Here is a 55,949-nt window from a genome sequence, read left to right as displayed (position 1 = left end):
GCCGCGTCGCGCACCGCGTCGATGCAGCGCGGCGCGAACGGCACCGGCGGATACGTGAAGATCTGCTCGATCCGCGCACCGAGGCCGGCGTCGGCCGCCACGCGCGCCAGTTCCGCACGCAATGCCGCATCGAGTTCGTCGAGCACCGCATCGTCGGGATGGCGGAACTCGACCGTGAAGAAACAGCCGCCCGGCACCGTGTTGCGCGAATTCGGCCGCGCCTCGATCATCCCGACCGTCGCGCGCGCGTGCGGCGCATGACGGCGGCCGAGCGCATCGACGAATTCGATCATCCGCGCGGCGCCGACCAGCGTGTCGCGCCGGAATTCCATCGGCGTCGTGCCCGCGTGCGCGTCGACACCCGTCAGCGTCACCTCGTACCAGCGCTGCCCCTGCCCGGCCGTCACGACGCCGATCGTCCTGCCCGCACGTTCGAGAATCGCGCCCTGCTCAATATGCAGTTCGTACGCGGCATGCACCGGATAGCCCCCGACGGGCTCGACGCCCGCGTAGCCGATCCGCGCGAGCTCCTCGCCGATCGTCTTGCCTGCGCCGTCGGTGCGCGACAGCCCGTATTCCAGCGGATAGACGCCGGAGAACACGCCGGCCGAGATCATCGCCGGCGCAAAGCGCGAGCCTTCCTCGTTGGTCCAGATCACGACGTCGATCGGACGCTCGGTCTCGATGCCCGCATCGTTCAGCGCGCGCACGACCTCGAGGCCGCCGAGCACGCCGTAGATGCCGTCGTAGCGGCCGCCGGTCGGCTGCGAATCGGCGTGCGAGCCCGTCATCACCGGCGCGGCGGCGGGATTGCGGCCCGCGCGGCGCGCGAACACGTTGCCCATCCGGTCCACCCGCACCGTGCAGCCGGCATCGCGCGCCCACGCCACGAACAGGTCGCGCGACTCGCGGTCGAGGTCGGTCAGCGCGAGACGGCAGACGCCGCCCTTCGGCGTCGCGCCGATCTGCGCCATCCGTTCGAGCGACGCCCACAGCCGCGCGCCGTCGACGCGCGGTGCGCCCGCGAGGTCGTCACGCATTGCCGGCCTCCGGGGCGTTGTCGCGGGGCGCCGCCTGCAGCGCATAACGGAAATCGCAGCGCTTGCCGCCCTGCATGATCGTGCTCGTGCGCGTCAGCGCGATGCGTGGGTCGTAACCCTCGATGAAGTAGCTGTCGCGCGCGCAGCTCAGCAGGTGGCCGATCTCGCCGAGCCCCATCGCGTGATACATCTCCGCGTAGCTGCAGCGATGCACGTCGTAGTCGTAGTGCGCGTCGTCCGCGCGGTGCACCTCGACGTCGAGCGCATCGTCCTTCTCCCACAGCACCTGCAGCGCGATGAACGACTGCACGCTCGTGCCGTCGGGCTCCTGCGCGGCGAACGTGCGGCCCGCGTCGACGGCCGCGCCGCGCACGGCTTCCGCGATCACGGCCTGCGCGCGCTCGGTTCCGAATTCGCGCTTCATGATCTCGTAGATCGGCTTGATGATTTCCGCTTCGATGCGGCGCCGCGCGAGGATGCCGAGGCGCGTGTCCTCGGGGGCCGCCGCGGATGCATGAGTCGTGTCGGTCATGGGGTTCGTCTCCGTCGTCATTTCGTTGCGGGGTGCGCGCCGCCGAGCACGTCGACGACGGTCCATTTGCCGCCGCGCACCTGGTAGATCGTGAATGCCGGGTCCTTCAGGTTGCCTTCGCTGTCGAACGCGACCCGGCCGGTCACGCCGTGCCGATCGATCGCGCGCACGGCCGCGACCAGCTTCGCCGGCTGCGTCGTGCCGGCCTTCTGCGCGGCCGCGATCAGCGTGGCGGCCGCGTCGTACGCGAACGGCGCATGCAGTTCGATCGGCGCGTTGAAGCGTGCGCGGTACTGCGCGTCGAACGCCTTGCCGCCCGGCATCCGGTCGAGCGGCAGGCCCGGTTCGAGCGCCGTCACGCCGTCGCCGTCCTTGCCCGCGAGCGACAGGAAGGTCTGGCTCACGAAGCCGCCGGCACCGAGCAGCGGCGCGTTCACGCCGAGCTGGCGCATCCGGCGCGCGATCGGCGCGGCCTGCGCGTCGAGCCCGCCGAAGAACACGAGATCCGCGCGCTTGCCCTTGATCGCGGTCAGCACGCCGCTGAAGTCGGTCGTCTTGTCGTTCACGTACTGGCGATCGACGATCGTGCCGCCGTTCGCCTGCACGCCCTTGATGAACTGGTCGGCGAGCCCCGCGCCGAACGACGTGCGATCGTCGATCACCGCGATGCGCTTCGCCTTCAGCGTCTTCACCGCATAGGCGCCGGTGAAATTGCCGCCCGCATCGTCGTGACCCATGATGCGGAACGCCGTCGCGTAGCCCTGCTGCGTGTACGGGTGGCCGGTGGATGCCGGCGCGATCTGCGGGATGCCCGCATCGCGGTAGACGCGCGAGGCCGGCACGCTGCAGCCGGTGTTCCAGTGACCGACGACGCCGATCACGTGCCGGTCGACGAGCTGCTGTGCGACCGCGACGGCCGTGCGCGGGTCGGATTGATCGTCGGCCGCGACGAGCTTGTAGACGACCGGCTTGCCGCCGATGCTCGGATGCTTCGCGTTCGCGTCGTCGATCGCGAGCTGCGCGCCGTTCTGCAAGTCCTTGCCGATCCGCGCGGACGGGCCGGTGAGCGGCGCGGCGAGACCGATCAGGATCGTCTGCGGCGCGGACTGCGCGAAGGCGGGAACGGCGGCGATCAGCGCGGCCGCGGAGAATGCGAGGCTGGCGGGAAGGAAAGCGATTTTCATGTGCAGTGGTCAGCGATTCGGGATTCGAAACATGAAAAATATTAAATATTCTGCCGACACACCCCAAATACTCAATTGTTGGATGCTTATGCCATTCCCGACACAATAACGTAATCCACTGTAAATACAGGATATTTCCATGCTGTCGCTTACCCTGATTTTTCGATAAAATTCGATACATGAAAAATATCGAACAATTTCCACACGATCCGCCGCTACGCGCCGTCCGCGCGTTCGAGGCATTCGCACGTCTCGGGTCGGTCACCGCGGCCGCGCGCGAGCTCGACATCACGCCATCCGCTGTCAGCCATCAGCTGCAACTGCTCGAAGCGTTCATCCAGACGCCGCTGACCGTGCGCGAAGGCCGGCTGCTCGCGCTCACCGACGAGGGGCGCGACTATTACCGCTCGATCAGCGCCGCGTTCTCGGTGCTGCGCAGCGCGACGCGCTTCGTGCGCGACCGGTCGTCGCTGCGGCAGATCACGATCAGCCTGATTCCGCTGCTCGGCATCGGCTGGTTCATTCCGCGCCTGCACGCATTCCTCGCCGACAACACCGACGTCGACGTGACCGTGCTGTATGCGCATCACCGCAACTATCGAAGCGACGCGTCCGACCTGTCGATCCGCTTCGGCACGGGCGACTGGCCCGGCTACCGCTGCGAGCGGCTGCTGCCGGGCGCGATGGTGCCGATGTGCAGTCCGTCGTTCCTGAAGCGCCACGGGCCGTTCCGCACGCCGGCCGATCTCGCGCGGACGCCGCTCGTGCACGACGAGGATCGCAGCACCTGGGTCAACTGGCTGCAGGGCGCCGGCGTGCGGCACGTGTCGCATGCGGTGGGGCCGATGTTCGAGGACGGGCAACTGACGCTGAGCGCGGCGCGTGCGGATCTCGGCGCGGCGCTGTTGCGCGCGCCGCTGGTCGAGCGCGAACTGGCCAGCGGCGAACTCGTGAAGCTGTTCGACCACGCGCTCGACGACGGGCGCGACTACTACCTGTGCACACGCGAGGACACGGACCTGCCGGACGGGGCGCGTCGGCTCGCCGACTGGCTGAGGAAAATCGCCGCCTGAGTGCCCGGTCCGCAACCTGCCGGCGGCCGTCAAGCTTGCCGGGCGAGTCGGCGCCTTGCGGATGGCCTCATGTGTATATATGATATGCATATCATATATCGGAGGTTGCGATGAGCCGTATCCTGATCGATCTGTCGAATGGCCAGCTCGACGAACTGGCCGCCATCGTCGAGACTGAGCAACGCTCTCGCGCCGCGATCATTCGCGATGCGATCGACGCGTATATCGCGCAACACAAGCGAGCGCACGCCGATCACGTATTCGGCCTGTGGAAGGATCGCGCGGTCGACGGGCTCACCTATCAGGAGGCACTGCGTTCAGAATGGTAAAAGCACACATCGACACCCCCAGCGCGGCCAGGCATCCGGGCCGCGCGCTTCCGGCCGGCGCTTGCCTCGTGCCGCACCGGCCGCCGCATGCCGACACCGTGTTCGGTCTCTGGAAAGCGCGTGCGCTCGACGGGCTCGCCTGGCAGGAGGCCCTGCGCGCGGAATGGTAAAGGCACTCTTCGACACCAACATCCTGATCGACTATCTCGGCGGCGTGGAATCCGCGCGCGCGGAGCTGGCCCGCTACGACTACCGGGCAATCAGCATGGTGACCTGGATGGAAGTCATGGTCGGCGCGACGGCCAGCGACGATGCGGCGATCCGCGCGTGGCTCTCATCGTTCGACATCATCCCGCTCGACAGCCTGGTGGCGAACCGCGCCGTAACGATTCGCAAGGAACGTCGCATTCGTCTGCCCGATGCGATCGTCTGGGCATCGGCGCAAGTGAACGGCCTGTTGCTCGTATCGCGCAACACGAAGGATTTTCCCGTCACCGAACCGGGCGTCCGGGCGCCGTATCAGATCTAGCGCAAGCGGTGTCCGTCATGCGTGCGGGACATCCGCGCATCCCGCCGTCGCCGCGCGTCACACTGCCCGCCCCCATCCGCGCTCGGCCGCATAGGCGACCGTCGCGCGCGCCAGCTCCTGCGTGCTGTCGACCAATGCGAACGGCGCATCGCGCAGCGCACGCGCGGCGATCGGGATTTCCGTGCAGCCCATCACCGCGACGCCCACGTCCCGTCGCGCCAGCGTCGCGAGCGCGCGCGACAGGCACCGCACCGACGCATCGAGCTTCCCCGCCTTGACCGCCGCGATGCACGCGGCGATATCGCGCTGCGCGGCCGCGCCCGGCATCACGGGCTCGAAGCCGCGCGCACGCAGCGCCGCCTGGTAGAAGCCCGACACCAGCGTGCCGCCCGTGGCGAGCACGGCAACGCGACGCACGCCGGCCGGCAATGCGGCCACCGATGCATCGACGATATGCAGGATCGGCACCGCACTGCGTTCGCGCAGCGGCACATACCAGTGATGCGCCGAATTGCACGGGATCGCGATCACGTCGACACCGCAGCGGTTCAGCAGCGCGATGCCATCGAGCAGCGCCGGCAGCGGATCGGTCCCGCCGTCGATGATCGCGCGCGAGCGATCGGGCGTTTGCGTCAGGTTCGCGACGATCATCGGCAGGTGCTCCTGGTCGCAGCGCGCGCGTGTCAAGCGAATCACGCGATGCATGAAGTCGACCGTGGCCAGCGGCCCCATTCCGCCCAATACACCGACGAGTGCCATGACGCCTCCTTCACGCGCGCGACGGCCGCGCGCAGATCGCGGATACGACGGCCGAGTTGCCGATCACCAGCAACAGCGTCCGCACTATCTCGCAGAACGGATCGACCGCCGCGAACAGCACGAATGCGGCCTCGAACGGCAGGTGCAGCGCCGCGCACACCATTCCGGAGAGCGACACCGTCACGACGCCCGACGTGCCCGTCGACGCGAACCCGGCCAGCACCGACGCGACCAGCACGACGCACAGCTCGCCGGGGCCGAGCGACCGTTCGTAGAGTTGCGCGACGAACAGCGTCGCGCTCGCGTAATAGACCATCGGCCCGACGCGCAGCAGCGACACGGCGAGTGGCACGACCAGTTCGACGCGCGCGCGTGCGAAGCCGAAGCCGTCGGCCAGGCACTCGATCATGCTCGGCATGCAGGCCACGCTGCTGCGCGTGGCGAGCGCCATCGCGAACGGCGTGCGCAACCCGGCAAGCGTCTCGGCCAGCGTCGCGCCCGAGCGCTTCCAGATCACGACGATCGCCGCCGCGATCAGCACGAGCGCGACGACGACGAACGCGGCGACGAAGCGGACCATCGCCTCGAGCGGCCCGAACCCCGACGTGCCGATCTGCGCGGCGCCGCCGCAGAACAGCACGATCGGCGTCGGATACGCGAGCCAGTGCATGATCTTCTGACACGTGAAATAGACGGTCTCCAGCGTCTGGCTCAACGCCGCCGAGATGCTCGCGGGCACGCGTCCCGACGCGAAGCCGAAGAACAGCGAGAACACCAGCGCCTTCAGCGTGTCGCCGCTCGCGAGCGCCGCGAAGAAATTGCCGGGCACCAGCGCGATCAGCATGTCCGCGAGGCCCGACGACTGCTCCGCGGGATCGGTGCCGTACAGCGTCATCACGGTGTCGCTCGCCGCCCCGTCGCTGCCGACCAGTGCGCCGAACGCCTTCAGCGTCGCGGTCGACAGGTGCTCGCCCGGCCGCATCGCGACCAGCACGACCGCGCCGACCACCACGACGAACACCGACACGCAGCCGAAGATCGCGATCACGCGCATCACGAGATCCGACGCGTTGCCGTCGCGCAGCAGCCGCTGCAGGCTGAAGATCACGGCGGCCGTCATGAACGGCAGCGCGGTCATCTTGAGCAGGCCGACGTACACCTGGCCCACGAAGTCGAACTTCGGCGCGGCCGCCGGCCACAGCACGCCCGCCACGATCCCGAGCGCGAGGCTGCCGAAGACCGTCAACGGATGGATCGCGAGCGCATGCAGCCGCTCGATGCGGGGTGTGATACGGATCTTCTCGTTCATATTCATGTCAGTGGCCCATCGCATCGAGCAGGGATTTCACGTCGAGCCGCTTGTTGCGCTCGGCCAGGAACTGGTCGACGAACGCGAGGAGCGTCGGCGCGGACACCGGCACGCCGACGGCAAGCGCGTCGGTGAGGTCGTCGAAGGTCGCGACGCGCAGCCGGATCGGCGCGGTCGGGTCGTCCTGCATCACGCGCTTGATCGCGAGCTCGTCGCGATACACGGCCGTGACCGCGCCGGCGTTCAGCGCGTCGAGCGTCGCCTGCCAGCTTGGGTAAGTGCGCACCTGCGCGGCCGGGAAGTCGCCGCGCACGTATTCGGCGTAGGCCGAGCCCGCGACGACGCCGATCGTGCCGCGGTAGTCGCGCACGACTTCGGGCAGCGACCGCCCTTTCGCGAGCTCCGCGAAGCCGACGCGGTTGATCAGCAACGCGCGCCGCAGGCTGATGTACGGCGTGCTGAAGCGGATCACCTGCGCCCGCGGCAACGTGCGCGACAGCTTGCTGATCGCGACGTCGGCCTGCCCCGTCGCGAGCAGATGAACGACGTCGTCGAACGTGCGCGCATCGCGGTCGAACTGCACGGACACGCCGAGCTTCTTCGCGAGTTCGTCGGCGAGATCGATGTCGACGCCCGCCAATGCGCCGTTGCGCGACATGAAGAACGGCGGCTGATCGACGCCGAGCACCGCGACGACGAGCGTGCCGCGCGTGACGATCCGCGCGAACTCGGGCGCGAGCAGCCGGCCATCGGGCATCGGCACGAGCCCGGTCGCCGTGATGGCAGGCGCCACCGGCACGGCCGGCGCGGAGGGTTCGACGGCCAGTGCCGGCGCGACGCACGACACGGCGATGAGTGCGCAGAGCGTACCGCGCAAATGCCGACGCAGGCATCGGCGCTCGGGAAGGATGTCGCGGAACCACGCAAGCAGCGCGCGCGCGGCGCGTCCGGAAAAGAGGTTCATGGTGCAGTGGGATGGAGCGTGTCGATCGACCGCGCTGCCGTTCGTGCCGAACGCGCGCCGGGCCCTTGCGCGGGGCGCCGCGCCGTCGCCCGGCACCGCGCCCTCCCGCACGCCCAATGTGTCAGAAGCGCCTTCCTGCCGAAATCCGCCGGAAGGCCCGGCCCGGATAGCACGGGCCGTCCGGACGGCCCGCCGGAACGGGGGCCGGAAGCAGATAGAAATTCCCGATGCCGTGGATTGAAACAAGCAATTTCACAAGCTCAGGGTGAACCCGGATACTGGGAACACTTCATCAACACCCACGCAAAGGAACTCGCAAGATGCCGATCATCAACACCCAAATCAAGCCGTTCAAGGCAACCGCTTACCACAACGGCGATTTCGTGCCCGTGTCCGAAGAGAACTTCAAGGGCAAGTGGTCCGTCGTCGTGTTCTACCCGGCCGACTTCACGTTCGTCTGCCCGACCGAGCTGGGCGACCTCGCCGACCGCTACGCGGAATTCCAGAAGCTGGGGGTCGAGATCTACGGCGTGTCGACCGATACGCACTTCACGCACAAGGCATGGCACGACACGTCGGACACGATCGGCAAGATCAAGTACCCGATGATCGGCGACCCGACGCTCACGCTGTCGCGCAACTTCGACGTGCTGATCGAGGAAGAAGGGATGGCGCTGCGCGGCACGTTCGTGATCAACCCGGAAGGCGAGATCAAGCTGTGCGAAATCCACGACAACGGCATCGGCCGCGACGCAGGCGAACTGCTGCGCAAGGTGCAGGCTGCGCAATACATCGCGGCGCACCCGGGTGAAGTGTGCCCGGCCAAGTGGACGCCGGGTGCGGAAACGCTGACCCCGTCGCTCGACCTGATCGGCAAGATCTGACGATCGCGCCGCGCGCCTCGCACGAGGCGCGCGCGTCACGCGAATGCGGGCCGCCTTGCGCGGCCCGCACCCTCCTCCGGCACGACGTGCCCGACCAGCATCATCAATACGGAATCCGAAACGCCATGCTCGACGCCAATCTCAAGAACCAACTGAAAGCGTACCTCGAAAAGATCACGCGCCCGATCGAACTCGTCGCGTCGCTCGACGACAGCGCGAAATCGCAGGAACTGCTTGCGCTGCTGAACGAGATTGCGTCGCTGACGTCGCGCGTGACCGTGACGGAACGCCGCGACGACGCCGAGCGCAAGCCGTCGTTCGCGATCGGCGAACCCGGCAAGCCGGCCGGCATCCGCTTCGCCGGCATCCCGATGGGCCATGAATTCACGTCGCTCGTGCTCGCGCTGCTGCAGACGGGTGGCCATCCGATCAAGCTCGACGACGACGTGATCGAACAGATCCGCGCGCTCGACGGCGACTACGCGTTCGAGACGTATTTCTCGCTGTCGTGCCAGAACTGCCCGGAGGTCGTGCAGGCGCTGAACGTGATGTCGCTGATCAACCCGCGCATCCGCCACGTCGCGATCGACGGCGCGCTGTTCCAGAACGAAGTCGAGGCGCGCCAGATCATGGCCGTGCCGACGATGTTCCTGAACGGTGAATCGTTCGGCCAGGGCCGCAGCAGCGTGAAGGAAATCCTCGCGAAGCTCGACACGGGCGCGAGCGCCCGGGCCGCGAAGTCGCTCGAGAACAAGCCGGTGTTCGACACGCTGATCGTCGGCGGCGGCCCGGCCGGTGCGGCCGCCGCGATCTACTCGGCGCGCAAGGGCATCGCGACGGGTGTGGTCGCCGAGCGTTTCGGCGGTCAGGTACTCGACACGATGGCGATCGAGAACTTCGTGTCGGTGCAGGAAACCGAAGGGCCGAAGTTCGCCACCGCGCTCGAGCAGCACGTGAAGCAGTACGACGTCGACATCATGGACGTGCAGCGCGCCGACGCGCTGATTCCGGGCGACGTGCATCAGATCCGCCTCGCGAACGGCGCGGTGCTGAAGGCGAAGACGATCGTTCTCGCGACCGGCGCGCGCTGGCGCGAAATCAACGTGCCGGGCGAACGCGAATACCGCAACCGCGGTGTCGCATACTGCCCGCACTGCGACGGCCCGCTGTTCAAGGGCAAGCGCGTCGCGGTGGTCGGCGGCGGCAACTCGGGCGTCGAGGCCGCGATCGACCTCGCCGGCATCGTGAAGGCCGTCACGCTGATCGAATACGGCGCGCAACTGCGCGCGGACGAAGTGTTGCAGCGCAAGCTGCGCAGCCTGCCGAACGTGACGATCGTCACGCAGGCGCAGACGACCGAGCTGACCGGCGACGGCAGCAAGCTGAACGGGCTCGTCTACAAGGATCTGCGTTCGGGTGAAACGAAGCGCGTCGATCTCGAAGGCGTGTTCGTGCAGATCGGCCTCGTGCCGAACACCGAATGGCTGAAGGGCACGATCGAACTGTCGAAGCACGGCGAGATCGTCGTCGATGCGCGCGGCGCGACGTCGGTGCCGGGCGTGTTCGCGGCCGGCGACGTGACGACGGTGCCGTTCAAGCAGATCGTGATCGCGGTCGGCGAAGGCGCGAAGGCATCGCTCGGCGCGTTCGATCACCTGATCCGGCAAGACACGACGCCGGCTACGGCCGACGCGACGCAGGCCGAGGAAGCGATCGCCGCGTAACGCGCGACGCTCCGCACTGGTTCGTCTCTCTTGGCCCCGCATGCCCTGGTCGGCGTGCGGGGCCCTTTTTCATCCGGTGTCGGGCGGCGCCGCGCGAGCGCTGCGGCGCCCCTCTCACTGGCTTACGCCGGGTCCGGCGTTCGCCGGTGCGGGTGCCTTGAAGCTGCTCGACTGCCTGACCAGCTGTTCGGTCATCGCGGCACCCACCGCATTCGCACCCGCCGACGTCGGCTGCCGATCGCCGCTCGGCGTCGCCACATGTTGCGGCGGCGGCAACGACGGATCGAGCTTTGCTGATTCCCGCACGAGCGCGGCGGTTTCAGGCGTTTCGGACTTCATGACGGGCGTTGCTGCCGCGTGCCGCTCGAGTCCGTCGCGCTTGCGCGCCGCGCGATGCGTCGGCTGATCCGCCTGCTGACTCGGCCGGGCCGCCTGCGCGGCCTGGACCGGTGGGGTCGATTGCGCCGGCTGAGCCGGTTGCGCTGCTTGAACCGGCGCCGCTTGTACCGGCGCTTGTACCGGTTGCGCGGGCTTGGCCTTCGGCGGGGTCGCATCCTCCGGCTCGACCGTCACGACGTGGACAGTCGGCGGCGGCGCACTCGGTTTCGCCGGTGGCGCCTGTGCGGCGATGACCGGCGCGACGGCAACGGATGCCGGCGCCGCGCTCGTACGCGCAGCGGCCGCGGCTGGCGGCGGTACGGCCGCTTGTTGCGGCACGGCCTCGTCCACATGCGCGGACGGGACGGCAACGCGCGCTGGCGGCGCGATCGTGCCTTGTGCGGTATGGCCGTCGTTCGCCGCTGTCACGGCGGCGGCAGGTGCTGTGGAATCGCCGATGCCGGCCTCCGCGATCGCGCGGTGGTCCGCACGCAGAAGCATCACGTAGCCGGTGCCTGCCGCGGCAACCAGCAGTCCGCCGGCGATCATCAATGTCTTACGGGTACTAGTCATGCTTGCTCACCGATCTTATCGACGTGAACAAGTCATCATACGCGTGCGTTCGCGCTTGATCCCGCACGAATACATTTGGTTGCATCGACGTCGACCCCAAGATCGCCAAGGCCGCCGCGTGCGTACGACACCGCGCCGCCCTATCGTCAGACGGTTCGACGCCGCTCGCCCCGCCCCCTCGGATGCAGACGATCGCGACAGCGATCCTGCCGAACAGCGCCCACCTGACGACGTAGTACACGGTGACACGGTGGGACGCCACCCAGCGCATCGACATTTCCCCCGCAAGCTGTTTGCCGGAATTCCAGGTACGGGGGAAATTTCCTGCGCTGACGCGCAGGCGATGCGATGTGCTTCAGCAAGACGCGGCGAGGCTATCGATCGATCCACGCCAAAACGCCGAAAAGCCCGTGCGGACGGGCTTTTCGACGCAACCGGAACGCGTGCCCGGCAAGCTGCCGACGCACGCACATGCGGCGACTATTCCGGAAACGGTAGATCAGTTTGTCCGTCCGCGCGCATGCCGAACGTGTTGAGCGTCATCGCCACGAGCGCGTAATAGCCGAGCAGCGCGACGAGGTTCACGACGGTCTCGTGGCCGAAACGCGCCTGCGCGCGCGCGAACGTCGCATCGCTCACGCGCCGCGTGTCGTACAACTCGGTTGCGAACGCATGGATCAGCGCATCGTCGTCCGATTCGAACGCCGGCGTGACACCACGCCGGATCGCGTCGGCCGTCGCGGCCGGCACGCCGGCCTCGAGCGCGATCGGATGGTGGATGTGCCACTCGGCCTGCGAGCGCCAGCGCGCGGCCGTCACGAGAATCGCAAGCTCCGACAGCCGCAGCGACAGCCCGGTGCGATAGCGGCAGAACGCGCCGAGCCGTTGCGCATGCTGCGCGAGTTCGGGGCTCGCGATCCAGCCGAGGAACGGCCCGTTCAGGTTGCCGCGCGGGCCGCTGAGAATCTCGGCGAGCACGGCCTTCTGCTCGTCGGTGGCCGATGCGGGATCGAAGGGAGGCAGTCTGTCTGTCATGGTGAGGATTCCGTGAAATCGTGGCTCACGCGCCGGCCGATGCAAGTGCCGCATCGATCGCGCCGGACAGCCGCTCGACGATCGTGTCGATCTGCTGCGCGGTGCAGATGAACGGCGGTGCGACCAGGATGTGATCGCCGTGCACGCCGTCGATCGTGCCGCCCATCGGATACACCATCAGGCCGCGCTGCATCGCCTCGCGCTTGACCGCCGCATGCAGCTTCAACGCGGGATCGAACGTCGCCTTGCTGTCGCGATCGCACACGAGTTCGACGCCGACGAACAGCCCGCGGCCGCGCACGTCGCCGACGTGCGGATGCGCATCGTACTGCTTGCGCAGCGACGCACGCAGTTGCTCGCCGCGCGCCTTCACGTTGTCGAGCAGCTTCTCCTCGGCGATCACGCGCTGCACTTCGAGCGCGGCCGCGCACGCGGTTGCATGACCGAGATACGTGTGGCCGTGCTGGAAAAAGCCCGAGCCATCGACGATCGTCCGGTAGATGCGATCGCTCACCAGCGTCGCGCCGATCGGCTGGTAACCCGCGCCGAGCCCTTTCGCGATCGTCAGCAGGTCGGGCGCGACTCCGTCTTCGTCGCACGCGAACAGGTAACCGGTGCGCCCCATCCCCGACATGATTTCGTCGAGGATCAGCAGCACGCCGTACTTGTCGCACACCGCGCGGATCTTCTTCAGGTAAGTACGCACCGGCGGCACCGCGCCGGCCGTCGCGCCGACCACCGTCTCCGCGACGAACGCCGCGACGTTTTCCGCGCCGAGTTCGACGATCTTCCGCTCCAGTTCGTCAGCCAGGCGCTGCGCGTACGCTTCGTCGGTTTCTCCCGCCTGCTGGTCGCGATACGCATAGCACGGGCTCACGTGGTGCGCTTCGATCAGCAGCGGCAGGAACGGCTCGCGCCGCCATGCGTTGCCGCCGATCGCGAGCGCGCCGAGCGTGTTGCCGTGATAGCTCTGGCGGCGTGCGATGAAATGGCGGCGCTGCAGTTCGCCCTTCTCGACGAAATACTGGCGCGCGAGCTTCAGCGCGGCTTCGATCGCCTCGGATCCGCCCGACACGAAGTACACGTGTTCGAGCCCGGCCGGCGCGGCCTCGACGAGCCGGTCGGCCAGTTCTTCGGCCACGTCGGTCGTGAAGAACGACGTATGCGCGTACGGCAGCTGTTGCGCCTGCCGCTTGATCGCGTCGATCACGCGCTGGTTGCTGTGTCCGAGGCACGACACGGCCGCGCCGCCGCATGCGTCGATATAGCGTTTGCCGGTCGAATCGATGATCTCGATGCCGTCGCCAGCGACGGCGACGGGCAAGGTGGCGCGCGGAGCGCGATGAAAAACGGTCGTCATGCGTTGCCTCATGGATCAGGACGCGCTCGGCGCGTGCGCGGACGGCACGATATGTGTCGCGAAACGCTGCGTGCCGTGCTGGTGAATGGTGAAGTCGATCGCGGTGTCGCGAATCGCGAACACGGCGGTCGCCAGCGTGTTTTCGTCGTCGGGGTCGGCCGGATCGTCGCGATAGATCGGCAACCCTTCCGGCGCGCGGTCGCCGAGCACGCGCAGCAGCGCGGCTTCGTCGAGCGCGTCGATGCCCGGCGTCAGTGCGTCGACGCGCCGCTGGCGATCGCCGGACGATTGCGTGACGATCTGTGCTTCCGCGTCGCAACCCGGATGCACGAGATGGTTCGCGTGGCCGGTGAGATGCGCAACATCGACGACCGAACAGCGCGCGACGCTCGCCTCGATGCTCAGCAGCCGCGTATCGCCGGTCGCGCCGAGCGTGTGATGAAAGCCGCTCGCGCGCGCATGCGTGCGCAGCACGTCGGCCGCCGCGTCGAGCGACGTCGCGTCGAGCACCGCACGCGCGAGGATCATCCGCGGCACGCCGGCCGCGGGCGTGCGGATCCGCAGGTTGTTGATCGCCTGCGCGATACCCGCGCGGTTCGCGGCAAATGTATGCCCGGGCAGCGAGCCCGGGTAATAGAAGCTGACGAAACTCGGCTTGCCCTGCGGCTGCACGTCGACCAGCAGGCAGCGCTCGCGCAGGTACGGATCGCCGTCCTCGTTGTGCGCGATCCAGCGCGTGCCGTGAGCGTCGCGCCCGGCGAGCGTCGTGCAGCCGTCCGGCGCGTTGTGGATCAGTTCGCCGCGGCAGTTCCACAGGAAGATGTCCTCCGTCGGCCAGCCGACGCCCGCCGCGATCCCGTCCAGCTCCGCGACGAGATCGGGGTACGCGGCGAGCGCGGCCTGCCGCAGCGCGGCGACGAACGGATGACCGCGCCAGCGGCGCACGGCCTGCCATGCGCTGCTCTGCTGCATGTACGGATCGAACACGGGGCGGGCAAGCTCGCCGAGGCGCACGCCGATGTCGAACGGCGTGCCGGCGATGACGGGGGTAAGGGAAAGCGGCATGTCAGGTGATTCGGTTTCGTTCAGGACACGTGTTTCAGGAATTCCTTCAGGCGCGGTGTCGGCGGCCGGTCGATCAGGTCGACCGGATGGCCGTCCTCGGCGATGCCGCCCTGATCCATGAACAGCAGCCGCGTGCCGACCCGCTTCGCGAAGCCGATCTCGTGCGTGACGACGATCATCGTCATCCCTTCGGTCGCGAGATCCTGCATCACTTTCAGCACTTCGTGGCGCAATTCCGGATCGAGCGCCGACGTCGGCTCGTCGAACAGCATCAGCCGCGGCCGGATCGCAAGCGCGCGTGCGATCGCGACGCGCTGCTGCTGGCCGCCCGACAGCTCGGACGGGTAATGATTCGCGCGCGATTCGAGGCCGACCTTGTCGAGCAGCGCCATCGCCTGGTCGCGCGCGTCGGCGCGCGATGCGCCGCGCACCTGGATCGGCCCGAACATCACGTTCTCGAGCGCGGTCATTTGCGGAAACAGGTTGAACTGCTGGAACACCATGCCCGCCTCGAGCCGGATGTTGCGGATCGTCGACGCGTTGCCGCGCACGCTCTGGCCGTCCACCAGCAGCTCGCCGCCGGTGATTTTCTCGAGCGCGTTGATACAGCGCAGCATCGTCGACTTGCCCGAGCCGGACGGGCCGATCACGACGACCACCTCGCCCGCGTCGATCTTCAGGTCGATATGCTTCAACACCGGCACGTGGCCGAAGCTCTTCGACACGTTCTGGAATTCGATCATGCTCATAAGATCCGCATCCTCTTTTCGACGAGCCGAAGCGTCAGCGTCATCGCGCCGGTCAGCATCAGGTAGATGACAGCCACCGCGGTCCAGATCTCGACCGCCTGGAAATTGCCGGCAATGATTTCCTGCCCTTTGCGCGTCAGTTCGCCGACGCCGATCACGATGAACAGCGACGTGTCCTTGAGGCTCACGATGCACTGGTTGCCGAGCGGCGGAATCAGCCGCCGGAACGCGAGCGGCCCGACCACCTTCAGCAGCACGCGCGGCATCGACAGGCCCATCGCGAGCCCCGCTTCCGTCAGCCCCTTCGGGATCGACAGCAGCGCGCCGCGCACCACTTCCGCGAGATACGCGCCCGAATTCACCGTGATCGCGATGATCGCGGCCGTCAGGCCGTCGATCCGGATATGCGCGAGCAGCGGCAGCGCGAAGTACAGGAACATCACCTGCACGACGATCGGCGTGCCGCGGATCAATTCAATATAAACCTGTGCGAGCACGTTCATCGCCTTCGGTCCGTATGCGCGGAACATGCCCGCGATCATCCCGACGACGAACCCGCCCACCAGCCCGAAAAATGCGATGAACACCGTCAACCGGACCCCGTCCATCAGGTCCGGCAACGCCGCCCAGATCGCCGACCAATCGAAATTCACGTATCGCTCCCCGTCCGATTCAAGACCGGCGCGGCCGCCCGGCCGCGCCATGTTGTGCCGTCACGCTCACATCTTCGGCGGCTCGGCGCCGAACCACTTCTTGTAGATCTGCGCGTAGCGGCCGTCGGCCTTGATCTTCACGAGCGACGCATTGACCTTCGGCACCAGCGGGCTGCCCTTCGGGAAACCGATCCCGTACTTGTCGCCGCTGACCGGCTGGCCCGCGACCTGCACCTTGCCCTTGCCTTCGTTGTTCACGAAGAACAGCACGTTAGGCGTGTCGTGCATCGCCGCGTCGACACGGCCGGCCTCGAGCGCGAGGTACGCCTGGTCGATGTTCGGGAACTGGCGGATCTCCTTCGGCTTCAGGTGCGCCTTGATCCAGTCGATCGTCGCGGTGCCCGTCTTCGCGGCGATCACCTTGCCGTTCAGGTCGTCGATCGACTTGATCGACGTGTTGCCGACCTGCACCATCGCCGCGAGCCCGCTGTCGTAGTACGGCGCGGAGAAGTCGATCGCCTTCTTCCGTTCTTCCTTGATGGTCATCCCCGACAGCGCGACGTCGATGTTCTGCGTCTGCAGCGCAGGAATCAGGCCCGCGAAATCCATCGGCTGGATCGTGTACTTCCAGCCCTGGTCCTTGGCGATCTCCGCCCACAGGTCGAGATCGAAGCCGACGTACTTGTCGCCCTGCTTGAACTCGAACGGCATGAACGACGTATCGGTCCCGACGACGAGCGTCTTGGTATCCGCGTGCGCGATGCTGGCGCCGAGCGCGGCGACCACCGCGACGGCTTTCAGGAAGGAACGGCGACTCATGACTTTTCTCCGCATGATTGAGCGATGTAACCGGCCGGGTGGCCGGGGAACGACGACATCAAGCCGCACCGCAACATGCGATGTTGAATTAGACCGTAGTGCAACAAGTGTTGTCAACACGGATACTACGACAACAAAAAAAATACTCAACGAGAAAATGATCGAGACAAACCCGAGCCCGGCGGGCGGGATAGATCGGAGGAAAGGGAAGCGCGGGGAAGGTGCGGAAGAATGGCGGCGGAGGCGCCGGGGCGCGGCGGCGCTTGAAGTCGGGGACGGTAAGGTGCGCGGACCCGCCGTTGCGGCGGGCCGGTGTGTTGCCGCGGCGATTCGCGCGCCCGGATCGGAAGCCGGAGCGCGTGTCGGCAGTCCGTTAGCTCGTCACGGCGTCGCGAAGAACAGCGCGACGACGCAAGCCATGCCCGCGAACCACACGAGCGAGCGCAGCGACGCCCAGTTCAACAGGTACATCAGCGCGTAGACGACGCGAATCGCGACGAACCCCATCGCAAGCTGGTCGACGTGGTGCGCGTTCGCGCCGTTGTGCCATGCGACGACCAATGCGGCCGTAAACAGCGCCAGCGCTTCCCACGCATTCTGGTGCGCGGCCTGCGCCCGCGCGCGCCAGCCTTCGAGCCTTGCCAGGTACTCGCGCGGCGTGCGGTTGTCGTACCCCTTGCGGGCCTTGGCCAGGAACGTCATCGGGAACGGCAACAGCGCCACGATGAACAGGCACAGCTGGGACGTCGTCGTCATCAAAGTCTCCTCCTTTATGATTACATTGACCAATGACAGAGTCGCGCAGAGCTTAGCATTGCGTCGCGTTGTTCGCGCACCGGTTTTCTAGACGGGAGACTCGGCAATGCAGGCTGGCGAAGGCCGCGGCGGCATCGATCAGACACCCAAAATTCCACCAAATCGCCGACAAATACGTTAATTAAAACTGGTCGAACACCAATAAGATAGCGCTCAACACTGGCTCGGTGCGTTACCGCGCCAGCCTTCGACCCGCACCGCGCCGCCGCGCGTGCCGAACGACTTTCGACCCGAGCCCGCCCATGCCCCGTCCCATCGTCGCCCATATCCGTCCCGACGCCGTCCGCCACAACCTCGACTTCATCCGCCGCACCGCCGCGCAATCGCGCGTGTGGGCCGTGATCAAGGCCAACGCATACGGTCACGGGATCGAGCGGATCTATCCGGGCCTCGCGGCCGCCGACGGCATCGCGCTGCTCGATCTCGACGAAGCCGTGCGCGTGCGGGAACTCGGCTGGGACAAGCCGGTGCTGCTGCTCGAAGGGATCTTCGAGCCGGCCGACGTCGAGCTGGCCGATCGCCACCGGCTGACGGTGGCCGTGCACTGCGACGAGCAGCTCGACCTGCTGATCGCCGCGAAGCCGCGGCAGCCGATCGACATCCAGCTGAAGATGAACTCCGGGATGAACCGGCTCGGCTACCGGCCCCACGCATTCCGCGCCGCGTGGGAGCGCGCGGCGGCCGCGCCGTCGATCGGCAAGATCACGCTGATGATGCATTTCGCGAACGCCGACGAAGGCGAAGTCGACTGGCAGCTCGAGCAGTTCGATGCGGCCACGGCCGGGATTCCGGGCGAGCGCTCGGCGTCGAATTCGGCGGCCGTGCTGTGGCATCCGCGCGCGCATCGCGACTGGGTGCGGCCCGGCACGATCCTGTACGGTGCATCGCCGACGGGCGCGTCGCGGCACATCGCCGACACGCCGCTGATGGCCGCGATGACGCTGACCAGCAAGATCATCGGCGTGCAGACGCTCGCGCCGGAAGAAACGGTCGGTTACGGCCGCCGCTTCACGGCCGACCGGCCGATGCGGATCGGCGTGGTCGCGTGCGGCTACGCGGACGGCTATCCGCGCCACGCGCCGACCGGCACGCCGATCGCGGTGGACGGCGTGATGACGCGCGTCGTCGGTCGCGTGTCGATGGACATGCTGACCGTCGACCTGACGTCGTGCCCGAACGCGAGCATCGGCTCGAGCGTCGAGCTGTGGGGCGATCAGGTGAAGGTCGACGACGTCGCGGAAGCCAGCGGCACGATCGGCTACGAGTTGATGTGCGCGCTCGCGCGCCGCGTGCCGGTCGTGGTCGTGCCGCCCGGCGCGTCGACGGTGCAGCCGGCGCTGCGCACGGGCAGCTACGGGCGATAACGCCCGGCGTGGACGCGGCGGCACGCTCGCGTGTCGTCGCGCATCGGGATCCGCCTGCGGGCCGCGTTACGTGCGGCCCGTTTGCTTTGGCGGCGCGCAAGGAGCGTTGTCGTGGACGCAGGCGTCCGCAATGCGCACGCGCTAGCGCCCCCCCGCCGCTACGCTACGCGCTACGAACGCCACGTCGGCTCGCGCTTCTCCAGGAACGCATCGATCCCTTCGCCGGCGTCCTCTTCCATCATGTTGCGCGCCATCACGTCGCCCGCGAACGCGTATGCGTCGTCGAGCGGCAGTTCGCGCTGCCGGTAGAACATCTGCTTGCCGTAGCGCACGGCCGCCGGGCTCTTCGCGACGATTTCCGCGACCTTGCGCGCGACGGCCGCATCGAGCGCATCCTCGGGCACGGCCTCGTTGACGAGCCCCCACGCGGCGGCCGTCGCCGCATCGATGAAACGCCCGCTGACGAGCATGTCGAACGCGCGCTTCGCCGCCACGTTGCGGCTCAATGCGACGGCAGGCGTCGAACAGAACAGCCCGACGTTGATGCCCGACACCGCGAAGCGCGCGGTGTCGGCCGCGATGGCGAGGTCGCACGCGGCGACGAGCTGGCAGCCGGCCGCCGTCGCGATGCCGTGCACGCGTGCGATCACCGGCACCGGCAACGCGCGCATCGCGAGCATCACGCGGCTGCATTGCGCGAACAGCGCGCGGTAGTAATCGAGTTCGGGCTTGCCGCGCATCTGCCGCAGGTCGTGGCCCGCGCAGAACGCCTTGCCCTGCGCGGCGAGCACGACGCAGCGCACGTGCGGATCGGCGGCCAGCGAATCGAACGCATCCTGCAGGCTCGCCAGCATCGCCTCCGACAACGCGTTGAACTGTTGCGGCCGGTTCAGCCGCAGCGTGACGACACCGTCGCGCACGTCGCGCAACAGGATCGGCTCGGGTGTCTCGTGACGGGATTCCATGATGCTCCGCTCGACGGGGTTCGATCGGGCGCGAACCAGCGGCACGGGCGGCACGCGCCCGGATTCGCGATCGACATGATCACGAATCGTCCTCCACATTGCGCGCGACGTCCAGCGGGGCCGGCCGGCTGGCACGCGAAGCACGCTTGCGTGCAGCCGCACGACGAAGCGCGGGCCTCGGCGTCATGCCTGCCGCCGCACCCGCTTCGCGATCCTCGCGCCGGCCATCAGTGCGACCAACGCGGCCGCCGCATACGCGGCGAATCCGAGCGCCGCGACCGAACGCAGCGCCGCCGCCAGATTCGGCAACAGCATCGTCGCGGCACCGGCGAACGCGACGCCGAGCAGGCTCCCTGCCTGCCGCGCCGCATTGAGAAAACCCGACGCGACACCAGCCGAGTCCGCCGGCACCTGTTCGAGTACGGTCGCGATCATCGGCGGCACGGACAGCGCGGTGCCGGTGCCGAACGCAGCCATCGCCGCCCACGCGACGGGCCACGGCGCGCGCAGCGTCAGCGCGGCCGCGAGCGCCGGAACGGCACACGTGGCGAGCAACAGGCCGCCGGCCATCAGTTGCGGCGCGCTGGCTCGTCCATGCAGCTTGCCCGACAGCACGTTGCCGAGCGACAGGCTCAGCGCGAGCGGCAACAGCATCAGCCCCGTCTGCCGCGCATTCAGCCCGAGGCTGCCGTGCAGGTACAGGCTCAGGATGAACAACAGCGCGAAATAGCCGACATAGACCAGGGTGCCCATCACGTTCATCGCCACGAACACGCGATTGCGAAACCACGCGAGCGGCACCATCGGATCGGCGGTGCGCCGCTCGACGACGATCAGCACCGCGGCGGCGAGCGCGGCGACCAGCAGCGCGGTCAGCACCTCCGCCGCGCCCGGGCCGCGCGTCGGCAACTCGATCGCGGCAAAGCACAGCGCACCGAGCGCCGTCGCGCTGGCGAACTGGCCGGCCCAGTCGAAGCGGCGCGCGCCACGTCGGGCCGACGCACGCACCAGCGCCGCCGCCCCGGCGAGCGCCAGCGCGCCGGTCGGCACATTGACGAGGAACGCGCTGCGCCAGCCGAAATCCTCCACCAGCACGCCGCCCAGCACCGGCCCCACGGACGCCGCCACCGATGCGATGCTCGCCCAGACCGCGATCGCCCGCGCCCGCTCGGCCGGCACGTCGAAGGTGTTGCGCACGATCGCGAGCGACGCCGGCAGAAAGAGGGCCGCACCCACGCCCTGCACGAAGCGCGCGGCGACGAGCACGGTCACGGACGGCGCGAAGCCGCATCCCGCCGACGCCAGGACGAAGAGCGCAAGGCCCGCGAGATACGCGTGTTTCGCGCCGAACCGGTCGGACAGCACGCCGCCCGCGAGGATCAGTGCGGCGAAGCTGAGCGTGTACGCATCGACGATCCACGCGAGCCCCGCGACCGTCGCGCCGAGGCTCGCGCGCATCGCCGGCAGCGCGACGTTGACGATCGTCGTATCGAGCACGGCCATGAACATCCCGATCGCGACGAGCGCCAGCGTGAAGCGGCGTTCGCGCGCGGTCGGACGGCCCGTCGGGATCGGCGCGGCGGCGGCCGCAGGGGTGCAAGGGGACGTGCAATCGGTCATGAGAACTCCAGGCTGATGCCGAGAGTCTAGGAACCGCGCACGATGCGGAAAAGTGATAATTTCGCATCTTCGTGATGCAGAAATGCATCCCCCCTTCCCGAGGAAACCGCCGATGCGCCTCAATTGGGACAACGCCCGCTTCTTCCTCGCGCTGGCCCGCGCCGGCACGCTGCGCGGCGCGGCCACGCAGCTGAACGTCGACCAGGCGACCGTCGGCCGCCGGATCGCGGCGCTCGAGGACGAACTGTCCGCGCGGCTGTTCCTGCGCACGCAGACCCTCTACGTGCTGACCCCAGCCGGCGAAGCGCTGCTCGAGCCGGCGGAAACGATGGAGCGCGCATCGCTCACCATCGAGCGGCGCGTGATGGGCTTCGACGAGCAGCTGGCCGGCTCCGTGCGCATCGCGACCACCGACTCGCTCGGCAAGCGCTTCGTGGTGCCGGCCATCGCGCGCCTGCGGCGCAAGCACGCCGGCATCGACGTCGTGTGCGTGACGTCGGCCGAAATCGCCAACCTCACGCGCCGCGAGGCGGATCTCGCGATTCGCACGTTGCGGCCGGAATCGCCGGACCTGATCGTCCGGCGGCTCGGGCATCTCGAAACCGGCATCTACGCATCGCGCGGCTATCTGGCCGAGCGCGGCGAACCGGTGCCGGGCAGCGCGTTCGACGGTCACGATCTGGTGATGTACCAGCAGCCCGTGGTGCCGACGATGTGGGAAGCGCTGTGCGGCGAGCCGACGTCACGCGGCCGCGTGATGTTCCAGACCTCGTCGACGATGATGCTGGTCGAGGCGACCATCGCCGGGCTCGGCGTGGCCGAGCTGCCGTGCTTTCGCGCCGACGCCGAACCGGAACTGGTGCGGCTCATGGCACGGCGCTGCAATCATTTCGACGTGTGGCTCGTCGCGCATGCCGATCTCTACAAGACCGCGCGCGTGCAGGCCGTGATCGACGCGGTCGTCGACGAATTCGCGTCCGCCGCGCCGGCGGCTCGCTGATTGCCGCGCCGGTGCGTGCTCAGCCCGCGAGCTTCTTCAGCGCGTCGAGCACCGCGTCGCCCTTGAACGGCTTCACGATCCAGCCCTTCACGCCGGCGGCCTTGCCACGCTCCTTCATCGCCGGGCTGCTTTCGGTCGTCAGCATCACGACGTTGACCGACGCATTCGCCAGTTCGCCACGGATCTTCTCGACCATCGTCAGGCCGTCCATGTTCGGCATGTTCACGTCGCTGATCACGAGACGCACGCCGGGCGTCGCCTTGAGCTTCGCGAGTCCGTCCTTGCCGTCCACCGCCGTCGCGACGTCGAGCCCGTGATTGCGCAGGAAACCCGCGACTTCGTCGCGCACCGTGCCCGAATCGTCGACCACCAGAATCTTTGCCATGCCGTATTCCCCTTTCGTTGTTGCTGACTTCAACATTCAAAACAGTTCGAGTTCGCCCGATTCGACCATCGGCCCCACGTCCTGCACGGATTCGCGGAAATCCTCCGGCGACCAGCTGAGGCTGAACACGAAACGCTGGTCGAGCCGCACCGACCGCCCCGATGCGGGGTCGGTCATCCGGTACTTGAAACAGAGCTGCGGACAGTCACCGCCGAACGAAATGAACTTCTGCTTGTGATTGACGACGAGCGGCACCTGCACCGGATGGCGCGCGAGCGCCTCCGCGTCGCCGAGATAGCGGTTCTTGAACGCGCCCCACACGAGGTTGGTCAGCTCGCCGAGCACGCTGTTCACGTCGCGGAAATCGGGCGCGCGGCCGTCGTCGCGCGTGCCGCCGATCATGTCGAGCAGCGGCTGCTCGCTCGTCTGCAGCAGCATGTAGCCGCGGCACCACGCGCTTTCCAGCGCGATCAGGCTGAACACCTCGCCGAAGATGATCTGGTCGCGGACGATGCACGGCATGTCGCGTTCGATCGCGAGGCCCGGGAACAGGCTGTCGAGCCGCGCCTCGGTGATCTCCGCGATGCCACGCACCAGCGCGTTCGGGTAATCGCGGCCGAACAGGTATTCGTCGATCGCGCGCTTGAGCGGCGTCAGGTCGTCGGCGACGTAGGCCGCGCACGCGACGCGTGCGAGCGCATCGGGCAGCCCGTCGCGCGACGCGTCCGATGCGTTCGACGTGCGGCGCAGGATGATCGGCAGCTCGGGCCGCAGCGCATCGATCTGCGTCGCGACGATCGCGCTTTCGTCCGGCGAGCCGCCGTAGTCCTCAGCGAGCAGGATCGCGCCGAGATCGATGTTCGAGCGCAGCACCTTCAGCAGCCGGTTGCGCCGCACGGTCAGGCCGACCAGGTTGTGCTCGTCGCAGAAGCGCTTGATCGTCGCCGCATGCGCGCGGCTGTCGTCGAGCACGAGCACCTTGCTGACGGGTTGGTCTACGGTCATCTCGGGAAGTCCTCGGAATCGGTCAAAACAGTTCGAGCTCGCCGCCCATGTCCACGCTCGCCGCTTCCGGCACGTGGAAATCGACCGGCGCGTTCGCGCACACGCACAGCGTCGCGCCGATCCGCACGTCGCCGTCGAGCGTCACGTCGTACGCGGCCACGTGGTCGGGGTTCAGCGCCGGCAGATAGTCAATGCTCGCGCCGCTCAGCAGGTAAGGCGTCGACATCCCGAGATCCGGGAACGGCGCGGTCAGCGCCTGGTTGATCGCGCCGCAGCACAGGTTCGCGACCTCCATGAACGCTTCGGGCAGCGGCCGCTGCGCGCTCGCGCCGGGCACTGCCGCGGCGAAATGACGGCGCGTCGGTTCGTCGTCGCGAAAGCGCAGCGCGAGCAGCAGCCGGAAATGCAGTGCCGAGATCGTCAGCACCGCGACGTGCTCGGCGACCTTCGGCGTCGCGCGCGACTTCATGCGTGACGGGTCGTGCGACGCGTCGTGCACGCCGTCGGCAGCCGGCCGGATCTCGCACGCGCCGCCGGACGCGAGCCGCGTGCGCGCCGCATCGAAGAAGATCCGCTCGAAACCGGCCCGGGCCTGCGCACTGATCACGCCGCCGCTCCCTCGAGCCGCGCATGCAGCTGCCCGGCCAGCGTCTCGACCGTCGCGAGCGCGGCCGTGATCATCTTGCCGCCGGCCTGGATGTCCTGGAACGTCGCAGCTGTCACGAGATCGTTGCGGTTCAGGCTGTCGCGATAGCTGTTCGACAGTTGCTGCGAGCGCGCAGCGAGCCCGCGTACCTCGCTCGCGACGATCGAGAAGCCGCGCCCCGCGGAGCCCGCGCGCGCGGCCTCGATCGACGCGTTCAGCGACACGATCGACACGTGCGCGACGATCGCCGACAGCTCCTGGTTCTTCGTGCGCATGTCCTGGTTCTGCGTGGTCAGCGAGATCATCTGCTCGTGCCAGCGCTCGAACGTGCCGGCCAGCCCGCGCAGCCGCGCCGCTTCGTCGGCGAGCTTCGTCGCGTGCTGCGACAGTGCGGCGCGCTCGGCCGCGAGCGCCTGCAGCGCGTCGCGCTGCTCGCCGGTGCCGGCCGCCTCGTGCGCCAGCATTTCCTCGAGCTCCGTTTCGCGACGCGCCCAAGCCTGTGCGGCTTCCGCATGCGCCGCCGCGGCTTCATCGGCCCGCGCATCGGCCGCGCCGAGCGCAGCGCGCAACGCATCCGCTTCGCGCGTCAGCGCGGCAACGAGCCGCGCGCGCGTGACGCGACACACGATCGCGGCGATCGCCGCGACTACCAGGCCGCCCGCCAACGCGGCGCCGATCGGGATCATCCACGCTTGCACGATCACTCCGCCGCGTCGACGTTCGCGATGCCAGCGCGCGCCTGCTGCCCGGCGGCGTGGGCCGCACTGTCCGCCGCGAAACGCGCCGGCAGCGACACGATCGTCTCGAACGCGCGATACGACGCGCCGACGCGATCGTCGGTGAAGCGCAGCGCGATGTCGCCGCCGTCGCGCTTCAGGAAGTTGCGCACCGCGTCCATCCCGACGCCGCGCCCCGATACTTCCGTCACCGCGCGCGCGGTCGAGAAGCCCGGGCGGAAGATCAGTTCGGCCACCGCTTCGTCGGTCAACGCGGCCTCGTTGCCGGCGTCGATCCAGCCGCGCTCGCGCGCGATCCCGCGAATCCGGTCGAGCGCGAGGCCGCGGCCGTCGTCGCCGAGCACGAAGCGCAGCGCATCGTCCTCGACGTCGACCGCGATGTCGATCTTGCCGGCCGCCGCCTTGCCGGCCGCACGGCGCTCGTCGGACGTTTCGATCCCGTGGTCGATCGCATTGCGCAGCAGGTGCATGAAGACGTTCTTCAGCGTCGCGCCGATCTCGCTGCGCACGCGATGGCCGTTGCTGTCGATATGCACGACCGGCGCCGGCTTGCCGAGTTCGGCCGCGAGCGACGGCAGCGACTCGATCACGCCGCCCAGCGCATCGCCGATGCCCTGCGTGCCGAACTGGCTCAGCAGGCGGCGCACCGAATCGCGCGCCGCGTGCCAGTCGCCCGCGTTCGCCGGATCGGCGCCGTCGAGCATGCGCAGGCTCTCGCTGATGTGCGCGCGCTCGACCATCAGGTAGTCGGCGCCGTCGTGCCGCGCCGCTTCGCCATGGCGGCCGAGCGTGACCGCGTTGATCGTCGCGTAGTGGTCGACCGCCTCGCGCACGCGGGCCAGGTCGTCCATCAGCGCATCGCGGTTCCATTCGGGGCCGCCGTCCGCGCGGCGCAGCGATTCGTACGCCTGCTCCGCTTCGTGCACGATGTTGGTCAGGTGCTGCAGGCTGTACGTGCGCGCATTGCCCTTGATCGTGTGCATGTTGCGGAACAACGCCGCGACGATCGAGTGATCCGCCCGTTCGTGCTGGCGGATCATCCGCTCGTTCTCGCTGAGGAAGCCCTTCGCGCTGTGCACGAAGTCATGGAACTTGTCCTGGCTGATCGACAGGATCTCGCCGATCATCTCGAGGCGGCGCTGCTGCTCGCCGGCCTGCGCGGTCAGCTCGCGGATCTCGGTCACGTCGCGCACGCACAGCATCAGCCGCACGACCGTGTCGGTCTCGTCGGTGATCGCCGACCAGCTCAGGTCGAGCCATTTCTCGCGGCCGTCCGGCATCCGCTTCGCGACTTCGTTGACGAGCAGGTGCTCGTTGAACGCGAAGTTCATGCTGTCCTCGCCGAGGCACGCATGCACGGCCGCGTCGACCTGCGAGCGCGCGTCGGAACCGATGCTCGAATCGTCGAACACGAGCGCCATCAGGTCGCGGCCGGCAATGTCGCCCGTCTCGAAGATGGTCTCGAGGTAAGCCGAATACTCCGCATGCACGACGCCGCCCTCGACGACGGTCAGAATCCCCTGCTGCATGTTCTGCAGCATCGCCTGGATGTCGGCCGTCTTCTGCTTCAGTTGCGCGGCGTTCTCCTGGATCTTCTCGATCATCCCGTTGAACGCGACGATCGAATGGCCGATCTCGTCCATCCGGCCCACCGGCACGCGGCGCGTGAAATCCTGGCTGGTCGCGATCTCGCTCATCGCCGTCTGCATCCCGATCAACGGGCGCGTGATCTGGCGGTACAGCACGAAGCCGAGCGCGGTCAGCAGCACGACGACCGTGCCCGCCACCCCCGCGATCGCGGTGGCCGTCGTCGCGAGCATGCCGTTCAGCGCGCGGATCGCGTCGTCCTTCTGGCGGTTCTTCTCGACGCGCAGCGTGTCGACGATGCTCTCGAGTTCGTCGCGATACTGCGCGACGTTCGCGAACAGGTACGCCTGCGCCATCTCGGGCTTGCCGTCGGCCTTCATCTTCACGGTGTCGTCGATCGCGGCGAAGTAGTTCGCGGCGCTGTCCTTTGCCTGCGCGACGAGGCCTTGCTGCGCCTGCCCGACCGCCGATCCGGCCTGCGCGTCGAGCGCCGCGCGCAGTGCGGCCTGTTTCGCCTTCAGCTCGTCGCGTGCCTGCGCGGCGGTGTTCGCGTCGGGCGCGTACACCAGCGTCATCGTCGCGATCTGGATGTTCTTCACGTCGGCGACGAGATCCGCCGACGCGAGCGCGCTCGGCACGATCCCCTGGGTAACCTGACGCACCTCGGACGCGCTCTTGCGCGTCTGGTACACGGCGTACACGCCGATCGCGGACAGCGCGAAAAACGTCAGGACGACTAGCAGCGTAATGCGATGACGGATGGTCATGAGTACAGCTCCCCGCGGCGATCCGGCTTCGATCGCCCCTTGGCCTATTGAAAGAATATGAGCGGCGAATTATCGGGGATGGTGTATGACTGTCCGATGACTGAAACTCAATCGGTCATTGAGAAAATCGCAATGATTAATTTCGGCGAGAAAACCCTAAAGTTTTTCTCGAATCGGCCGTTAACTTCGGGCCTGCGCGGCCCGCCAGGGACGCCCGGCAGCATGCAATAAGCGAATCCGGATATTCATTCTTCTATTCATGATCCGGCCATTCAATACGGTCGAATACCGGTAAAACGTTTGCGCATTATCCGCGAATCAAATCGCTTGCTCAGTCTTTTTCGCGGTCTTTTACGTGGCTTTCTTATGCAAGCAAGCGGATCCGATACGCGGGTCGAGTCACCCGGCCCGCATCATCGTCGTTCACCGATCGAGCGCGATGTCGCCCCGCGATCAATGCGTCGCATGGACTGGTCGGCGTTCCCGCCGCAGCCAGTTGCCCTCAATATCGAGCAACCCGGAGCCGCCACATTCATTCCTGACAGGAAACAATCAATCACCATCCGGCGATTCACCTCCCCGCCCGCGCGTTCTAGACTATCGGATCATTCCCCCACCGGACCCTTGCAATGACCGACGTCCTGCCGCTGACCACCGACCCCGAATCCGGCCTCCAGTACCGGCTGCGCCCGGCCGCCGGCCGCCCCGCGGGCCGCCTGTTGCTGCTGCACGGCGTCGGCGGCAACGAAACCAACCTGCTGAACCTGGCCGGCACGATCGATCCGCGCATCGAAATCGCGTTCGTGCGCGGCCCGCTGACGTTCGGCCCCAACCAGCACGCGTGGTTTCCGGTGCGCTTCGGCCCGAACGGCCCTGAAATCGATGCGGCCCGCGCGGATGCGAGCCGCGTGCAGCTGATCGCGCTGCTGCGTGCGTTGCGCGCCCGGGATGATGCAAACGAAAGCCCCGCCTTGCCCACCGTGATCGCCGGTTTCAGCCAGGGCGGCATCATGAGCGCGAGCGTCGGCCTCACCTCACCGGCCGACGTCGCCGCATTCGCGGTGCTGTGCGGACGCATCCTGCCGGAGATCGATCCGCTGGTCGCGTCGCGCGATGCATTGAGCCCGCTGCACGCGCTGGTGATGCACGGCCGCTTCGACGACAAGCTGCCGGTCGCATGGGCGAACACGGCCGACGCGAAGCTGACGGCGCTCGGCGTCGCGCACGACACGCGGCTCTACGACGCCGGCCACGAGCTCACGGCGGAGATGGCCGGCGACTTCAGCCGCTGGGTCGGCGCACGCGCCGAGTTGAACTGAGCGCACCGGGCGGTCGATCCGCCCGTGCGTCTCGTCAGACGTTGCTCGCCGGATCGGCGACCATCGGCGCGGCCGCCGCAGCGGCCGCCTCTCGCGCGGTACCGCGCTTCGCGAGCTTCCAGCCGACCACCAGCGCGAGCACGACGACCGGAATCATCGCGACGGTCCACGTGCCACCCGGGTAATCGAACGCCATCAGCACCAGCACGCTGACGAGGAACCCGAGCGTGAGCCACGACGTGAACGGCGCGCCGGGCATCCGGAACGACACGGGGCTCAGCTCGCCGCGATTGACCGCGCGGCGGAACAGGATCTGGCACATCACGATGAAGCCCCAGGTCGTGATGATCCCGAGCGATGCCATGTTCAGCACGATCTCGAACGCCTGCGCCGGCACGATGTAGTTCAGCGGCACGCCGATCGCATTGACCGCGACCGTGACGAGGATCCCGCCGTACGGCACGCCGCGCGCGTTCATCCGCGACACGAAGCGCGGCGCCGAACCGCCCATCGCGAGCGAACGCAGCACGCGCCCGGTCGAATAGAGGCCGGAATTCAGGCTCGACAGCGCGGCGGTCAGCACCACGATGTTCATCACCGTGCCGACGTACGGCACGCCGAGCTTGCTGAAGAACGTGACGAACGGGCTTTCGTGCGCGCTGTACGCGGTCCACGGCAGCAGCATGGTCAGCAGCACGACCGAGCCGACGTAGAACAGCGCGATGCGCCACATCACGCTGTTGATCGCCTTCGGCAGCACCTTGCGCGCATCGGCGGTCTCGCCCGCCGCGACGCCGACGAGCTCGATGCTCGCATACGCGAACACGACGCCCTGCACGATCAGCACCGCCGGCAGGATCCCGTGCGGAAAGATCCCGCCGTGATCCGCGATCAGGTGCAGCCCCGTCATCTGCCCGGCGACCGGATGGCCGCTCGCGAGAAACACGGCACCGACCGCGAGGAACAGCGCGAGCGTCCCCACCTTGACGATCGAGAACCAGAACTCCATCTCGCCGAACACCTTCACGCCGATCATGTTCATCACCGACACGATCCCGAGCGCGCCGAGCGCGAACACCCATTGCGGCACGTCGGTGAACACGGCCCAGTACTTCATGTAGATCGCGACCGCGGTGATGTCGACGATGCCGGTGGTCGCCCAGTTCAGGTAGTACATCCAGCCCGCGACGAACGACGCGCGCTCGCCCATGAACTCCCGTGCGTACGACACGAACGAGCCGCTGGTCGGCCGATGCATCACGAGCTCGCCGAGCGCGCGCATGATGAAGAACGCGAATACGCCGCACACGAGATACACGACCGCCAGCGCGGGCCCCGCGCTCTGCAGGCGGCCGCCCGCGCCGAGAAAGAGGCCGGTGCCGATCGCACCACCCATCGCGATCATCTGCACGTGTCGCGGCTTCAACTTTTGCTCATAGCCGGATTCGTGCGACGCGAACATCGCATCTCGGTCGGCATGACGGGGATCCGCGCCGCCGGCCGTCTCGGCCGGGCGCTCGCTGGCGTGCTTCATGGTATGTCTCCGTTTCTTGATGTGTGGCGCCCGTCGACGGGGCGCTGCGGGAACGGTCGCGCACGGGCCGCCGGCGGCATGCGCCGGCGCCGCGCGGCCGGAATCAGTACGCGCGCGGACTGATCAGCGCTTCGGGCCGCAACGCTTCGTCCAGTTGCGCGTCGGTCATCAGCTGGTGAGCCAGCACGACCTCGCGGATCGACTTGCCGCTCTCGTGTGCCTCGGCGGCCACCGCGGTCGCGCGCTTGTAGCCGATGTACGGGTTCAGCGCGGTTGCCAGCGCGACCGACCGCTCCATCGTTTCGCGCAACCGCTCGGGGTTCGCGGTGATTCCGCTCACGCAGCGCTCCGCGAGCGTCGTGCAGGCGGCCGTCAGGTGGCTGAAGCTGCGGAACAGCGCGCTCGCGATCACCGGCTCGAACGCGTTGAGCTGAAGCTGGCCGGCCTCGGCGGCGAAGGTCACCGTCAGGTCGTTGCCGAACACCTCGAACGCAACCTGGTTCACGACTTCCGGAATCACCGGGTTCACCTTGCCCGGCATGATCGACGAGCCGGCCTGCACCGGCGGCAGGTTGATCTCGCCGAAGCCCGCGCGCGGGCCGCTCGACAGCAGCCGCAGGTCGTTGCAGATCTTCGACAGCTTGACCGCGATCCGCTTCAGCACGCCGGAGATCTGCACGAACGCGCCGCAGTCCTGCGTCGCCTCGATCAGGTTCGGAGCGGTGCTCAGGTCCAGGCCGGTGATGCGGCGCAGCGCGGCCAGCGCCTTCTCCGCGTACTGCGGATGCGCGGTGATGCCGGTGCCGATCGCGGTCGCGCCGAGATTGATCTCGCGCATCAGCAAGCCGGCTTCCTGCAGGCGCGCGATGTCTTCCGTCACCATCACCACGTAGGTCGAGAACTCCTGGCCGAGCGTCATCGGCACGGCGTCCTGCAGCTGCGTGCGGCCGAGCTTCAGGAGGCCCGAGAACGCGTCGGCCTTCTCCGCGAACGCATCGCGCAGGCGCGCCATCGCCTCGAGCAGATGCTCGACCGCGAAGCAGGTCGCGACCCGGATCGCGGTCGGATAGACGTCGTTCGTGCTCTGCGCGAGATTGACGTGCTCGTTGGGATGCAGGTATTCGTACTGCCCGCGTGCATGCCCCATGATTTCGAGCGCGCGGTTGCAGATCACCTCGTTGGCGTTCATGTTGGTCGACGTGCCGGCCCCGCCCTGGATGATGTCGACCACGAACTGGTCGTGCAGGCGGCCTTCCCGGATCTCGACGCACGCGGTAGCGATCGCGTCGCGATACGCAGCCGGCAGCAGCCCGAGCTCGCAGTTCGCATCGGCCGCGGCTTCCTTCACGGCCGCGAGCGCCATGACGAGGTAAGGCAGCGACGCGATCGTGCGCCCCGAAATGTCGAAGTTCTCCTTCGCGCGCAGCGTATGGACGCCGTAGTACGCCGAATCCGGAATGCTTCGTTTCCCTAAGAGATCCGCTTCGACGCGGAAGCCGTTTTCCGTCATGGTGTCCCTCCTGAAATGTCTCGTGCCGCCGCGGGAAACCGGCTGCGTTCACCGCTTCCCGGTACGACGGGATCGCATTCTATGCCTTTGCATAAAGAAGCTCGATTCTGTATTATCGAAAGCGGTTTTGCGTGGGACGCAACAGCGAGAGATGAATGAAAACAACGGCGAGAGACACCGGCATCGATCACCTCGGCGCGATGCGCGCGTTCGTGCGCGTCGTCGAAATGGGGAGCTTTTCCGCTGTCGCGAAGGAGATGCACGTGTCGACGTCCACCGTCGCGCGCAAGGTCACGGCGATCGAGGACGCGCTCGGCGTCGCGCTGCTGCATCGCTCGACGCACAGCGTGACGCTGACCGAGGCCGGCCACATTTACCTGGAACGCGCGGTCACGCTGATCGCCGATCTCGACGACACGCTGCGCGTCGTCGCCGAGCTCAATTCACAGCCGAGCGGCCCGCTGAAGCTCACCGCGCCGGTCGCGTTCGGCCGCCGTCACCTCGCGCCGCTGATCGCACCGTTTCTCGCGCGCTACCCGACGATCCAGCTCGACGTGCGGCTCACCGACAACCACAACGACCTCGTCGCCGGCGGCTTCGACCTCGACATTCACGAGGGCGAGAACTATCTGGACAACCTCGTCGTCCACCGGCTGTCGCGCAACGACAGCATCCTGTGCGCGACACCCGGCTACCTCGACCGCTGCGGGCGCCCCGCGACACCGGACGACCTGCGGCATCACAACTGCCTGCGCTACGTGCATCCCGAAGGCGATCCGCGCTGGGAACTCGTGCGTGGCGACGCACGGCACAGCGTGCTGCCGGCGGGCAACCTCGTCACCGATCATTCCGAGCTGCTGCTCGACGCGACCTGCGCGGGGCTCGGCATCGCCGAATTCGAGATCTGGCTGGTGCGCGACCTGCTCGCGAGCGGCCGCCTCGAAGCCGTGCTGCCGCGCTATCGGCTGCAGAACAAGCTCACGGGCGACTACATCTACATCGCGTATCTCGCGAACCGGCGCAGCTCGGCGAAGCTGCGCGTGCTGAAGGACTTCCTCGCGGAGCATCTCGCGCACATCGGCGAGCTGTCCGAGGTCGAGCTGATGAAGATTCGCGACGCCGGCGCGTAGCGGCCGCGCGGGCGGCCGCAGGCGCGCCGGCCAGCAGGCCAGCGCCGATGCGCGCCGCACCTGCCGCCACGGCACGCGGCATCGACGCGTTGTCGCCCTTCAGGCCGGCTGCAATTCGAACGGGAACGTCGCGTGCCCGATCTCGATACCCTGCGTGTTCAGCATCTTCGGCCGGTGGAACGCGGCGAGCCGCGCGCGCTGCGCGTCCGTGCCGATCTGCAGCCGTTCGAGCAGTTCGCTGACCATCATGTACAGCACGTCGATGTTGCCGTCCTCGATCTTCACCGAGATGCCAAGCGCGCCTTCGGCGCCGAGTGCCCGCGTGCGCGCCGACGCGCGTACACCGATGCCGTAGCACGCATCCGCGCCGAGCTTGCCGACGACCTGCCCTTCGAACGCGTCCATCAGCACCGTGCAGTAGCGTCCTTCTCCGGCGACCAGTTCCGGATGGGCCGTCATCGCATGATGAATGCGCGCCAGCGCGCGCACGCGATCGGTCGTCGCTGCGCCGGCTTCCAGCGTATCCGCGCCGTCGGCCAGCGATGCGTAAAGACGCGCGAGGCGGTCGAGCGGGAACGCCGGCGTCGGCAGGTTGCAGCCGTCGATCGCCCAGTCGACCTCGTCGTCGCGCAGGCCGCACGCATCGGCGACCACATGCTTGACGCGCACCTGCATCGGATGCTCGGGCAGATGGTAGTCGGCGATCGCGGCGCCGATCGACCGCGCGCCGGCCAGCATCCCGACATGCTTGCCCGAACAGTTGCTGCAGACGCCGGTCGGCGTGTAGTCGCGCTTGATCCACGACCGGTACACCGCGTCCGACAGCGGCGCATGGCCGCCGCACCGCAGATCCGACTCCTGCGCATCGACCTTCGCCAGCATCGCCCGCGTGCGCGCGATGTGCCGCTCCTCGCTGCTGTGCGACGCGCACATCAGCGCAATGTCCGCGTCGTCGAAACCGAACCGGTCGGGCGCGCCCGTCTCGATCACGGACAATGCCTGGGCCGGCTTCGCGGCCGAGCGCGCGAGCGTCGTCCGGAACGGATCGCCGAGCCGGAACAGCAGCCTGCCGCCGGCATCCACCACCGCCACGTCGGCAACGTGCGTGTTCTCGATCGCCTTGCCGCGGTACGTGACGACCGCTGCGCGTTGGGTGTCCATCTGTACTGTCTCCTTCGTCGGGGCCTGATTGCCGGGGCCCCTGCAACCGGTACGGCAGTGTATCGACTCGCCGCCGGGTCGCGCCGGTCGACCGGTGGAAAGCGCTATTGCGCAGGATGCAAAGCCGTCGCGCTGGACACGAAAATCTGACCGATTTCGTACAACAACCTCACGATCGTTTACATATTCCGTAACAATTCGTATAATTGCGATCGCTAACGCGAATCATACGCATTTACATTGTCGTTTCCCGATGCCGTGGGCCTGCCCGCCGGCATCGCGACGACGCATCCGTTTCACCGATACTTCCGCTGCCACTCGCCATGCCCGCCCAGTTCAAGACGAGGCCCCGTGCCCTCGTGTCGGCGCTGACCTGCTCCGTTTTCCTGACGCCGCTGCTCGCCTCCGCCGAAACCGCTCCTGCTTCCGCTACCGATGCCGGCCAGCCGGCCGCCGCCGATACGTCGGCGACGCTGCCGACGATCGCGGTCCAGTCGTCCGCGCTGTCGGACATGCAGGTGAAGCGCTCGCCGTCGTACAAGTTCACCGCGCCGCTGCTCGACACGCCGCGCTCGGTCACGGTGATCCCCGAGCAACTGATCAAGGAGAAGAACGTCACGTCGTTCGCGGACGCGCTGCGCTCGGTGCCGGGCATCACGTTCCTCGGCGGCGACGCGGCCGCGAACCCGTCGGCCGACCGCCCGGTGATCCGTGGCTTCGAATCGCGCAACTCGATCTTCGTCGACGGGATGCGCGACTCGGGGCTGCAGAACCGCGAGACGTTCGCGGTCGAGCAGATCAGCGTGATCAAGGGCCCCGACTCCGTGTACGCAGGCCGCGGCTCGGTGGGCGGCAGCATCGACATCGTCACGAAGACGCCGCAGAACGACGACTTCATCAACAGCAGCATCGGCTTCGGCACCGACGGCTACAAGCGCGCGACGGTCGACGCGAACCGCAAGATCAACGACACGACGGCCGTGCGGCTGAACGTGATGGGTCACGACGCGAACCAGGCCGGCCGCAACGACGTGTACAACAAGCGCTGGGGCGTCGCGCCGTCGATCGTGTTCGGGCTGAACACGCCGACCACGGTCACGGTCAGCTACTACCACATGAACTCTTACGACATGCCGGACTTCAGCGTGCCGTTCCGCGCGTCGGGCGGCACGCCGGTGCCGACCGATCGCGGGCAGTTCTTCGGGCTGAACACGCGCGACTATCGCTACGGGCAGACCGACACCGGCGAAGTGCGCGTCGAGCACAAGATCAACGATGCGTGGAAACTGAAGAACACGACGATGTTCGGGCGCTCGACGCTCGACTACGTCGCGACCAATCCGCAGATCCTCGCGTCGAACCCGAACATGCTCGGGCTGCAGGCGAAGAGCGGCAAGTACGCGCTCAACGGCTTCTCGAACCAGACCGAAGTGACCGGCAGCGCGAGCCTGTTCGGGATGAAGCACACGATGACGGCCGGCGTCGAGTTCAGCCACGAGCAATCGCGCTACGAGGGCTATCTCGTGTCCGATTCCGCCGGCAACAACATCCGCTCGGGCGGCCCGTGCTCGGTGGCCGGCAACTGCACTCCGCTCGCCGGTGGCTGGAACCCCAACATGCCGTGGACCGGCAACATCGTGCTGAACGGCGACAAGCGCTTCCCCGGCCCGACGACGAACACGCGCACCGACACGGTGTCCGCGTACCTCTTCGACACGGTCAGGCTGTCCGAGCGCTGGCAGTTCAACACCGGGCTGCGCTTCGACCGCTACGAAACGACCGGCAAGCAGGCCGGCGTCGCCGACCTGTCGAACACGTCGAACCTGTTCAGCTATCAGTTCGGCCTCGTGTTCAAGCCGGTGACGAACGTGAGCCTGTACGCGTCGTACGGCACGTCGTCGAACCCGCCGGGCTCGAACGCGGGCCTGGGCGGCGGCACCGACCAGATCACCGCGACGAACCAGGACCTCGCGCCCGAGCGCTCGCGCAACATCGAAATCGGCGCGAAATGGGACGTGCTGCAGGATCAGCTGTCGCTGACCTCGGCGCTGTTCCAGACCGAAAAGACCAATGCGCGCGTCAGCGACGGGCTCGGTCACACCGTCAACGCGGGCAAGCAGCGCGTGCGCGGCGTCGAGCTCGGCTTCGCGGGCAACCTGACGCGGAAGTGGCACGTGTTCGGCGGCTACGCGTACCTGAACGCGATCACGACCGACGCGGGCCCGGGCAGCCCGGGCGCCTCGGGCCTGCCGATGGTGATGGTGCCGAAGCACAACTTCACGCTGTGGACGAGCTACGACGTAATGCCGAAGCTCACGCTCGGCGCGGGCGCGACGGTGATGAGCCAGACCTATGCATCGGTGTCGGCGACGACGAAGAAATGGACGCCCGGCTACGCACGCTTCGACGCGGCCGCGACGTGGCGCGTGAACAAGACGATGGACGTTCAGCTGAACGTGCAGAACCTGTTCGACAAGCAGTATTACGCGAGCGCTTATCCGATCTACGCGACGTGGGCGCCGGGCCGTTCGGCGATGGTCACGCTCAACTTCTATCAGTAAGGCCGCGGCGGTGTGGCGGGCACGCGTGCGGCACATCGCGTGGCGCTCGGCTCACCCGCCGATCACCGATTGCCGACGAAGCGACTACGCGTCCAGCGCCAGCAGCGCGAACGTCGCGAGCCAGTGCTCGCCCATATAGTCGCCGGCCACGTGCGCGAGCGCGCTCGCGAGATGCCGGTCGGCCGCATCGAGCAGCTTCGCGCGCCGCGCGTCGCCGTCGGGCAGCGCGCCGGCGAGCGAGCGCTGGCACCACGCGCGGCTCAAATTCAATCCGTCCAGATGCGCGATCTTGCCGTCGCTGCGGTCGCTGACCGTCGCCGGCACGAACAGCGTCGCCGGCTCGCCGCGCGCGAGATCCGGCAAGAAGCGCGCGAACCAGCCGTCGAATTCGGCAGCCGGCAGCACGCGCCGCATCAGTTCCGCCTCCATCAGCGCGGGCGACAGGAACTCGTCGCCCGACGGTTCCCACGCCTGGCACGCGACATCGCCCAGGTGCCAGCGTTTCGCCGTATCGACGATCAGTGCCGCGAGCCCGTCGCGCTGCGTCGCGCGCGCGAAGTCGAACGCGAGCGCCAGCGCGAACGCGGTGTTGAAGTGCGTGCCGACGCGCAGCGGATAGGTCGCCTTCGGCAGGAAGGTCTCGAAGCGCGCGACGAACAGGTCGGTGAGCGGCGCCATCGTCTTCGCCCAGCGGGCCGCCTGCGGCATCACGCCCTTCAGCGCGAGCCGCTCCAACTGCGCGGACAGCGCCAGCAGCCACGCCCATCCGTAAGGCCGCTCGAAGCCGCTGTTGTGCGGCAGCGCGAGATACGCGCGTTCGCCGGCGACGTTCGCGTCGGTGAAATGCGCGTCGACGACCCCGATGATCCGCTCGGCCTCCGGCAGCGCCGGATAGCGTTCGAGCACGCGCAGCACGAGCCAGTAGCCGTGCACGCACGAATGCCAGTCGTAGCTGCCGTAGAAGATCGGATGCAGCGCGCGCGGCCCCTGCACGTCGTGCGGGCCTTCGAGCGAATGCGTGAGCTTGTTCGGATATTCGCGGGTCAGGTGCGCGAGCGCGAGCGACGCGAATTTCGACGCGAGTTCGGGAGTCAGTCTGTCGGTCATGGGGATCTCGTCAGAAGCGGAATACGAACGCGTACATCAGCAACGTGTTCACGGCCAGCAGCAGCACGGCGGTCGGCCACTGCGCCTTGATCACGCCGTTCTTGTCCTTCAGTTCGAGCAGCGCGGCCGGCACGATGTTGAAGTTCGCGGCCATCGGCGTCATCAGCGTACCGCAGAAGCCGCTCAGCATCCCGATCGCGCCGAGGATCGCCGGGTTGCCATGGAACTGGTGGACGATCAGCGGCAGGCCGATGCCGGCCGTCATCACCGGGAACGCGGCGAACCCGTTGCCCATGATCATCGTGAACAGCGCCATGCCGACCGTATAGGCGGCGACGACCGCGAACGGTGAATCGATCGGCACCCAGTCCTTCACGAGCCCCGACACCACGCCGCCGACGCCCGCGACCGCGAACAGCGCGCCGAGCGCCGCGAGCATCTGCGGCAGGATCGCGGCCCAGCCGACCGCGTCCATCGTGTGACGCGCCTCCTTCAGCGCGTGCACGGGCGAATCGCGCAGCATCACGAGCGCGACGGCGAACGCGACGAGCGTGCCGAGCACGAGCGAGATCAGCGTCACGCTCTTCGGATCGACGAACGGCACGAGCTTGAGCGCGAACGTGCCGATCAGCGTGACCACGGGAATCAGCAGCGCCGGCAGGAACAGCCTGTTGCCAAAGCGCAGCGCCTTCGCGTCGCGCCGCGCGGCCGCCGCCTCGCCGGCTTCGTCCGACTTGCCGCGCCCGAGCTTGCCCGAGCCCGCGATCAGCGCGAGCGCGATCGCGAGGCAGCCCGTCACGAAGTGCGGCAACAGCGCGCCGAACAGGAACGTGAGCGCGTAGATCGCCCAGAACGCGAAATTGACGACGCGGCGCGGGTTCGTGCGGTCGGTCAGGTTGAAGCACGCGAACGCGGCGAACATCAGCCCGGCGAGCGTGTACAGCGGTTCGAGGCCGATCATCGCGCGCCCTCCCGCCCGAACGCGCCGAAGCCGCGCGACAGCCGATGGTCGAGCAGCGCGAGCCGTGTGCAGTGAATCAGCAGCGCGGCGACCGCGGTCGGGATCGCCCAGACCGACAGGTGCAGCGGCTCGATCGCGATGCCGTTCTGTTCGAGAAAGCCCTTGATCAGCAGGATCGACTGGATCGCGATGAAGATGTCCTCGCCGAAGAACACGGCGACGTTGTCGGCGGCCGACGCGTGCGCGCGAATCTGCTGGCGCACCGCTTCCGGCAGGTCGCCGTGCCGGCCGACGGCCGCGGCCTCGGCCATCGGCGCGATCAGCGGCCGCACCATCTGCGCGTGTCCGCCGAGCGACGTGAGGCCGAGCGCGGCCGTCACCTGGCGCAGCACGAAATACAGCATCAGCACGCGGCCGGTGGTCGCCGCCTGCACGCGCGAGATCATCCGCTTCGCCTGTTCCTTGAGCCCGTTGCGCTCGAGCAGCGCGATCACCGGCAGCGTCAGCCAGATCAGCCCCATGTAGCGGTTGTCGGTGAACGCCTTGCCGAATGCACTGACGATGTCGACAAGATTCATCCCGCCCGCGAGCCCCGTCGCGAGGCCCGCGATCGTGACCACCAGCAGCGCGTTGAAGCGCAGCGCGAAACCGATCACGACGATCGGCACCCCAATCAGCACCAGCATTGCCCCTCCTAGTGTCGGATGCACGGCGCCGTGAACACGTGCCGCCCGCCCGGTTTCGACCGGGTTCAGGCCGCAAAATCTAACACGAGACTTTATCGATAAAAAGTCGACAATTTGATGCTTCGGGTAAACGTTGAAACCGGTACGACGGTGCGCCGGCCGTGTGTCCGCAACGTTTCAGCGGTGTTTCGTCCCAACGATCGGCGGCGGGCGGCAACGGCGACGCGCGCGTGGTACGCACGCTTCCGGCGGGCAAACCGCGGGCGGCCGACGCCCCCGCCGCGCATGGCGGAGCGCCGGTGCGCCGACTAAACTGGAAGGCATCGGCAACGTACGGGAGAGCCGCCATGATTGACGTATTCCAGACCATCGGCAGCCGCGCGTTCTCGGCTCATCTGGCGAAGGACGGGATGGTGACGCTGATGGAACAACGCCATGAAGTCGACCGCGTGACGCTCGCGACCGCCTATGCCGCGCTCGTCGAGGAATCGGAGCAGGAAAGCGACCTGCGCGATGCGACGGTCGAAGGCATGATGCGCGCGCTGATCCAGGGGTACGCGCGCAGCCATTGAACGACTGAACGCGTGCGGGCCGCCGTATGGCCGGCTCGCCAGCGCCGTGCCGTGCCCGCCCCCTCCGGGCGCTCGCCCCTTCCTGCCGAAACGAACGCGCCGGCATCGCGCGCCGGCCGCCCGTTTCCGCAGCGCCGCAAGGCCGCGTGCGCGGCTTTCCGCCGCGCGGACAGGCAAGAAATGCCGCCCGGCCATTGAGGAAAGGGTCGGAACGACGCAATGCGCAAATTTTTCGATTGCCGCCGTTCACGCCGCATGACAGCATGCGGGCGTCGCCAATCGAAAAGAATTCCGTGCCGTCCGCCCGCCGATGCCGTTCGGCGCGCCGAACCGGCACTGCCTTTCATGAACCCGGCCCATATCCAACACTACGAACCGACCGGAGTATCCCGCTTGTGAACATCGGCATCGTCAACGACCTCCCGCTTGCCGTCGAGGCGATGCGCCGTGCGCTCGCGCGCCGGCCCGAGCATCGCGTGCTGTGGGTCGCGACCGACGGCGCGCAGGCCGTCGACCTGTGCGCCGCGCAACCGCCCGACGTCGTGCTGATGGATCTGATCATGCCGAAGTTCGACGGGATCGAGGCGACGCGGCGGATCATGCGTTCCAGCCGCCCGTGCGCGATCCTGATCGTGACGAGCTGCATCGGCGCGAACGCATGGCGCGTGTTCGAGGCGATGGGCGCCGGTGCGCTCGACGCGGTCGATACGCCGCGCCTCGGCGAAGGCGCGGCCGGCGACACCGCGCGGCTGCTGCTCGCCAAGATCGACCAGATCGGCCGCCTGCTCGACGCGCCCGGCGGCGTCCGCGCGGCCGGCATCGCCTCACGCGTGGGCGGCGGCCCGCTGATCGCGATCGGCGCGTCCGCCGGCGGCCCCAGTGCGCTCGCGTCGATCCTCGGCAGCCTGCCGGCCGACTTCAGCGCGCCGATCGTGATCGTCCAGCACGTCGATCGCGCGTTCGCCGAAGGGATGGCGCAATGGCTCGACGGCCAGACACCGCTGACCGTGCGCGTCGCGCACGAGGGCGACCGCCCGCAGCCGGGCGTCGCGCTCCTCGCGGCGACCGACGATCACCTGCGCATCACACGCACCGGCACGCTCGAGTACACGCGCGAACCGGCCGCCACGCCGTACCGGCCGTCGGTCGACGTATTCTTCAACAGCCTGACCGAGCACTGGCCGGGCCGCGTGATCGGCGTGCTGCTGACCGGCATGGGGCGCGACGGCGCGATCGGCCTGAAGGCATTGCGGATGAAGGGCTATCACACGATCGCGCAGGACGAGGCGACCAGCGCCGTCTACGGCATGCCGAAGGCGGCCGCGACGCTCGGCGCCGCGCGCGCGATCCTGCCGCTCGAGCGCATCGCGGGCGAGCTGGCGGCGCTCGCGCGGATCTGAACCGTTGACATCCTCCTCCGCGCCTAAAGGCGGAGGATTCCCACACCTGGCGATGCACGTCCGCATCGGAGAATGTTCACAGCAGCGTTGGTATCTCGATCATGCTCGACACCACAGTCACTGCAGGCCCACTCTCTTACTCGCAGCCCCGCGATACCTTTCGGCCGCGTCGTGCTGTCTTTCGACCCACACGCCGAACAGGACTGGGTGGAACCGCTTTCGTCGACTTCCTCAAGCGTGGCCCCGTGCGCGATCGCCTTGTAACGGAGCTTGTCCCGAAAGGACGACCAGGATGCGTCGTAGACGCTCTTCGCCATGCTGGTTCTGGCGAGCTTCGCGGCCGACACGTTGCCGACCGCGATGTAATCGAAACGCCGCACCAGATCGAGCGCGAGCTTGTGTTGGAAATCGGCACGGGCATTCGCGACCTTGGCGTGCAACTTCGCGATATGCCGCTTGTGCTTTCGCGCCCGTTGCGCTTTTGCGAGATTCTCGGCCGCGCATCGACCGAACCGATCGTTGGGCAGTTTCTCACCGGTCGAAAGTGTGGCGAAGTCTTTCAAGCCCAAATCGATGCCGATACCGGAACGGATCGGGCGGGCCTGAACATCGGGCATCTCGATCGCGATGTTGAGAAACCAGTTGCCGCGCGCATCCTGCGCGAAGTTGGTTCCGTCCTTGATCTTGCCTTCGGGAAGCGGCCTGCTGTTGAACACGCGAAAGGCGTTGCCACCAAAGCGAAATGCGTCGCCCTCGCGCTTCAGGTCGCGGCCCTTCAGCGGCACCCAACCCAGCGATTTCCTGCCGCGATAGCGCAGGTAGGGCCGATGGCGCTGACTGCGCGACTTCGCGTACTGCTCGCACGTAGCGTTGATCGTGCCGGAGTGGATGCCGAGCGCCTTGCTGCTGCCGGTGGTGAGCACGTTCAAGTCGAAACCCGTCGGCCACTTCTTGCTCCACTTGAGCGCGTGCTTCTGCGTATCGTTGCAGAAGTTCCAGACGTAGTTCACCGCGCGGCTCTGCTTGTTAAGCAGTCCGTTGAGCGACTTCACGCGGTAGCGGTAGACAAGGATCATGCCGGTGATCCTAACCCGTGGAAGAAGCTGCCTGTCAACAGCACGCCTTTCCTTCCCGCCATTCGCCCCGAAGGAAGTCCCCTTGGGGGAAATGGCGGGGTTTCTCGGGGCAAATTCGGATGAAACTCCGTTACACCCTTCGCAGCCATGGCGCAACCTGGCATCAATCATGACTAGCGATTTCACCCGCCCGCCCGGCGGCCCGCATGCGGCGTTCGACGCCGCACACGTCCGGCCCACGCCGCACGCCGACGCCCCTGCGATGGTCCTGCTGGTCGACGACCAGACGATCGTCGCGGAAGCCATCCGGCGCGCGCTCGTCGACGAGGACGGCATCGACTTCCACTACTGCCCGCGCTCCGACGATGCGCTGGCGACCGCGATCGAGACACGGCCGACGGTGATCCTGCAGGATCTCGTGATGCCCGGCACCGACGGGCTGAGTCTCGTGAAGGCGTACCGCGCGAATCCGGCGACCCGCGACGTGCCGATCATCGTGCTGTCGACGCAGGAAGAGCCGGTGATCAAGAGCGCCGCGTTCGCGACCGGCGCGAACGACTACCTCGTGAAACTGCCCGACCGCATCGAGCTGATCGCGCGGATCCGCTATCACTCGCGCTCGTACATGAACCTGCTGCAGCGCGACGAGGCCTATCGCGCGCTGCGGCAATCGCAGCAGCAACTGCTCGAGGCCAATCTCGAACTGCGGCGCCTCACGCATTCGGACGGCCTGACCGGGCTGTCGAACCGCCGCTATCTCGACGAATACCTGGCCGCCGAATGGCGGCGCGGCACGCGCGAGCGCAGCGAGCTGTCGCTGCTGATGATCGACGTCGACAACTTCAAGCTGTACAACGACACGTACGGCCACGTATCGGGCGACAGCGTGCTCAAGCAGGTCGCCACGACCATCGAGCGCTGCCTCGGGCAGTCCGGCGATCTTGCCGCGCGTTTCGGCGGCGAGGAGTTCGCGGTCGTGATGCCGGCCACGTCGCCGGGCGCCGCGCGGCTGCTCGGCGAGAAGATCCGCCTCGCGGTCGAGGCGCTGCGGATCGAGCACGCGCACTCGTCGACGGGCCGCTACGTGACGATCAGCATCGGCGGCGCAAGCATCGTGCCGGCCCCCGGCCTGCCGACGACGTCGCTGATCGAGGCGGCCGATCGCGCGCTGTATCGCGCGAAGCACGACGGCAAGAATCGCGTCGAGATCGATGCGCCGCCAGCGCCCGCTGTTCCGCCGGCCGGCGGTGGTTTCGCCTGAACGCCTATACGGTGACGAGGCGGCGCGCGTAGTCGGTCGGATCGAGCGGCCGGCCGAACAGGTAGCCCTGCTGCATGTCGCAGCCGATCTGCTGCAGGAACCACGACTGCGCCTGGGTCTCGACGCCTTCCGCGGTGACCTTCATCCCGAGCGAATGCGCCATCGCGACCACGGCCTGCGTGATCGCGACCGAGTCGCGATGATCGGGCACGCCCGACACGAACGAACGGTCGACCTTCAGGTTGTGCAGCGGAAAACGCTTCAGGTACGCGAGCGACGAGTAGCCGGTGCCGAAATCGTCGACCGAGATCCGCACGTTCATGTCCGTGAGCGCTTCGAGCATCGGCAGCACGGTGTCCGTGTCGTTCATCAGCAGTCCTTCGGTAATCTCCAGCTCGAGCGCACCCGGATCGAGCTGCGTTTGCGCGAGGCAGTGGTAGACCGACTCGACGAGCCCTTCGTGGAACTGCCGCGGCGACAGGTTGACCGCCAGCATCAGGTCGGGCGCGATCGTGCGGCGCCACTCGGCGGCCTGTCGGCAGGCCGTTTCGAGCACCCACCGGCCGATCGCGACGATGAGCCCGGTGTCTTCCGCGACCGGGATGAATTCCGCCGGCGACATCGGCCCGAGCTCGGGGCTCGTCCAGCGCAGCAGCGCTTCGGCGCCGACCGTGCGGCCGCTGCGCGCGTCGACGACAGGCTGGTAGGCGAGCTGCAGCGCATCCGACGAAATCGCGCGACGCAACGACTGCTCGATCGCGAAGCGGCGCTGCAGACGCAGGTTCAGTTGCGCGGTGAAGAACGTGAAGTGATTGCGGCCGCGCTGCTTCGCGTCGTACATCGCGGAATCGGCGTTGCGCATCAGCGTGACCGCATCGTCGCCGTCGCGCGGCGCGACACTGATCCCGATCGACACGCCGAGCCAGTACTCGTTGTTCGCGATCTCGAACGGCTTCGCGATCGTGTCGATCACCTCGCGCGCGAGCACGGCCAGCGCATCGGGATCGTCGCAGTGATCGACGAGGATCACGAACTCGTCGCCGCCGACGCGCGTGAGCGCGTGGCGCCCGCCCGCGCAGGCCGCGAGGCGCGCCGCGACGCTGCGCAGCAGCGCGTCGCCGGCGTCGTGGCCGGCCGTGTCGTTGACCTTCTTGAAGCCGACGAGATCGATGAACAGGATCGCGACACGTGCGGGCCCGGCCGCCGCATCGCGCGCGCCGAACAGCTCGCGCATCCGGTCGGAGAGCCAGCGCCGGTTGTAGAGGCCCGTCAGCGCGTCGCGCGTCGCCAGGTAGCGCAGTTGCTGCTGCGCTTCGCGCACGGGGCCGATGTCGTGAAACGACACGAGCACCGATTCGGCCTGCGTCTCGCCCGGCTTCACGATCGGCACCGCGTTGCCGCGCACCCAGATGATGTCGCCGTCGGCGAGCCCGAAGCCGACCGAGTAGTCGAGTTGCGGCATGGCCGTCTCGATCGCGCGCCGGCTCGGCCAGTCGTCGGGCGCGATCGGCGTGCCGTCCTCGTGCAGTTTGTACAGAACCACCGTCGACAGCCTGAGGCCGACGAGGTCGCCCTTCGCCCGCATCATCCGGTTCGCGCTCGGATTGCTCGCGACCACCACGCCGTCGCGCGACACGACGAGAATCCCTTCGTTCAGGCTGTTGACGACCAGGCGGTGATGTTCCTCGCTGCGCGCGAGCTGCCGTGCGATCCAGTCCTGGTGCACCGCGAGGCCGACGCTGTTGCCGATATCGCGCAGCAGGTCGGTTTCCGCGTCGGTGGGCCGCCGCGGCGCGCGGTGATAGACGGCGAACGCGCCGAGCACGGCGCCCGTATCGTCCAGGAACGGCACTGACCAGCACGCGCGCAGGCCGAGCGGCAACGCGAACGAACGATAGTCGGCCCACAGCGGATCGGTTTCGATGTCTTCGACGGCGACCATCCGGCGCTCGTACATCGCCGTGCCGCACGAGCCCGCGGCGGGCCCGATCGATGCACCGTCGATCGCCGCGCTGTACTGCGCGGGCAGCGACGGCGCGGCGCCGACGTGCACATGCACGCCGTCCGCGTCGAGCAGCAGGATCGTGCACGACGCGCCGTCGCCGAGCAGCGCCTCGGCGCGCCGGCATACCTCGACGAGCAGTTCCGGCAGCGGTGTGTTGCGCGTGATCAGCCTCAGCACGCTTTGCTCGGACGCGAGTACCTCCGCCGCGAGGCCAAGGCTGTAGCGAGAACTTTGCGGTTCGGTATTCAAGACGAATCCTGCCGTCAGTTCGACCGGGTCTGATGCGCCCGATTCGTTAGCGATTCTTCGTGCCATTTTTTATCGCTCCGGGTCTACACGAACCGGGGCGTCCCCATGCGCCCGCCGCAACGCGCACCAAAATACATTTAACACCAATCCGCGACGCCCCGCGCATCCGCATTCATCAGGGCTTACGCGCGGTCGCGGCTATCATGCGTGCCGGCGCTATTCGTCTGATGATTCGGCGCGCCGTCCCGGCCGCCGTCAGTCCTTGATAGGGTCAGCGAAACAGTCGATCAGCAGCAACCCGTGCGCGTCAATCGCGACGACGCGGCCAGCCGCGGCTGCGGATACGTGCTTCAATGAGGTTCGAACCGGCGTCGCGCGCCGCCACACGGCGCATCGCGCCCCCCTCCACCGACCTTCGCGGAATCCCATGACGAACTCTGCCGACATCAAGGCGCTCGTTTTCGACGTGTTCGGAACGATCGTCGACTGGAGAACCGGCGTCGCGCGCGAGGCCGCCACGTTCCTGGCGCGCCATGCGCCGGATCGCGATCCGTTCGAATTCGCCGATACGTGGCGCCGCGAATATTCGCCGTCGATGGAGGAGATCCGCAGCGGGCGCAGGCGCTACGTGCGGCTCGACGTGCTGCATCGCGAGAACCTCGTGCGCACGCTCGACCGCTACGGGATCGACGGCGTGCCCGACGCGGAGATCGACGCGCTCAACCTCGCGTGGCACCGGCTCGATCCGTGGCCCGATTCCGTCGCGGCGCTGCAGCGGCTGAAGCAGCGCTACGTGATCGCGCCGCTGTCGAACGGCAATATCCGGCTGATGGTCGACGTCGCGAAACACGGGGGCCTGCCATGGGACGCGATCCTCGGCGCCGAAGTCGCGCACGCGTACAAGCCGTCGCCGATGGTCTATACCGAAGCGGTCGAGATTCTCGGCGTCGAACCGGCCGAGCTGTGCCTGGTCGCCGCGCACAACGGCGACCTCGCCGCCGCGCGGCAACTCGGGCTCGCCACCGCGTTCGTGCTGCGGCCGACCGAACACGGGCCAAACCAGACGACGGACCTGAAAGCCGACGATGCGTGGGACTTCGACGTCAAGGACCTGAACGAACTCGCGGACCGGCTCGGTTGCGCCGGTTGAGCGCCGGCTGCGCCGCCGTCATCCGCCGATCCGCTATTCCGGATCCCCGACGAACCGAAGCCGCTCCGATTCCCCCATCAGCAATTCCCGATTCGCCTCCGCCGCCGCGCGCAGGTAATCCCATAGCGCCGTCACGCGCCGCAGCTTGCGCAGATCCTCGCGACACGTCAGCCAGAAGCACCGCGTGACCACCACGTCGTCCGGCAACACCGGCACCAGCGCCGGCTGCGTGGCCGCCATGAAGCACGGCAGGATCGCGAGCGCGCCGCCCTGCAGCGCCGCGAACACCTGCGCGATCACGCTCGTCGTGCGCAGCCCGGCCGTCGCGCCGGGCACCGCGCGCTCCAGGTACAGCAGCTCGCTGCTGAACGCGAGATCGTCGACGTAGCTGATGAACGCATGCCGCGCGAGATCGTCGGTGCAGGTGATGGGCGGATGATTCGCCAGATAGTCGCGCGTCGCATAGAGCCGCAACTGGTAGTCGCACAGCTTCGTGACCACGTAAGGCCCGCGTTCGGGCCGCTCGAGCGTGATCGCCAGGTCGGCCTCGCGCTTCGGCAGGTTGACGAAATGCGGGACCGGCAGCAGGTCGACCGTCACGTGCGGATGGGCGACGCGAAACCGCGCCAGCTGCGGCGCGAGGAAAAAGCAGCCGAACCCTTCGGTCGACCCGATCCGCACGTGGCCGGACAGTGCCTCGCCGGTATTCGCGACCTGGTCGCATGCGGACTGCACGGTCGTCTCCATCGCGTCCGCATACGCGACGAGCCGCTGCCCCTCGGCCGTCAGCGTGAAGCCGCCGGAGCGCGACTTGTCGAACAGCAGCGTGCCCATCGCGGATTCGAGTGCGCGAATGCGCCGCGCGACGGTCGTGTAGTCGACCCCGAGCCGCTTCGCCGCCCCGCTCGCGCGCTGCGTGCGGGCGACTTCGAGGAAGAAGCGCAGGTCGTCCCAGTTCAGGTTGCCGGAAACCGGCTCGGTGGCGTGTCGCATCGGCGGAAAAAAGGGCAGGCGTCTCAGGGCCGGCCGTCGATATGCATAAATGCACATCCAACCGGTTTTCTTGTCGGTACATCATGGATCCGCGCATAACTATACTCGACCGTGACCTGCGGACCATGAGCCGCGGGCAATAAAACCGGAGACACCATGCAGACGCGATCCACCCTCGATGAGCATGCAACCATCGCGGCGCCGGCACCCGCCCGCACCGCGAAGCACTACCTGCTGGCCGGCTGGGCCAGCATGGCCGGCACCACGATCGAGTGGTACGACTTCTTCCTCTACGGCACCGCCGCCGCGCTCGTATTCAACCGCATCTTCTTCCCGTCGCTGGACCCGGTCGTCGGCACGCTCGCCGCATTCGGCACGTTCGCGGTCGGGTTCATCGGCCGGCCGATGGGCGGCATCGTGTTCGGTCACTTCGGCGACCGCATCGGCCGCAAGTCGATGCTGATGATCACGCTGCTGCTGATGGGCGTGCCGAGCATGATCATCGGGCTGATCCCGTCGTACGACCGCATCGGCTACTGGGCCGCCGCGCTCTTGATCGCGATGCGGTTCCTGCAGGGGATGGCGGTCGGCGGCGAATGGGGCGGCGCGGTGCTGATGGCAGTCGAGCACGCGCCGAAGGGCCGCAAGGGGCTGTTCGGCAGCCTGCCGCAGACGGGCGTCGGGCTCGGGCTGATCCTGTCGTCGGTCGCGATGGCCGCGGTGGCCGCGCTGCCGGAAGCCGACATGCTGTCGTGGGGCTGGCGCGTGCCGTTCCTCGCGAGCATCGCGCTGGTCGGCCTCGGCTGGTTCATCCGCGCGAAGGTGCCGGAGTCGCCGGACTTCGAGAAGATGCAGCGCCGTGGCAAGGCCGAGAAGTCGCCGGTGACGGCCGCGCTGCGCCGCCATCCGCGCGAGGTGCTGACGATCGTCGGCGCGCGCGCCGCCGAGAACACGTGGTTCTACATCGTCGTCACGTTCGCGCTCGCGTATGCGACGCAGCAGCTGCATCTGCCGAAGGCCGAGATGCTGCACGCGATCACGGCCGGCGCGGCGCTGTCGCTCGTCACGATGCCGCTGTGCGGGCACCTCAGCGACCGCATCGGCCAGCGCCGGATGTTCGCGATCGGCCTCGTGCTGATGTGCGCGTTCGCGGCGCCGTTCTTCATGATGCTCGGCACGCAGCAGACGTCGTATGCATGGTGGGCGATCGTGCTCGGCCTCGGCGTCGTGTTCCCGATTCTCTATGCACCGGAGTCTCTGCTGTTCGCACAGCAGTTCCCGGCGGAAATCCGCTACAGCGGCATCTCGCTGTCGGTGCAGCTCGCCGGCGTGATCGGCGGCGGCTTCGCGCCGATGATCGCGACGTCGCTGCTCAAGGCCGGCGGCGGCCAGCCGCACTACGTGATCGCGTACCTCGTCGGTTTCGGCGTGTTCGCACTCGCGTGTACCGCATTGATGCGTCCGGCACGTCCGTAAGCACATCGACGCGCGCCGGCCCGCATCGACCCGATTCCTGTTTGACCTGCCGTCCGCCGTGGCCGCACGCGCGACGGACGCAGGCCGCCCTTTTTCCTCGCACCATCGTTTCCCGGAGAGTTCACAATGAACGCCGCAGTTCCCCAGACCACCCTCGCCCTGCCCACCGCCAAGCTGCTGATCGACGGCGCGTTCGTCGAATCGCAAAGCGCCGAATGGGGCGACATCGTCAACCCCGCGACGCAGGAAGTGATCGGCCGCGTGCCGTACGCGACGCTCGACGAGGTCGATGCCGCGATCGCGTCCGCGCAGCGCGCGTTCCAGACCTGGAAGACGACGCCGATCGGCGCGCGGCTGCGCATCATGCTGAAGTTCCAGGACCTGGTGCGCCGCAATCTCGAACGGATCGCGCACACGCTGACGGCCGAGCAAGGCAAGACGCTGCCCGACGCGCAGGGCGACATCTTCCGCGGCCTCGAAGTGGTCGAGCACGCGTGCTCGATCGGCACGCTGCAGCAAGGCGAGTTCGCGGAGAACGTCGCGGGCGGCGTCGACACCTACACGCTGCGCCAGCCGATCGGCGTGTGCGCGGGCATCACGCCGTTCAACTTCCCCGGGATGATCCCGTTGTGGATGTTCCCGATGGCGATCGTGTGCGGCAACACGTTCGTGCTGAAGCCGTCCGAACAGGATCCGCTGTCGACGATGCAGCTCGTCGAACTCGCGATCGAGGCTGGCGTGCCGCAGGGCGTGCTGAACGTCGTGCACGGCGGCAAGACCGTCGTCGATCGTCTCTGCACGCACCCGGACATCAAGGCGATCTCGTTCGTCGGCTCGACGCGCGTCGGCACGCACGTGTACAACCTCGGCAGCCAGCACGGCAAGCGCGTGCAGTCGATGATGGGCGCGAAGAACCACGCGGTCGTGCTGCCCGATGCGCACCGCGAGCAGTCGATCAACGCGCTGGTCGGCGCGGGCTTCGGCGCGGCCGGCCAACGTTGCATGGCGACGTCGGTCGTCGTGCTGGTCGGCAAGGCCCGCGACTGGCTGCCCGATCTGGTCGAGAAGGCGAAGGCGCTGAAGGTCAACGCGGGTGCCGAAGCCGGCACGGACGTCGGGCCGGTCGTATCGAAGGCCGCGAAGGCGCGCATCCTGTCGCTGATCGACGCGGGCGTGAAGGAAGGCGCGACGCTGCTGCTCGACGGCCGCGACGTGAAGGTGCCCGGCTACGAGCAGGGCAACTTCGTCGGCCCGACGATCTTCTCGGGCGTGACGACCGACATGTCGATCTATACGGAAGAAATCTTCGGGCCGGTGGTGGTCGTGCTCGAAGCCGACACGCTCGACGACGCGATCGCGCTCGTCAACCGCAATCCGATGGGCAACGGCGTCGGCCTGTTCACGCAGAGCGGCGCGGCCGCGCGCAAGTTCCAGAGCGAGATCGACATCGGCCAGGTCGGCATCAACATCCCGATCCCGGTGCCGGTCCCCTACTTCAGCTTCACCGGCTCGCGCGGCTCGAAGCTCGGCGATCTCGGCCCTTACGGCAAGCAGGTCGTGCAGTTCTATACGCAGACGAAGACGGTCACCGCGCGCTGGTTCGACGACGACGCGACGGTCGGCGGCGTGAACACGACGATCGCGCTGCGCTGATCGCTATGCATGGGACCGGAATAGGCGTTGACGTGCCAAGTCCGGTCGACCGCGAAGCATGGGACCGGACCAAGCGCTGAAGTGCCAAGTCCGGTCGACCGCGAAGCATGGGACCGGACCAAGCGCTAAAGCGCCAAGTCCGGTCGACCGCGAAGCATGGGACCGGACTAAGCGCTGAAGCGCCAAGTCCGGTCGACAAAGGAAACCTGTACATGGAAATCGCATTCATCGGGCTCGGCAACATGGGCGGCCCCATGGCCGCCAACCTGCTCAAGGCCGGCCACGCACTGACGGTGTTCGACCTCGACACGCATGCGGTCGACACCGCGGTGCGCGCGGGCGCGACGGCGGCGGCGTCGCCGCGTGACGCGGCCGCCCGCGCATCGCTGGTGATCACGATGCTGCCGGCCGCGCAGCACGTGCGCGCGGTCTACCTCGGCGACGACGGCGTGCTGGCCGGCGCGCGCGCCGGCGCAACGTTCGTCGACTGCAGCACGATCGATCCGGGCACCGTGCGCGCGGTGGCCGACGCCGCCGCCCAACGCAACTTCCCGCTAGCCGACGCGCCGGTGTCGGGCGGCACCGGCGGCGCGCAGGCCGGCACGCTGACCTTCATGGTCGGCGCGGAAGCCGCGCTGTTCGAACGCATCCGCCCTGTGCTGCTCGACATGGGGAAGAACGTCGTGCACTGCGGCGGCACGGGCACCGGGCAGATCGCGAAGATCTGCAACAACCTGCTGCTCGGGATCTCGATGATGGGCGTGTCGGAAGCGATGGCGCTCGGCGCCGCGCTCGGCATCGATCCGGCCGTGCTGGCCGGCATCATCAACACGTCGACCGGCCGCTGCTGGAGCTCGGACACGTACAACCCGTACCCGGGTGTGAACGACGCGGCGCCCGCCGCGCGCGGCTATGCGGGCGGTTTCGCCGCGAACCTGATGCTGAAGGATCTCGGGCTCGCGACCGAAGCCGCGCGCAGCGCACGGCAGCCAGTGTGGATGGGCGCGCTCGCGCAACAGCTCTATCAGTCGATGAGCCAGCAGGGGCTCGGCACGCTCGACTTCTCCGCGTGCGTGAAGCTGTACGAGGCGCAGCCGGCGTAACGCAGCCGACGGACGTGCGCCGACCCGCGATGCCCGTCAACGGCATCGCGGGTCGGTTCACGTTCGGAGCAGCGCGGGCGAGAGGGTCGCGACCGCGCGGGCGGCGCGGCGCTTATCCGCGCGGATTCGACGCCGTCTCGAAGGTCGGATGGCACTCGAACGCGAGTTCCGAGCGCGCGTCGACGCGGCGGCCGCCGGTCACCGACTCCTGCTTCAGGCTCGCGCGCATGCCGCGCTGCGTGCAGTAGCTGGTCGCTTCGTTGACGGCTTTCTCATGGGCGTCGGCCCACGTCGTCGACACGCCGAGCGTGCGCGTCGTCACGGTGAAGACGTTCGGGTTCGACGTCGTGGTCACATCGGAGGCGGTCGAACACGCGGCGAGCAAGCATGCAACAGCCGCGATGGTCAACCCTCGAAGGGATCGAAAAGGTACAGGAATGGACATTGAGGGCAAGCGCACGTCGATTCGACGGCATTGAGCAACATAGGCGACAGTATGCCTGCCCGATCACCGGAGATCATGCCCTTTTCAGTGAACACATTGTTTCGAATGGTTAAACGATGAACCGACGCCGGCAAGATTTACGGCCCGCGTCTCGCCCGTCGTTGCCCCGTGTGTCGCTTTTCCCTGTTGGCGCGCGGCTTCTGCCCCTCCACCGGCATCGCCCGGTACGCCGGTCAGTGCGGACGCGCGTGCCGGATTCTCGCCGAGGCTTCCTCCAGGTTCCGCCACGCCGGCGGGCCGGGCGCATGGCGCGCGCGGATGTACGCGGCGAGCTCGGCCATCTGCCGGTCGTCGAACGCGTCGCGGAAGCCCGGCATGTAGCCGAGCCCGTCGGTGGCCGGATGATCGATCCCGTCGTGCAGCACGCGCAGCAGGTTGTCGGGCGCCGCCTGGCTGACGCTCGTGTTGAGCCCCATCAGCGGACGCACGCCGAGTCGCACTCCGCATCGCGCCGTCCACGCCGCCGGGTGCGACCGGCGCGATCGGCACAGGACCCGGCAGGATCGCGCAGGCAAGCACGATCAGCCCGCCGACCACCCCGCCCGCGTCGCCGCCGGCCAGTCAGCGGCGCCAGCGCGATGACGCGCGGCGCGGTGCGCCGGAACGGCGCTCGCCGACATCGGCCGACTCCGGCCGGGCCAGCGCCTCGCGAATGCGCGCGGCATCGAACGGCGGCGCGCGAAAACGCACGCCCGTCGCGTCATGCAGCGCGCTCGCGTATCCGGCGAAGCTCGTGAACCGCTGATGCACTCCACGCGCGCGGCGACGCCAGGTCGTCGCGCGCGGTCGCACGATTCTCCGCATATAGATGCGCACGCAACGATATTCACGAAAGCCATCTCACCGTCCTGCACCAATCGCAACGCATGCCGATTGCGGTTTTGAACGCCTTCCCGGCACGCGTCGCGTGCGCCCTCGTCGCACCGCGTTTTTACAAACACGTCACCCGACTCGCGTGATCCCGCACGGCATGCACCTGCCCCGCGCGCCTCATCCGCCGCCACGCGGGCACCCGCACCGATCGCGCCGCGCGGGCACATCGCTTGCGGCATCCACGCGCCCGCCACCCGGGCGGACGGCAATGAAATCCATTCGAACGATAGCGGCCCTGTGCTCGGTCATTTCCGTGCTCGCGGCATGCGGCGGAGACGGCAACGACGTCGGTACCGAGCTCGGCATCTCGAAACCGCAGGCACGCTTCATCAATGCGGTGCCGGCCGGCCCGAATCTCGACTACTACCTGAATGCGAAGCTGGACGCGTCGGGCGTCGCGTACAAGGGCGTGACCCGCTATCACGACATCGACTCGGGCACGGAGACCGCCAGCTACGACATATCCGGTACGACCGCGACCGTCGCGACGCAGACGTTCGGCGCGGCGAACGGCCACCACTACACGACGATCGCGTTGCCGAGCAAATCATCGGCGATTTCGGTGATCGACGATCCGTTCGCCAAGCAGTTGCTGTCCGACAAGGCGCGCGTGCGCAGCTTCAACGCATCACCGAACACGCAGAACGTCGACGTGTACGTCGTGCCTCCGGGCACCGACATCAACACGCAAAGCCCGACGCTGGCGGGCGCCGCGTACCAGAACGCCGTGCCGGCCTCGGGACAGGATTCCATCTACCTGAGCGGCGGCAACTACCAGGTGATCGTCACGACGGCCGGCAGCAAGTCGCCGATCCTGAAGACCGCGCCGGTCGCGATCAACAACAACGCCGACTGGCTGCTGGTGACGATTCCGGCAGGCGGCATCGGCGACTTGACGCCGAACGACATCCACGTGCTCGTCGCGCAGGGCAATGATGCGGACGCGTCCGCGCAGGAACTCGGCCCGCAATGACGACCATCGTAACGGCCATCGGCGGACCGCCGACCGGCGGTCCACCCGACAACCATCGATCCGTCGTCAGTCGGTCCGCTCGAGACGGATCACGTGCTCGACCCGCGTGCCGTCGCCGTGCTCGACATCGACATCGCCGACATGGCGGACGCGCCAGCCCGGCCGCGTCGCGATCTGCGGAACATTGCCGCCCGGCCGGCTTTCGATGCCGCCGAGCCCTTCGTCGGGCGTCTCGACCGCGTCGTCGAGCGACGCATTCGAGTAGATCACGTTGTCGTGCCACTCAGTCGCGCCGCTGCGCGCCTCCATGCCCTTGCCGTCGACGTCGACCGTGTTGTCGGTCATCGCCATGTTCGCGTTGTCGAGCGTCACGATCCGACCCGCCGCACGACGCACCGGGTCGCCGCTGTCGACCGCATGCGCGCCGACGTCGATCGGCGACAGGCCGGTCCGGGAATTGCTACAACGGTCCTTGCAAATCCTTCACGCGCAGGGCGTCGCCCACGCGCGCCCTGCGACACGCGCGCCGTGCCGGTAGCCGTCCCGGCGGCACGCGGGCGACGGCCCGCGCACGCCGCCCGCTCCGCCGGTCAGCCGCCGCTTGCGCCCGCGGGCGCGGAAGCCGCGCCCGGCATGCTCGCCGCGCCGCCGGCCGCGTCGCTGCCCGGCGTGCCCGACGGCGCGGTGTATGGCGCCGGCGCCATGCCGCTCGTGGCGCTCGAACCCCCACTGGTGCCGGTGTCGCTCTCGCTCTTCTTCTGACAACCCGCACCCGCCGCCAGGCCGGCGATCAGGATGCCGACGAAGACGGCTCGCGATATGTGACGAATGGAATATCGC

General features: G+C 67.8%; 52 protein-coding genes and 2 pseudogenes (1 of these 54 running past the window's edge). 20 read left to right on the top strand and 34 right to left on the bottom strand.

Going from position 1 to position 55,949, the window contains the following annotated elements; genetic code table 11:
- The 3 genes in view from DIE23_RS01380 to DIE23_RS01370 are tightly spaced (at most 17 nt apart) and all read right to left on the bottom strand, a layout consistent with a single transcriptional unit that may run on beyond the window.
- Positions 1-1,040, bottom strand: the 5' portion of a protein-coding gene (locus DIE23_RS01380; protein ID WP_124610453.1) for a Zn-dependent hydrolase. 217 nt of this gene lie to the left of the window's left edge; the window shows 1,040 of its 1,257 coding nt (coding positions 1-1,040); its start codon is at positions 1,038-1,040; the stop codon falls past the left edge of the window.
- Complete coding sequence (locus DIE23_RS01375) at positions 1,033-1,572, bottom strand: L-2-amino-thiazoline-4-carboxylic acid hydrolase (protein WP_124610452.1); 540 nt, start codon at positions 1,570-1,572, stop codon at positions 1,033-1,035. The genes DIE23_RS01380 and DIE23_RS01375 overlap by 8 nt, the downstream gene beginning before the upstream one ends.
- A gap of 17 nt (positions 1,573-1,589) precedes the next feature.
- Positions 1,590-2,756, bottom strand: coding sequence for a branched-chain amino acid ABC transporter substrate-binding protein (locus DIE23_RS01370; protein ID WP_124610451.1), 1,167 nt, complete (start codon positions 2,754-2,756; stop codon positions 1,590-1,592).
- 179 nt (positions 2,757-2,935) lie between these two features.
- Between DIE23_RS01370 and DIE23_RS01365 the strand changes: the two genes are divergently transcribed.
- The 4 genes from DIE23_RS01365 (at position 2,936) to DIE23_RS01355 (ending at position 4,687) form a co-directional block, all read left to right on the top strand.
- Positions 2,936-3,829 carry a LysR substrate-binding domain-containing protein gene (locus tag DIE23_RS01365; RefSeq protein WP_124610450.1) on the top strand — a complete coding sequence of 298 codons (894 nt, stop codon included), beginning with the start codon at positions 2,936-2,938 and terminating at the stop codon, positions 3,827-3,829.
- A gap of 110 nt (positions 3,830-3,939) precedes the next feature.
- Positions 3,940-4,158 carry a ribbon-helix-helix protein, CopG family gene (locus DIE23_RS01360; RefSeq protein WP_124610449.1) on the top strand — a complete coding sequence of 73 codons (219 nt, stop codon included), beginning with the start codon at positions 3,940-3,942 and terminating at the stop codon, positions 4,156-4,158.
- The gene (locus DIE23_RS39375) at positions 4,152-4,328 is read left to right on the top strand and encodes a hypothetical protein (RefSeq protein ID WP_185646368.1); all 177 of its coding nucleotides are present in this window, start codon (positions 4,152-4,154) and stop codon (positions 4,326-4,328) included. Before DIE23_RS01360 ends, DIE23_RS39375 begins: the two co-directional genes overlap by 7 nt.
- The gene (locus tag DIE23_RS01355) at positions 4,322-4,687 is read left to right on the top strand and encodes a type II toxin-antitoxin system VapC family toxin (protein WP_124610448.1); all 366 of its coding nucleotides are present in this window, start codon (positions 4,322-4,324) and stop codon (positions 4,685-4,687) included. The genes DIE23_RS39375 and DIE23_RS01355 overlap by 7 nt, the downstream gene beginning before the upstream one ends.
- A 57-nt stretch (positions 4,688-4,744) precedes the next feature.
- Here DIE23_RS01355 and DIE23_RS01350 read toward each other — a convergent pair whose 3' ends face one another.
- From DIE23_RS01350 to DIE23_RS01340, 3 genes are read right to left on the bottom strand one after another with little or no spacing between them, the layout of a single operon-like run.
- On the bottom strand, positions 4,745-5,446 hold the full coding sequence (locus DIE23_RS01350) for an aspartate/glutamate racemase family protein (protein WP_124610447.1): 702 nt from the start codon (positions 5,444-5,446) through the stop codon (positions 4,745-4,747).
- A gap of 10 nt (positions 5,447-5,456) precedes the next feature.
- Positions 5,457-6,761, bottom strand: a complete 1,305-nt coding sequence (locus DIE23_RS01345; RefSeq protein WP_124610446.1) for a dicarboxylate/amino acid:cation symporter — start codon at positions 6,759-6,761, stop codon at positions 5,457-5,459.
- Between the two features lies 1 nt (position 6,762).
- Complete coding sequence (locus DIE23_RS01340) at positions 6,763-7,719, bottom strand: ABC transporter substrate-binding protein (protein ID WP_124610445.1); 957 nt, start codon at positions 7,717-7,719, stop codon at positions 6,763-6,765.
- A 320-nt stretch (positions 7,720-8,039) separates the two neighbouring features.
- Between DIE23_RS01340 and ahpC the strand changes: the two genes are divergently transcribed.
- The gene (ahpC, locus tag DIE23_RS01335; RefSeq protein ID WP_006488685.1) at positions 8,040-8,603 is read left to right on the top strand and encodes an alkyl hydroperoxide reductase subunit C; all 564 of its coding nucleotides are present in this window, start codon (positions 8,040-8,042) and stop codon (positions 8,601-8,603) included.
- Positions 8,604-8,728: 125 nt separating this feature from the next.
- Entirely contained in the window at positions 8,729-10,327 is a 1,599-nt protein-coding gene (gene ahpF, locus DIE23_RS01330) for an alkyl hydroperoxide reductase subunit F (protein WP_124610444.1), read from the top strand.
- Positions 10,328-10,441: 114 nt separating this feature from the next.
- Here ahpF and DIE23_RS01325 read toward each other — a convergent pair whose 3' ends face one another.
- The 8 genes from DIE23_RS01325 to DIE23_RS01290 all read right to left on the bottom strand — a co-directional run bounded on the left by DIE23_RS01325 (position 10,442) and on the right by DIE23_RS01290 (position 17,715).
- A complete protein-coding gene (locus tag DIE23_RS01325; RefSeq protein ID WP_124610443.1) occupies positions 10,442-11,278 on the bottom strand; it encodes an extensin in 837 nt (278 codons plus the stop codon).
- Positions 11,279-11,758: 480 nt separating this feature from the next.
- Positions 11,759-12,313: a carboxymuconolactone decarboxylase family protein gene (locus DIE23_RS01320; RefSeq protein WP_124610442.1), complete on the bottom strand. Its 555-nt coding sequence runs from the start codon at positions 12,311-12,313 to the stop codon at positions 11,759-11,761.
- Between the two features lie 25 nt (positions 12,314-12,338).
- Entirely contained in the window at positions 12,339-13,673 is a 1,335-nt protein-coding gene (locus tag DIE23_RS01315) for an aspartate aminotransferase family protein (protein ID WP_124610441.1), read from the bottom strand.
- A gap of 15 nt (positions 13,674-13,688) precedes the next feature.
- The gene (locus tag DIE23_RS01310) at positions 13,689-14,738 is read right to left on the bottom strand and encodes a C45 family peptidase (RefSeq protein WP_124610440.1); all 1,050 of its coding nucleotides are present in this window, start codon (positions 14,736-14,738) and stop codon (positions 13,689-13,691) included.
- 20 nt (positions 14,739-14,758) lie between these two features.
- A complete protein-coding gene (gene glnQ, locus DIE23_RS01305; RefSeq protein WP_014899691.1) occupies positions 14,759-15,487 on the bottom strand; it encodes a glutamine ABC transporter ATP-binding protein GlnQ in 729 nt (242 codons plus the stop codon).
- Positions 15,484-16,191 (bottom strand): glutamine ABC transporter permease GlnP, encoded by a 708-nt coding sequence (glnP, locus tag DIE23_RS01300; RefSeq protein WP_185646367.1) that lies wholly within the window; start codon positions 16,189-16,191, stop codon positions 15,484-15,486. Before glnP ends, glnQ begins: the two co-directional genes overlap by 4 nt.
- Positions 16,192-16,206: 15 nt before the next feature.
- Positions 16,207-16,959 carry a glutamine ABC transporter substrate-binding protein GlnH gene (gene glnH / locus DIE23_RS01295; protein WP_124610439.1) on the bottom strand — a complete coding sequence of 251 codons (753 nt, stop codon included), beginning with the start codon at positions 16,957-16,959 and terminating at the stop codon, positions 16,207-16,209.
- Between the two features lie 381 nt (positions 16,960-17,340).
- Positions 17,341-17,715, bottom strand: coding sequence for an MAPEG family protein (locus DIE23_RS01290; RefSeq protein WP_124610438.1), 375 nt, complete (start codon positions 17,713-17,715; stop codon positions 17,341-17,343).
- Positions 17,716-18,017: 302 nt separating this feature from the next.
- Between DIE23_RS01290 and alr the strand changes: the two genes are divergently transcribed.
- Positions 18,018-19,139, top strand: coding sequence for an alanine racemase (gene alr, locus DIE23_RS01285; protein ID WP_124610437.1), 1,122 nt, complete (start codon positions 18,018-18,020; stop codon positions 19,137-19,139).
- A 170-nt stretch (positions 19,140-19,309) separates the two neighbouring features.
- Here alr and DIE23_RS01280 read toward each other — a convergent pair whose 3' ends face one another.
- Entirely contained in the window at positions 19,310-20,104 is a 795-nt protein-coding gene (locus tag DIE23_RS01280) for an enoyl-CoA hydratase (protein WP_124610436.1), read from the bottom strand.
- Between the two features lie 183 nt (positions 20,105-20,287).
- The gene (locus DIE23_RS01275; RefSeq protein ID WP_124610435.1) at positions 20,288-21,724 is read right to left on the bottom strand and encodes an MFS transporter; all 1,437 of its coding nucleotides are present in this window, start codon (positions 21,722-21,724) and stop codon (positions 20,288-20,290) included.
- 112 nt (positions 21,725-21,836) lie between these two features.
- Between DIE23_RS01275 and DIE23_RS01270 the strand changes: the two genes are divergently transcribed.
- Positions 21,837-22,724 carry a LysR family transcriptional regulator gene (locus DIE23_RS01270; protein ID WP_124610434.1) on the top strand — a complete coding sequence of 296 codons (888 nt, stop codon included), beginning with the start codon at positions 21,837-21,839 and terminating at the stop codon, positions 22,722-22,724.
- Between the two features lie 19 nt (positions 22,725-22,743).
- Here DIE23_RS01270 and DIE23_RS01265 read toward each other — a convergent pair whose 3' ends face one another.
- The 5 genes from DIE23_RS01265 to DIE23_RS01245 are packed head-to-tail and all read right to left on the bottom strand — an operon-like array spanning position 22,744 to position 27,851.
- Entirely contained in the window at positions 22,744-23,109 is a 366-nt protein-coding gene (locus tag DIE23_RS01265; protein WP_060238818.1) for a response regulator, read from the bottom strand.
- 36 nt (positions 23,110-23,145) lie between these two features.
- On the bottom strand, positions 23,146-24,114 hold the full coding sequence (locus DIE23_RS01260) for a chemotaxis protein CheX (protein WP_124610433.1): 969 nt from the start codon (positions 24,112-24,114) through the stop codon (positions 23,146-23,148).
- Between the two features lie 22 nt (positions 24,115-24,136).
- Complete coding sequence (locus tag DIE23_RS01255) at positions 24,137-24,721, bottom strand: hypothetical protein (RefSeq protein ID WP_124610432.1); 585 nt, start codon at positions 24,719-24,721, stop codon at positions 24,137-24,139.
- Positions 24,718-25,458, bottom strand: a complete 741-nt coding sequence (locus tag DIE23_RS01250) for a methyl-accepting chemotaxis protein (protein WP_124610431.1) — start codon at positions 25,456-25,458, stop codon at positions 24,718-24,720. Before DIE23_RS01250 ends, DIE23_RS01255 begins: the two co-directional genes overlap by 4 nt.
- A 2-nt stretch (positions 25,459-25,460) precedes the next feature.
- A complete protein-coding gene (locus DIE23_RS01245) occupies positions 25,461-27,851 on the bottom strand; it encodes an MCP four helix bundle domain-containing protein (protein WP_124610430.1) in 2,391 nt (796 codons plus the stop codon).
- Between the two features lie 629 nt (positions 27,852-28,480).
- Here DIE23_RS01245 and DIE23_RS01240 point away from each other — a divergent pair.
- Entirely contained in the window at positions 28,481-29,170 is a 690-nt protein-coding gene (locus DIE23_RS01240) for an alpha/beta hydrolase (RefSeq protein WP_124610429.1), read from the top strand.
- 34 nt (positions 29,171-29,204) lie between these two features.
- On the opposite strand, the gene DIE23_RS01235 is transcribed toward DIE23_RS01240, so the two are convergent.
- Positions 29,205-30,704: an amino acid permease gene (locus tag DIE23_RS01235; RefSeq protein ID WP_124610428.1), complete on the bottom strand. Its 1,500-nt coding sequence runs from the start codon at positions 30,702-30,704 to the stop codon at positions 29,205-29,207.
- 103 nt (positions 30,705-30,807) lie between these two features.
- Positions 30,808-32,214 carry an aspartate ammonia-lyase gene (locus DIE23_RS01230; RefSeq protein WP_124610427.1) on the bottom strand — a complete coding sequence of 469 codons (1,407 nt, stop codon included), beginning with the start codon at positions 32,212-32,214 and terminating at the stop codon, positions 30,808-30,810.
- A gap of 155 nt (positions 32,215-32,369) precedes the next feature.
- Here DIE23_RS01230 and DIE23_RS01225 point away from each other — a divergent pair, with 155 nt between their 5' ends.
- Positions 32,370-33,344, top strand: a complete 975-nt coding sequence (locus tag DIE23_RS01225; protein ID WP_124610426.1) for a LysR family transcriptional regulator — start codon at positions 32,370-32,372, stop codon at positions 33,342-33,344.
- Between the two features lie 99 nt (positions 33,345-33,443).
- Here DIE23_RS01225 and DIE23_RS01220 read toward each other — a convergent pair whose 3' ends face one another.
- Positions 33,444-34,505 carry an asparaginase gene (locus DIE23_RS01220; RefSeq protein ID WP_124610425.1) on the bottom strand — a complete coding sequence of 354 codons (1,062 nt, stop codon included), beginning with the start codon at positions 34,503-34,505 and terminating at the stop codon, positions 33,444-33,446.
- Positions 34,506-34,828: 323 nt separating this feature from the next.
- On the opposite strand from DIE23_RS01220, the gene DIE23_RS01215 reads away from it, so the two are divergent.
- Complete coding sequence (locus DIE23_RS01215; protein WP_124610424.1) at positions 34,829-37,066, top strand: TonB-dependent siderophore receptor; 2,238 nt, start codon at positions 34,829-34,831, stop codon at positions 37,064-37,066.
- 84 nt (positions 37,067-37,150) lie between these two features.
- Here the strand turns inward: DIE23_RS01215 and DIE23_RS01210 are convergent, their stop codons facing one another.
- Genes DIE23_RS01210 through DIE23_RS01200 form a run of 3 tightly spaced genes read right to left on the bottom strand, consistent with a single transcriptional unit; the run spans position 37,151 to position 39,820 of the window.
- Positions 37,151-38,173 carry a DUF2891 domain-containing protein gene (locus tag DIE23_RS01210; RefSeq protein ID WP_124610423.1) on the bottom strand — a complete coding sequence of 341 codons (1,023 nt, stop codon included), beginning with the start codon at positions 38,171-38,173 and terminating at the stop codon, positions 37,151-37,153.
- 10 nt (positions 38,174-38,183) lie between these two features.
- Complete coding sequence (locus DIE23_RS01205) at positions 38,184-39,134, bottom strand: DUF979 domain-containing protein (protein WP_124610422.1); 951 nt, start codon at positions 39,132-39,134, stop codon at positions 38,184-38,186.
- On the bottom strand, positions 39,131-39,820 hold the full coding sequence (locus DIE23_RS01200; RefSeq protein WP_124610421.1) for a DUF969 domain-containing protein: 690 nt from the start codon (positions 39,818-39,820) through the stop codon (positions 39,131-39,133). Before DIE23_RS01200 ends, DIE23_RS01205 begins: the two co-directional genes overlap by 4 nt.
- Positions 39,821-40,167: 347 nt before the next feature.
- Here DIE23_RS01200 and DIE23_RS01195 point away from each other — a divergent pair, with 347 nt between their 5' ends.
- Together DIE23_RS01195 and DIE23_RS01190 are read left to right on the top strand one after the other, a co-directional pair.
- Positions 40,168-40,392: a hypothetical protein gene (locus DIE23_RS01195; RefSeq protein ID WP_124610420.1), complete on the top strand. Its 225-nt coding sequence runs from the start codon at positions 40,168-40,170 to the stop codon at positions 40,390-40,392.
- A gap of 395 nt (positions 40,393-40,787) precedes the next feature.
- Entirely contained in the window at positions 40,788-41,792 is a 1,005-nt protein-coding gene (locus DIE23_RS01190; RefSeq protein ID WP_124610419.1) for a chemotaxis response regulator protein-glutamate methylesterase, read from the top strand.
- A gap of 23 nt (positions 41,793-41,815) precedes the next feature.
- Here the strand turns inward: DIE23_RS01190 and DIE23_RS01185 are convergent, their stop codons facing one another.
- Positions 41,816-42,868 (bottom strand): RNA-guided endonuclease TnpB family protein, encoded by a 1,053-nt coding sequence (locus tag DIE23_RS01185; protein WP_124610418.1) that lies wholly within the window; start codon positions 42,866-42,868, stop codon positions 41,816-41,818.
- 169 nt (positions 42,869-43,037) lie between these two features.
- On the opposite strand from DIE23_RS01185, the gene DIE23_RS01180 reads away from it, so the two are divergent.
- Complete coding sequence (locus DIE23_RS01180) at positions 43,038-44,129, top strand: diguanylate cyclase domain-containing protein (RefSeq protein WP_124610417.1); 1,092 nt, start codon at positions 43,038-43,040, stop codon at positions 44,127-44,129.
- Between the two features lie 4 nt (positions 44,130-44,133).
- On the opposite strand, the gene DIE23_RS01175 is transcribed toward DIE23_RS01180, so the two are convergent.
- On the bottom strand, positions 44,134-46,383 hold the full coding sequence (locus DIE23_RS01175; RefSeq protein ID WP_124610416.1) for a bifunctional diguanylate cyclase/phosphodiesterase: 2,250 nt from the start codon (positions 46,381-46,383) through the stop codon (positions 44,134-44,136).
- 427 nt (positions 46,384-46,810) lie between these two features.
- On the opposite strand from DIE23_RS01175, the gene DIE23_RS01170 reads away from it, so the two are divergent.
- Positions 46,811-47,533, top strand: coding sequence for a haloacid dehalogenase type II (locus DIE23_RS01170; protein ID WP_124610415.1), 723 nt, complete (start codon positions 46,811-46,813; stop codon positions 47,531-47,533).
- Between the two features lie 33 nt (positions 47,534-47,566).
- On the opposite strand, the gene DIE23_RS01165 is transcribed toward DIE23_RS01170, so the two are convergent.
- The gene (locus DIE23_RS01165) at positions 47,567-48,526 is read right to left on the bottom strand and encodes a LysR family transcriptional regulator (protein WP_124610414.1); all 960 of its coding nucleotides are present in this window, start codon (positions 48,524-48,526) and stop codon (positions 47,567-47,569) included.
- A gap of 156 nt (positions 48,527-48,682) precedes the next feature.
- Here DIE23_RS01165 and DIE23_RS01160 point away from each other — a divergent pair, with 156 nt between their 5' ends.
- From DIE23_RS01160 to mmsB, 3 genes are all read left to right on the top strand, one after another.
- Positions 48,683-50,002, top strand: coding sequence for an MFS transporter (locus DIE23_RS01160; protein ID WP_124610413.1), 1,320 nt, complete (start codon positions 48,683-48,685; stop codon positions 50,000-50,002).
- A gap of 126 nt (positions 50,003-50,128) precedes the next feature.
- The gene (locus tag DIE23_RS01155) at positions 50,129-51,655 is read left to right on the top strand and encodes a CoA-acylating methylmalonate-semialdehyde dehydrogenase (RefSeq protein WP_124610412.1); all 1,527 of its coding nucleotides are present in this window, start codon (positions 50,129-50,131) and stop codon (positions 51,653-51,655) included.
- 212 nt (positions 51,656-51,867) lie between these two features.
- Entirely contained in the window at positions 51,868-52,758 is an 891-nt protein-coding gene (gene mmsB, locus DIE23_RS01150) for a 3-hydroxyisobutyrate dehydrogenase (RefSeq protein ID WP_124610411.1), read from the top strand.
- Between the two features lie 112 nt (positions 52,759-52,870).
- On the opposite strand, the gene DIE23_RS01145 is transcribed toward mmsB, so the two are convergent.
- The 3 genes and pseudogenes from DIE23_RS01145 to DIE23_RS40800 form a co-directional block, all read right to left on the bottom strand.
- Positions 52,871-53,203, bottom strand: a complete 333-nt coding sequence (locus DIE23_RS01145; RefSeq protein ID WP_124610410.1) for a hypothetical protein — start codon at positions 53,201-53,203, stop codon at positions 52,871-52,873.
- A 233-nt stretch (positions 53,204-53,436) separates the two neighbouring features.
- A pseudogene (locus DIE23_RS40805) lies at positions 53,437-53,694 on the bottom strand (c-type cytochrome); the annotation flags it as partial.
- 130 nt (positions 53,695-53,824) lie between these two features.
- Entirely contained in the window at positions 53,825-54,013 is a 189-nt protein-coding gene (locus tag DIE23_RS40800; RefSeq protein WP_409364216.1) for a hypothetical protein, read from the bottom strand.
- Positions 54,014-54,344: 331 nt separating this feature from the next.
- Here DIE23_RS40800 and DIE23_RS01135 point away from each other — a divergent pair, with 331 nt between their 5' ends.
- Positions 54,345-55,109 (top strand): DUF4397 domain-containing protein, encoded by a 765-nt coding sequence (locus DIE23_RS01135; RefSeq protein ID WP_124610409.1) that lies wholly within the window; start codon positions 54,345-54,347, stop codon positions 55,107-55,109.
- A 66-nt stretch (positions 55,110-55,175) separates the two neighbouring features.
- Here DIE23_RS01135 and DIE23_RS01130 read toward each other — a convergent pair.
- Positions 55,176-55,559, bottom strand: a pseudogene (locus tag DIE23_RS01130) (DUF3005 domain-containing protein); the annotation flags it as partial.
- A 78-nt stretch (positions 55,560-55,637) separates the two neighbouring features.
- Here DIE23_RS01130 and DIE23_RS39370 point away from each other — a divergent pair.
- The gene (locus DIE23_RS39370) at positions 55,638-55,871 is read left to right on the top strand and encodes a hypothetical protein (RefSeq protein ID WP_185646366.1); all 234 of its coding nucleotides are present in this window, start codon (positions 55,638-55,640) and stop codon (positions 55,869-55,871) included.
- The last annotated feature ends 78 nt before the right edge of the window (positions 55,872-55,949 follow it).

Source organism: Burkholderia sp. Bp9143 (assembly GCF_003853645.1).
Taxonomy (GTDB): Bacteria; Pseudomonadota; Gammaproteobacteria; order Burkholderiales; family Burkholderiaceae; genus Burkholderia.
This window is presented reverse-complemented; position numbering and strand designations above follow the sequence as displayed.

Excerpts from the sequence above, each read along its gene's own strand:
- DIE23_RS01375 (WP_124610452.1), bottom strand. The coding sequence starts at position 1,572 with ATGACCGACACGACTCATGCATCCGCGGCGGCCCCCGAGGACACGCGC.
- DIE23_RS01370 (WP_124610451.1), bottom strand. The coding sequence starts at position 2,756 with ATGAAAATCGCTTTCCTTCCCGCCAGCCTCGCATTCTCCGCGGCCGCG.
- DIE23_RS01365 (WP_124610450.1), top strand. The coding sequence starts at position 2,936 with ATGAAAAATATCGAACAATTTCCACACGATCCGCCGCTACGCGCCGTC.
- DIE23_RS01360 (WP_124610449.1), top strand. The coding sequence starts at position 3,940 with ATGAGCCGTATCCTGATCGATCTGTCGAATGGCCAGCTCGACGAACTG.
- DIE23_RS39375 (WP_185646368.1), top strand. The coding sequence starts at position 4,152 with ATGGTAAAAGCACACATCGACACCCCCAGCGCGGCCAGGCATCCGGGC.
- DIE23_RS01355 (WP_124610448.1), top strand. The coding sequence starts at position 4,322 with ATGGTAAAGGCACTCTTCGACACCAACATCCTGATCGACTATCTCGGC.
- DIE23_RS01350 (WP_124610447.1), bottom strand. The coding sequence starts at position 5,446 with ATGGCACTCGTCGGTGTATTGGGCGGAATGGGGCCGCTGGCCACGGTC.
- DIE23_RS01345 (WP_124610446.1), bottom strand. The coding sequence starts at position 6,761 with ATGAATATGAACGAGAAGATCCGTATCACACCCCGCATCGAGCGGCTG.
- DIE23_RS01340 (WP_124610445.1), bottom strand. The coding sequence starts at position 7,719 with ATGAACCTCTTTTCCGGACGCGCCGCGCGCGCGCTGCTTGCGTGGTTC.
- ahpC (WP_006488685.1), top strand. The coding sequence starts at position 8,040 with ATGCCGATCATCAACACCCAAATCAAGCCGTTCAAGGCAACCGCTTAC.
- ahpF (WP_124610444.1), top strand. The coding sequence starts at position 8,729 with ATGCTCGACGCCAATCTCAAGAACCAACTGAAAGCGTACCTCGAAAAG.
- DIE23_RS01325 (WP_124610443.1), bottom strand. The coding sequence starts at position 11,278 with ATGACTAGTACCCGTAAGACATTGATGATCGCCGGCGGACTGCTGGTT.
- DIE23_RS01320 (WP_124610442.1), bottom strand. The coding sequence starts at position 12,313 with ATGACAGACAGACTGCCTCCCTTCGATCCCGCATCGGCCACCGACGAG.
- DIE23_RS01315 (WP_124610441.1), bottom strand. The coding sequence starts at position 13,673 with ATGACGACCGTTTTTCATCGCGCTCCGCGCGCCACCTTGCCCGTCGCC.
- DIE23_RS01310 (WP_124610440.1), bottom strand. The coding sequence starts at position 14,738 with ATGCCGCTTTCCCTTACCCCCGTCATCGCCGGCACGCCGTTCGACATC.
- glnQ (WP_014899691.1), bottom strand. The coding sequence starts at position 15,487 with ATGAGCATGATCGAATTCCAGAACGTGTCGAAGAGCTTCGGCCACGTG.
- glnP (WP_185646367.1), bottom strand. The coding sequence starts at position 16,191 with ATGGCGCGGCCGGGCGGCCGCGCCGGTCTTGAATCGGACGGGGAGCGA.
- glnH (WP_124610439.1), bottom strand. The coding sequence starts at position 16,959 with ATGAGTCGCCGTTCCTTCCTGAAAGCCGTCGCGGTGGTCGCCGCGCTC.
- DIE23_RS01290 (WP_124610438.1), bottom strand. The coding sequence starts at position 17,715 with ATGACGACGACGTCCCAGCTGTGCCTGTTCATCGTGGCGCTGTTGCCG.
- alr (WP_124610437.1), top strand. The coding sequence starts at position 18,018 with ATGCCCCGTCCCATCGTCGCCCATATCCGTCCCGACGCCGTCCGCCAC.
- DIE23_RS01280 (WP_124610436.1), bottom strand. The coding sequence starts at position 20,104 with ATGGAATCCCGTCACGAGACACCCGAGCCGATCCTGTTGCGCGACGTG.
- DIE23_RS01275 (WP_124610435.1), bottom strand. The coding sequence starts at position 21,724 with ATGACCGATTGCACGTCCCCTTGCACCCCTGCGGCCGCCGCCGCGCCG.
- DIE23_RS01270 (WP_124610434.1), top strand. The coding sequence starts at position 21,837 with ATGCGCCTCAATTGGGACAACGCCCGCTTCTTCCTCGCGCTGGCCCGC.
- DIE23_RS01265 (WP_060238818.1), bottom strand. The coding sequence starts at position 23,109 with ATGGCAAAGATTCTGGTGGTCGACGATTCGGGCACGGTGCGCGACGAA.
- DIE23_RS01260 (WP_124610433.1), bottom strand. The coding sequence starts at position 24,114 with ATGACCGTAGACCAACCCGTCAGCAAGGTGCTCGTGCTCGACGACAGC.
- DIE23_RS01245 (WP_124610430.1), bottom strand. The coding sequence starts at position 27,851 with ATGACCATCCGTCATCGCATTACGCTGCTAGTCGTCCTGACGTTTTTC.
- DIE23_RS01240 (WP_124610429.1), top strand. The coding sequence starts at position 28,481 with ATGACCGACGTCCTGCCGCTGACCACCGACCCCGAATCCGGCCTCCAG.
- DIE23_RS01235 (WP_124610428.1), bottom strand. The coding sequence starts at position 30,704 with ATGAAGCACGCCAGCGAGCGCCCGGCCGAGACGGCCGGCGGCGCGGAT.
- DIE23_RS01230 (WP_124610427.1), bottom strand. The coding sequence starts at position 32,214 with ATGACGGAAAACGGCTTCCGCGTCGAAGCGGATCTCTTAGGGAAACGA.
- DIE23_RS01225 (WP_124610426.1), top strand. The coding sequence starts at position 32,370 with ATGAAAACAACGGCGAGAGACACCGGCATCGATCACCTCGGCGCGATG.
- DIE23_RS01220 (WP_124610425.1), bottom strand. The coding sequence starts at position 34,505 with ATGGACACCCAACGCGCAGCGGTCGTCACGTACCGCGGCAAGGCGATC.
- DIE23_RS01215 (WP_124610424.1), top strand. The coding sequence starts at position 34,829 with ATGCCCGCCCAGTTCAAGACGAGGCCCCGTGCCCTCGTGTCGGCGCTG.
- DIE23_RS01210 (WP_124610423.1), bottom strand. The coding sequence starts at position 38,173 with ATGACCGACAGACTGACTCCCGAACTCGCGTCGAAATTCGCGTCGCTC.
- DIE23_RS01205 (WP_124610422.1), bottom strand. The coding sequence starts at position 39,134 with ATGATCGGCCTCGAACCGCTGTACACGCTCGCCGGGCTGATGTTCGCC.
- DIE23_RS01200 (WP_124610421.1), bottom strand. The coding sequence starts at position 39,820 with ATGCTGGTGCTGATTGGGGTGCCGATCGTCGTGATCGGTTTCGCGCTG.
- DIE23_RS01195 (WP_124610420.1), top strand. The coding sequence starts at position 40,168 with ATGATTGACGTATTCCAGACCATCGGCAGCCGCGCGTTCTCGGCTCAT.
- DIE23_RS01185 (WP_124610418.1), bottom strand. The coding sequence starts at position 42,868 with ATGATCCTTGTCTACCGCTACCGCGTGAAGTCGCTCAACGGACTGCTT.
- DIE23_RS01180 (WP_124610417.1), top strand. The coding sequence starts at position 43,038 with ATGACTAGCGATTTCACCCGCCCGCCCGGCGGCCCGCATGCGGCGTTC.
- DIE23_RS01170 (WP_124610415.1), top strand. The coding sequence starts at position 46,811 with ATGACGAACTCTGCCGACATCAAGGCGCTCGTTTTCGACGTGTTCGGA.
- DIE23_RS01165 (WP_124610414.1), bottom strand. The coding sequence starts at position 48,526 with ATGCGACACGCCACCGAGCCGGTTTCCGGCAACCTGAACTGGGACGAC.
- DIE23_RS01160 (WP_124610413.1), top strand. The coding sequence starts at position 48,683 with ATGCAGACGCGATCCACCCTCGATGAGCATGCAACCATCGCGGCGCCG.
- DIE23_RS01155 (WP_124610412.1), top strand. The coding sequence starts at position 50,129 with ATGAACGCCGCAGTTCCCCAGACCACCCTCGCCCTGCCCACCGCCAAG.
- mmsB (WP_124610411.1), top strand. The coding sequence starts at position 51,868 with ATGGAAATCGCATTCATCGGGCTCGGCAACATGGGCGGCCCCATGGCC.
- DIE23_RS01145 (WP_124610410.1), bottom strand. The coding sequence starts at position 53,203 with ATGTCCATTCCTGTACCTTTTCGATCCCTTCGAGGGTTGACCATCGCG.
- DIE23_RS01135 (WP_124610409.1), top strand. The coding sequence starts at position 54,345 with ATGAAATCCATTCGAACGATAGCGGCCCTGTGCTCGGTCATTTCCGTG.